At 43.6% G+C, this 57,671-nt stretch carries 36 protein-coding genes (2 of these 36 cut by a window edge); 9 read left to right on the forward strand and 27 right to left on the reverse strand.

Translation table 11 applies throughout. The annotated features are described in order from the left end of the window. The 10 genes from BY457_RS14360 to BY457_RS14405 form a co-directional block, all read right to left on the reverse strand. A protein-coding gene (locus tag BY457_RS14360; RefSeq protein ID WP_106154020.1) for an acyltransferase crosses the window boundary here: on the reverse strand, positions 1–162 show its start. The gene continues 426 nt to the left of window position 1, outside the view; 162 of the gene's 588 nt are visible here — the first part of the coding sequence; the start codon lies at positions 160–162; the stop codon falls past the left edge of the window. 201 nt (positions 163–363) lie between these two features. Further along, the gene (locus BY457_RS14365) at positions 364–1,599 is read right to left on the reverse strand and encodes a DegT/DnrJ/EryC1/StrS family aminotransferase (RefSeq protein WP_106154021.1); all 1,236 of its coding nucleotides are present in this window, start codon (positions 1,597–1,599) and stop codon (positions 364–366) included. Positions 1,600–1,616: 17 nt separating this feature from the next. After that, positions 1,617–3,272, reverse strand: coding sequence for a hypothetical protein (locus tag BY457_RS14370; RefSeq protein WP_106154022.1), 1,656 nt, complete (start codon positions 3,270–3,272; stop codon positions 1,617–1,619). Beyond that, on the reverse strand, positions 3,266–4,384 hold the full coding sequence (locus tag BY457_RS14375; RefSeq protein WP_106154023.1) for a glycosyltransferase: 1,119 nt from the start codon (positions 4,382–4,384) through the stop codon (positions 3,266–3,268). Before BY457_RS14375 ends, BY457_RS14370 begins: the two co-directional genes overlap by 7 nt. Continuing rightward, complete coding sequence (locus tag BY457_RS14380; RefSeq protein ID WP_106154024.1) at positions 4,350–5,063, reverse strand: polysaccharide deacetylase WbmS family protein; 714 nt, start codon at positions 5,061–5,063, stop codon at positions 4,350–4,352. The genes BY457_RS14375 and BY457_RS14380 overlap by 35 nt, the downstream gene beginning before the upstream one ends. Before the next feature lie 47 nt (positions 5,064–5,110). Then, on the reverse strand, positions 5,111–6,979 hold the full coding sequence (asnB, locus tag BY457_RS14385) for an asparagine synthase (glutamine-hydrolyzing) (protein WP_106154025.1): 1,869 nt from the start codon (positions 6,977–6,979) through the stop codon (positions 5,111–5,113). Beyond that, complete coding sequence (locus BY457_RS14390) at positions 6,967–8,073, reverse strand: DegT/DnrJ/EryC1/StrS family aminotransferase (protein ID WP_106154026.1); 1,107 nt, start codon at positions 8,071–8,073, stop codon at positions 6,967–6,969. Before BY457_RS14390 ends, asnB begins: the two co-directional genes overlap by 13 nt. Then, on the reverse strand, positions 8,074–9,135 hold the full coding sequence (locus BY457_RS14395; RefSeq protein WP_106154027.1) for a DUF354 domain-containing protein: 1,062 nt from the start codon (positions 9,133–9,135) through the stop codon (positions 8,074–8,076). It lies immediately after the preceding gene. After that, positions 9,132–10,172: a hypothetical protein gene (locus tag BY457_RS14400; protein WP_106154028.1), complete on the reverse strand. Its 1,041-nt coding sequence runs from the start codon at positions 10,170–10,172 to the stop codon at positions 9,132–9,134. Before BY457_RS14400 ends, BY457_RS14395 begins: the two co-directional genes overlap by 4 nt. A 10-nt stretch (positions 10,173–10,182) precedes the next feature. Beyond that, positions 10,183–11,157, reverse strand: coding sequence for a glycosyltransferase family 4 protein (locus tag BY457_RS14405; RefSeq protein ID WP_106154029.1), 975 nt, complete (start codon positions 11,155–11,157; stop codon positions 10,183–10,185). Positions 11,158–11,382: 225 nt separating this feature from the next. Between BY457_RS14405 and BY457_RS14410 the strand changes: the two genes are divergently transcribed. Next, on the forward strand, positions 11,383–12,927 hold the full coding sequence (locus BY457_RS14410; RefSeq protein WP_106154030.1) for an AbgT family transporter: 1,545 nt from the start codon (positions 11,383–11,385) through the stop codon (positions 12,925–12,927). Positions 12,928–12,932: 5 nt separating this feature from the next. Here BY457_RS14410 and BY457_RS14415 read toward each other — a convergent pair whose 3' ends face one another. Then, a complete protein-coding gene (locus BY457_RS14415) occupies positions 12,933–13,481 on the reverse strand; it encodes a C40 family peptidase (RefSeq protein WP_106154031.1) in 549 nt (182 codons plus the stop codon). A 438-nt stretch (positions 13,482–13,919) separates the two neighbouring features. Between BY457_RS14415 and BY457_RS14420 the strand changes: the two genes are divergently transcribed. Beyond that, positions 13,920–15,005, forward strand: coding sequence for a 5-aminoimidazole-4-carboxamide ribonucleotide transformylase (locus BY457_RS14420; protein ID WP_106154032.1), 1,086 nt, complete (start codon positions 13,920–13,922; stop codon positions 15,003–15,005). A gap of 195 nt (positions 15,006–15,200) precedes the next feature. Next, complete coding sequence (locus BY457_RS14425) at positions 15,201–15,440, forward strand: hypothetical protein (RefSeq protein WP_106154033.1); 240 nt, start codon at positions 15,201–15,203, stop codon at positions 15,438–15,440. Positions 15,441–15,445: 5 nt separating this feature from the next. Here BY457_RS14425 and BY457_RS14430 read toward each other — a convergent pair whose 3' ends face one another. Continuing rightward, positions 15,446–16,663, reverse strand: coding sequence for a BaiN/RdsA family NAD(P)/FAD-dependent oxidoreductase (locus BY457_RS14430; RefSeq protein ID WP_106154034.1), 1,218 nt, complete (start codon positions 16,661–16,663; stop codon positions 15,446–15,448). Between the two features lie 405 nt (positions 16,664–17,068). Here BY457_RS14430 and BY457_RS14435 point away from each other — a divergent pair, with 405 nt between their 5' ends. Further along, positions 17,069–17,434, forward strand: coding sequence for a hypothetical protein (locus tag BY457_RS14435; RefSeq protein ID WP_106154035.1), 366 nt, complete (start codon positions 17,069–17,071; stop codon positions 17,432–17,434). On the opposite strand, the gene BY457_RS14440 is transcribed toward BY457_RS14435, so the two are convergent. From BY457_RS14440 to metK, 7 genes are all read right to left on the reverse strand, one after another. After that, complete coding sequence (locus BY457_RS14440; RefSeq protein ID WP_106154036.1) at positions 17,431–18,357, reverse strand: glycosyltransferase; 927 nt, start codon at positions 18,355–18,357, stop codon at positions 17,431–17,433. The two genes, BY457_RS14435 and BY457_RS14440, sit on opposite strands and share 4 nt — an antisense overlap. A gap of 242 nt (positions 18,358–18,599) precedes the next feature. Continuing rightward, positions 18,600–19,961, reverse strand: a complete 1,362-nt coding sequence (locus tag BY457_RS14445; protein WP_106154037.1) for an O-antigen ligase family protein — start codon at positions 19,959–19,961, stop codon at positions 18,600–18,602. Beyond that, positions 19,958–21,412, reverse strand: coding sequence for an oligosaccharide flippase family protein (locus tag BY457_RS14450; RefSeq protein WP_106154038.1), 1,455 nt, complete (start codon positions 21,410–21,412; stop codon positions 19,958–19,960). Before BY457_RS14450 ends, BY457_RS14445 begins: the two co-directional genes overlap by 4 nt. Before the next feature lie 7 nt (positions 21,413–21,419). Further along, positions 21,420–22,529 (reverse strand): sugar transferase, encoded by a 1,110-nt coding sequence (locus tag BY457_RS14455; protein ID WP_106154039.1) that lies wholly within the window; start codon positions 22,527–22,529, stop codon positions 21,420–21,422. Positions 22,530–22,539: 10 nt separating this feature from the next. Next, positions 22,540–23,535 (reverse strand): NAD-dependent epimerase/dehydratase family protein, encoded by a 996-nt coding sequence (locus BY457_RS14460; protein WP_106154040.1) that lies wholly within the window; start codon positions 23,533–23,535, stop codon positions 22,540–22,542. A gap of 185 nt (positions 23,536–23,720) precedes the next feature. Beyond that, on the reverse strand, positions 23,721–24,995 hold the full coding sequence (locus BY457_RS14465) for an ATP-binding protein (protein ID WP_106154041.1): 1,275 nt from the start codon (positions 24,993–24,995) through the stop codon (positions 23,721–23,723). A gap of 204 nt (positions 24,996–25,199) precedes the next feature. Further along, entirely contained in the window at positions 25,200–26,450 is a 1,251-nt protein-coding gene (gene metK / locus BY457_RS14470) for a methionine adenosyltransferase (protein ID WP_106154042.1), read from the reverse strand. Positions 26,451–27,074: 624 nt separating this feature from the next. On the opposite strand from metK, the gene BY457_RS14480 reads away from it, so the two are divergent. Beyond that, complete coding sequence (locus tag BY457_RS14480) at positions 27,075–28,895, forward strand: surface glycan-binding family protein (protein WP_106154044.1); 1,821 nt, start codon at positions 27,075–27,077, stop codon at positions 28,893–28,895. Between the two features lie 700 nt (positions 28,896–29,595). On the opposite strand, the gene BY457_RS14485 is transcribed toward BY457_RS14480, so the two are convergent. The 8 genes from BY457_RS14485 to BY457_RS14520 form a co-directional block, all read right to left on the reverse strand. Next, positions 29,596–33,660 (reverse strand): chondroitinase family polysaccharide lyase, encoded by a 4,065-nt coding sequence (locus tag BY457_RS14485; protein ID WP_181256491.1) that lies wholly within the window; start codon positions 33,658–33,660, stop codon positions 29,596–29,598. Positions 33,661–33,823: 163 nt separating this feature from the next. Then, positions 33,824–34,774, reverse strand: a complete 951-nt coding sequence (locus BY457_RS14490) for a T9SS type A sorting domain-containing protein (RefSeq protein ID WP_106154046.1) — start codon at positions 34,772–34,774, stop codon at positions 33,824–33,826. 865 nt (positions 34,775–35,639) lie between these two features. Then, positions 35,640–37,199: a sulfatase family protein gene (locus BY457_RS14495; protein WP_181256492.1), complete on the reverse strand. Its 1,560-nt coding sequence runs from the start codon at positions 37,197–37,199 to the stop codon at positions 35,640–35,642. Positions 37,200–37,289: 90 nt separating this feature from the next. Further along, a complete protein-coding gene (locus BY457_RS14500) occupies positions 37,290–38,912 on the reverse strand; it encodes a RagB/SusD family nutrient uptake outer membrane protein (RefSeq protein WP_106154048.1) in 1,623 nt (540 codons plus the stop codon). A gap of 54 nt (positions 38,913–38,966) precedes the next feature. Next, a complete protein-coding gene (locus BY457_RS14505; protein ID WP_106154049.1) occupies positions 38,967–42,104 on the reverse strand; it encodes a SusC/RagA family TonB-linked outer membrane protein in 3,138 nt (1,045 codons plus the stop codon). A 196-nt stretch (positions 42,105–42,300) separates the two neighbouring features. Then, positions 42,301–42,711 (reverse strand): hypothetical protein, encoded by a 411-nt coding sequence (locus BY457_RS14510; RefSeq protein WP_106154050.1) that lies wholly within the window; start codon positions 42,709–42,711, stop codon positions 42,301–42,303. Positions 42,712–42,854: 143 nt separating this feature from the next. Then, positions 42,855–45,926, reverse strand: a complete 3,072-nt coding sequence (locus BY457_RS14515; protein ID WP_106154051.1) for a chondroitinase family polysaccharide lyase — start codon at positions 45,924–45,926, stop codon at positions 42,855–42,857. Between the two features lie 216 nt (positions 45,927–46,142). Next, entirely contained in the window at positions 46,143–50,168 is a 4,026-nt protein-coding gene (locus tag BY457_RS14520; protein ID WP_106154052.1) for a hybrid sensor histidine kinase/response regulator transcription factor, read from the reverse strand. 387 nt (positions 50,169–50,555) lie between these two features. Between BY457_RS14520 and BY457_RS14525 the strand changes: the two genes are divergently transcribed. From BY457_RS14525 to BY457_RS14540, 4 genes are all read left to right on the forward strand, one after another. Beyond that, positions 50,556–51,764 carry a glycoside hydrolase family 88 protein gene (locus BY457_RS14525; RefSeq protein WP_106154053.1) on the forward strand — a complete coding sequence of 403 codons (1,209 nt, stop codon included), beginning with the start codon at positions 50,556–50,558 and terminating at the stop codon, positions 51,762–51,764. A 154-nt stretch (positions 51,765–51,918) separates the two neighbouring features. After that, entirely contained in the window at positions 51,919–53,457 is a 1,539-nt protein-coding gene (locus BY457_RS14530) for a sulfatase family protein (protein WP_106154054.1), read from the forward strand. Positions 53,458–53,792: 335 nt separating this feature from the next. Continuing rightward, a complete protein-coding gene (locus tag BY457_RS14535) occupies positions 53,793–55,388 on the forward strand; it encodes a beta-N-acetylhexosaminidase (protein ID WP_106154055.1) in 1,596 nt (531 codons plus the stop codon). Positions 55,389–55,426: 38 nt separating this feature from the next. Beyond that, a protein-coding gene (locus BY457_RS14540; protein WP_106154056.1) for a beta-glucosidase crosses the window boundary here: on the forward strand, positions 55,427–57,671 show its 5' portion. The gene runs 599 nt beyond the window's last position; only the first 2,245 of its 2,844 coding nucleotides appear in the window; it begins with the start codon at positions 55,427–55,429; its stop codon lies beyond the right edge, outside the window.

Consider the following 57,671-nt stretch of genomic DNA (forward strand, 5'->3'; position numbering starts at 1 on the left):
TCCGGGAGAAACAACCACATTCTGTCCCAGGTTACAATTTTGTCCGATGCGGCAATCACTCATCACATGGCAAAAATGCCAGATGGTTGTTCCGGGCCCTATCTCACACCTGTCATCAATCACTGCTGACGAATGAATTTTGGGTAATGATAATTCCTGCATAAATATTTATTTAGTTTCTGTCCATAAAGGAATATTGTAACAACTCCCCCCCTCTCATTATTGGTCGCGACGCGACCAATAATGAGAGGGGGCCTAAGGGTTATCTCAAAACCCAGGGCGTTGCCCCGGGCTATTGCTATCAGGCTTTCAGCCTGTTTACATCTTACCTGTCTTATGTATAATGTAGGTAAGGGAAAAATCCTATTTCCTAAAAAACATTCTAATTTTTTGAATGATATATTCCTGTTGCGTTTCTGTCATTTCGGTATGCATCGGCAAGGACAAGACTTCTTTGCAGGCCGAGTCACTTTCCGGAAGATGCAAATCATCTTTGCATAAAGCTTTAAAAACCGGCTGCCGGTGCAACGGCAAAGGATAATAAACCATGGAAGGAATTTCTGCTTCTGCGAGGAAACTCTTTAACATATCGCGCCGATCATTTTTAACCCTCACGGTAAACTGATTAAAGGTATGAGTGTCGTGCTCTGTCGGGAATGGCAACCCCAATCCTGAAAGGTTCTTCAACTCTTCAAGGTAAACTCGTGCAGCGTTCCGGCGTCTGTCAATAAAGTCATCCAGGTGCAACAATTTCTCCGACAACACAGCCGCCTGCAAGGTATCCAGCCGGGAGTTCATCCCCACAATCTCATTGAGATACTTCTTTCTGGCACCATGGTTCACGATCATCCGCAGTCGTTCGGCAATTCGTTCGTCATCGGTAAAGCATGCACCCCCATCACCAAAACATCCCAGATTCTTGGTCGGGAAAAAAGAGGTACAGCCAATATGGCCAATGGTACCCACTTTAATTTCATCAGTAAATAATTTATTTAAGTTATTGGTCTGATGGAACTCGCATGGTTGATTGTTTAGATTCTCTTTTGAGGCTATCGTTGCCATGCTCGTTTCATTCCCATTCATAAAACAGGAAGCTCCGAGACTTTGAGCGGCATCTTCAATCACGAAAAGATTGTGAAGCCGCGCAATCTCCATAATTTCACTCATGGCGGCAGGTTGACCAAACAGATGAACCGGAAGAAGAACCCGGGTTCGCCCGGTTATTGCATCCCGGACTGCATCCGGATCGATATTTAAAGTATCCGGATTAATATCCACCAAAACCGGACGAAGTCCTAACAGGGCAATAACCTCAACCGTGGAAATAAATGAAAAAGAGGTGGTAATCACCTCATCACCGGGAGAAAGCTCCAACGCCATCAACGCAGCCTGCAGAGCGTCTGTCCCGTTGGCACAGGGAATAACGTACCCGGTCCCAAGGTACCCGGCAAGTGCATTGCTAAAACTTTTCACAACACTCCCGTTGATATAATCTCCACGTGTCAGCACCCCGCTCATAGCTTCATCAATTCCGGGCTTCAGGCGCTGATACTGACTTGTAAGATCAACCATCGGTATATCTCTCTGTTCTTTGACCATTGTTAACTTGCAAAATTTTAAAACCCGTAATTAATGCCGAATTTACCGCTCAAACCATTATGATTCAAAAAAGGAGGCAAATATTTTTCCCGGTCGGCCCCACTGATATCCCGGTGGATTACCGAAAAATAGACATATCCATCGTTGATGATCTGCCAACTGCCTTTGAACTCAGTTTTCTGCATCTCCCACCTTACCTCGTCCATGAACGGCAGGCCCCACCGGGGTTCATCGCTGTTTATTTCAGAATAATCCGATTCGGTACCTCCTTTTATTATCTCCTGATAATCTTTTCCCTTTCGGGCCAGCAAGTGTGACAACTCCAATCGCACACCGCGAACAGGCCGGTACTTCAAACTCAGGAAGATCTCGTCGCTGTTATCCTTCAGATAATGCCCCATATTGTAACGATTGCTTTCCCAGGTTGTTGTGGGAATTTTATGTTGATACACCATTGGATTACTGCGCGTATATTCAACAGTAAGAGCTGTGCCATCCACAATATTAGTAAGCCGGGCACCCGCTTTCAAACTTATATAATTGGATTGCTGTTCTTTATCAAACATCCGGTTCGTAGATATCTCATCCACAAAAAAGGTAGAATAAAGATGAAGGTTACGAATCTGCCGACTGCTAATGCCAAAAAACATCTGTGCATTTTGCCCCACCTCATTTGAAGCACCATTGTAGGTGTGATCCACCGACTTGTAAAACATCACCGGATTCAAAAATGCCGGATTCACATTGGTATCGGCATAAACAATGCTGTTTCCGGCAGAAATATACAATCCTGCCAGAGGACGAACAGTTATCAAATTGGCTGCCACATACTTGTTGGCAAAAACCTCCCTCGTTCCATCATAATAATTGAACGATTCTGCGCTATCCACCACTTCCGATACCAGCCAACCATGCATATAATCGAGCTGAACCCAGGGCAACGGACTTAGAGTGAGCGAAAAATAAGCATGCGAAGGGGTGTTGCCGGAAAAAATATTAGTCCCGTTGTATCCATACCCCCACTGATAAGAGTTTTTATGAAGACCGGCCGTACCCCACTTCCATGACCAGGTAATGCCGCCTCTGGCTTCACTATAATCACCGCTGTCATCATCGCTTTTATATACAGCTCCCCTTCGGGAGACCAAAAAGTCCGTTCCTCCTAATAACTCCGACTCATGATTGTCACGCAAAGAAGCATAAAATCCAAAGTGCTCACCAATAGTTCCATGCAACTCGCCCCCGTTAAAACGATGCCAGGCCAAATCGCCCCCGGATGACAGCACCTCAAGTCCCAGAACAGGGTTAACAGTCACCTGAAAAAGAGAATCGGAATAATAAAAAAGATCAAAACGTTTGTTTTCAGGTTTGGTCCGGGTTTGTTCCTTTTGATAGTCCCGCAAATAGAAAGCGATCTCCTTTTTAATCCTTGCGGGTAAGCCATCATGCTCCGATGCCTCCACCAGCCGGTCAGATATGAACTTTCGTCCGTAAGGTCTGGCAATGGTATTGATATCGATAACCCCCAGGTCAGCCAGTTCATCCAACAATTCATAAATCTCATAATTATCGATGTGTACGGGGACCTGTTGCCCATGAAGATTCTCAAAAGGCAGAACCACCCGAAGAAAAAGGACAGAAATAAAAATCAACCTTCCCGTTCGTTTCAGCATAACTTATTTTTTTCAAAAACATTCAACATTCTGTTGCCCACCACCTGCAAAGTGGCATTTTCATGAAACCAACGAATGCCGGCTTCTGCAATTTTCTGCATCCGGTCAGGATTGTGAAGCAGGCTCTCTATTGTTTGCTCCAGATCCTCGGGGTTGCAACTTACCAGTGGGATATCAGGATAGCATTTACGGGCCCACTCTTCCATCCGGCAAACAACCACACACCCGCGAGACAGCCCCTCTATGGCCAGCAGCCCGAAAGTATGGGTAAACTGATCAACCAGGATGTGGGCCTTCTCCAGATTCTCCAGAACTTCACTATTGGTCATTCTATCAGACAAGTACCGAATCTTAAACTTTCCATTCAGCGATGCTATGGCTGCTTCCACATATCGCGTCCCTTTAAGCTCCTGATGAGACGGAAAGTGCATAATGCCCCAGGGACCTCCATCCCGGTAGCGCTGCAGGTCAACCGGTTGTTTCGGAGCATCTGTCATCAGCCACATCGGGAGTGCCTTTTCAGGATTTTTTAAAAATCCTGAAGTATTTGGCCGGGAAAAAATAAAATCAGCTTTCTCCTCAAAATATTCTATCTTACTTCTTTTCAGTTTTGGCTCATGGCACAGACAATACTGCTGTTTAGCCACATCGTTACAATACCAGCAATCGCTGTACTTCATGGTATTCAGGGTGTCATACGGATCTCTCTCTGCACACCCCGGAAAGAAAAAAGCAATCTTCTTTCGAAAAAATTTCAACACCGCAAGATCCCGGTGATTCTCAAAAAATGTAATGGGTGAAATGAAATAAAACAAGTCGTAACGAAACAATACCGTCAGGAAAAACCAGAACCGGATCATTGCATTCAAGGGTCTCAAAACAAAGCGGTTATTTATCAGTTTTACAAAACCTTTTCGCTTCAAAGATCGAAACTGACTCACTGTCTTATCCGTGGGATACCCGAATTCATGAGCCCGGTAACAGTAACTAACAGCCCTCACTCCAGCACTTCTGAGTGCCCGGGCAATGTAATGTGCATTACCGGCGGTATTTCCAGGACCTACAAAAACCCTGAGTTTACTCGTATGTAATTTTCCCTTTCCTGTACTCATCAACTAAATCTTCCATTTTTGTAAATTCCAGCTTCCTGTCCAGAATTTTTTGCAACAGTGTTTCAGCCCCTTTTCCCGGGTTTCTATATCCTGCAAGATGCTCCGGATCCTGATAAAAACGTTTGGCTCCGAGATATCTTTCAAGCGTTTCCGTATTCAAAAAAATATGTATTGGATGAAACGTCATAATGTTTAATCCGTTATTGAAATCAAGTCCTGCTTCCGAAAAATCCTTTCCGTAAGAGAAATGCAGATAATCTTCCCAGTTAAAAGGGATGCGCAGCATATCATTCCATAAAGGTAGCGTCTCTAACCGGCGACTGTAGGGCAAACACACATTACTCTCATAATCGAAGCCCATTTCGGAAAACAGCTCAACCAAAACATTACTTACCAGGGATGAATGGGAACGAATGCCCCGGGCCTGGGGAAATGCTTCTTTTAATCGTCTCACAACGTCCTCTGGATTTCCGTTGTTTTTTTTTGAACCGTTCAGTAATGGGTTAAAATTAGGATGGATTCCTATTTCGAACTGATTTCTGTCAAGCCCGTTCAACAATCCGGTGGCATGAGTGGCAAAAATTGTACATGGAACCCCCGCTTTCGACAAAAGCTCCAACGTATATTCCAGCACCTTATCCGGTACCCAGTCAATGTCGATTGTAATAACAGTTCTCATATCACATCCTCTTTACCCATATTCGTATTTTTTCTATCCTATAGAATTTATCCAAATATCCTCAGCCACCATTCAAAACTCAACAACGACCAGATAAGTAACCGGCGGTTCTCTTTGCCTTCAAGGTGATCGGTCATCAGTTTTTGAGCCACATCCGCATCAATGTATTCATACAATCGGGCATTCTTATCAAATAACAAACGTCGGATATAATCCACGCTTTCTCCCTTAAACCAACTTGCATCGGGTGCTGAAAATCCCTGCTTGCGGCCGTTACAATAATCTTCCGGCACATAGCGCTGCAACATTTGGCGCAACAGGATTTTACCATCCGTAGTGGTTGATTTGAACTGAAAAGCCTTGCCTGTCAAGTCATTTTCATTGATTCTGTTTCCATTTTTCCAGTCACGAAGTTTCAGTTCCACAGGCACTTTCATGGCAAAATCTACCAGGTCATTATCCAGAAAGGGAAGACGCGTTTCCAGACCGTGAGCCATACTTAGTTTATCTTCCACCAGCAATAATCCATGCAGAAAGGTCTTACTTTCAAAATAAAGGGAACTGTTGATGTAAGCTTTCGGATCAGCAACATCAGAATGACCTTCATCCAGCAAATCTTTAAATACCCTGGCCGGTCGGTCATAATCAATCAGCGGACGAATCCGACCATTAAAAAATGAGTCGCGAAATTGGTCCGGCACAAGTCGCTGCCAGTATTTAAAGTATTGATCGGCAAAACCGTTGCTGTAGCCGTTGACAGTATTGTGATAATATCGCCACGGATAACCGGCAAACAGTTCATCACCTCCGGCCCCCGAAAGACAAACTTTCACAAAACGTCCGGCCAGGCGCGAAACATAATAATTGGGATAAGACTGCCCTACCCGCAGATCTTCCAGATGGCTGATAAGTCCTGGCATCACCCGCTCCATATCACCCGCTTTGAGGACGACTTCATAATGCTCAGTCTTGTACAAATTAGAAAGATATTCGGAACGCTCCCTTTCATCAAAATTGAGCTCCAGACCCGATGCCGAGGATAAATCAAAGCCCGCGGTGAATGATTTAAGGTTATTGAACTTTCGTGAAGCCACACAGGTAATGCCTCCACTATCCATTCCTCCGCTCAGATAAGCGCCAACTTCCACATCAGAAACCAGCTGACGCTCAACAGCCTGTTCGAAGAGCCTGTGTAATTCAGTCTCCGCTTCGGTTTGTGACATGGACAAAGGGTTGAAATTAAAATCCCAGTATTTTTGTTTTTCAGGAGTTGAATTTCCTTTCCGAACCTCCATGAAGTGACCTGCAGGCAAGAGTTTCACTCCCTCAAAAAGCGTCAGATCACTAAAGATATTCTGAAAAGAAAAGTATTCCGTCAAGGCATCAGCAGAAACTTTAAACCGATAAGCCGGATGTTGCTGGATGGCTTTAATCTCTGAGCCGAAGAGAAAAACCTCCGGATGGTCAAAATAATAGAGGGGTTTAATTCCATACCGATCACGGCCCAGTAACAATCGCTGTTCCTGAACAAACCAGGCTGCAAAGGCAAACATACCGTTGAACTTCAGAATGGCTTCCTTCCCCCAGCAGTGAAGCGCATTGAGCACAACCTCCGTATCTGAACGTCCCTGAAACCGGTAACCTTCAGTTTTCAATTCTTCTCTGATCTCCCGATGGTTGTAAATTTCTCCGTTGTAGGATAGTACCAGTTGGCCGTCACGGCTGACCATCGGTTGATGTCCGGCCACTGACAAATCAAGCACTGCCAGTCGCCGATGCCCCGTTCCGTAGGCACCGGAATTCCATACACCTTCTCCATCGGGACCTCTGTGAGCGAGCACCCTCGTCATCTTTTGGCAAAGCTCCTCAGATACCGGTTCATCGTTATGGTTCAAGATTCCTGTTATTCCACACATAATGTCAGTTTTTGCACCACTTCGGTTTGCCCGGCGCTGGTCATTGAATGAAACATTGGCAACACAAGCGTTTCCTCCCATGCCCTGATGCTTCCGGGATATTGGCCACGCAAACGAACTCCCAGCTGCTGAAAAGCAGGATGCTGGTGCAATGCATACGTTCCAATCTGGACCTCAATTCCCTCTGCTCTCATTTGCCGCATCACTCTGTCACGATCAGGTACAAACACGGCAAAACTTTGATATGAATGCATACCGTTCCCTGTTGTTTCGGGAATTCTTATCTTTTGGTTTCCGTGAAGCAGCTTACGATAGTTTTCCGCAAGCAGCATACGTTCATTCAGCAAGTCATCAATCTTCTCCATCTGGGCCAGCCCCACTGCGGCAAGGAGGTTACTCATTTTGTAATTGGTGCCGGTATCCTGAAAGACCATTTCCTCACGGCCCACAGACTTCCCCATCCCGAAATGCTTGTACTGATGCATTGCTTCGGCCCATTGCGCATTTTGAGTGGTGACCATCCCACCCTCACCTGTGGTAATAAACTTACGGGGATGAAAACTAAAAACCGTCATATCACTCCATCCACCTGTTTTTCGCCCTTTAAAAGAACTTCCCAGGGCACAGGCAGCATCTTCAATAATCAAAAGTCCATACCGCTCTTTTGCCATCATCAGCCTGTCAAAATCCAACGGATTCCCGAACAAAGAAACCGGAATAACAGCTTTGGTATTTGCAGATACAGCCTCTTCCATTTTATCATAATCCATCAAGAGCGTCTGCGGATCCACATCCACAATTACCGGAACGGCACCCACAATTTTAACAGCATTGGCGGTGGCAGGATAAGTATAGTCCGGAACAATCACCTCATCACCTGCACCAATACCGGCCACCCGTAAAGCCGTCTCAATTCCGGTGGTACATGAAGTAAAAGCAATGGCATGAGGGACCCCGATGTAGGAAGCAACCGACTCTTCAAACTGACGTGTCACAGGTCCTTCTGTAAGAAAACCTGAATCAAGAACTTCATCAACCAGCTCCTTGACGCGGTCGTTTATAAAGGGTTTTATCAGTGGTATTCTGTAACTCATTTAATTCACTTCCTTTCTTGATAATTCATCATAATTTTGGAGAACTTCATTAACCACGAAAGCGGTCACATCCTCATGATCTTCCAACAGCTTCTCGGCCTGTCGTCCGCTATTGGTTTTGGTGCCCGGACGGCTCAGCAGCATTGCTGCACTTTTAAGTGCCAGATCCTGTTCCTTTTCAGATGTCCTAAAATTCAATACCAATCCGTACTTTTCTTCCAGATATGTAAGATTTCCCAACTTAAAATCGGCAAGATAAATTGCAGGTGTTCCAAGAATGGCAGCCTCTGTAGCCATGGTGGCTCCCTCGCCCACCAACAGGGTGGCATAAAAAAGCAAATCGTGGATACGAGCAGAGGGCAGCCTCAGCCTCAGTGGCTCAAGCTCCTCAGGCAAAGGACCTTCCGAACTGATAAACACCCGGCCATACTTCTGAAGAGTGTTCACTAATTTAATTTTGCCTCTGAGGGAAAACCCTTGCTTACCCCTGTCGTGAACAGCTGACCAACCAACAAATCGAACAATTGCAAAAGGTTCATTCTCTTTGATATTCAGCAATTCCAACACTGATGCATCAGGCTCAAAATAGCGGGGATGCAGATAACTCAACTCCATTAATCCGTTAAACCGCTTATGTTCTGCACCCAGATAACGCGAAAAACAAACAGGTGTATAGACCTTTTTTGTGAATGGCCGGATAAAAAAACGGTATAAACCGGTTGTTTCAGTATCGGTAAACGTGATGTAAGGTTTCTTGAGCATCCGGGATGCAAATCCAGAATAAATGGTACTGAAATCCAGAAATAAATCCGGTTTAAATTTGCGGGCACGCAAATATTGTTGCCATGAAGTCTTAACCAGATAAAGAATTTTACCCAATGAAGTCCGGCCTCCTGCTCCGCGATCAACAAAGGGAATTTTGTAATGATTAAGCAGTTCCGTCACATGTTCCCGGTTACGGGCGGTGACCATAAACCGATGGCCTTTTCCCTCCATAATACGGATGAAATTCCTGAAATAATGAACGTGAGCCGGGTGTCCTATATCGAGAAATATCCTCATACACTACAATATTTTCTGTAAAAACAGATTCGGACCTGCTTATACCAACGATAAAAGAAGCGTCTGAAATTCCAGAGGCCCCATTTATGCACATAGATGTACCGGCCGGTTTCGCGGATGGTTCCCCCATAGGATTTTTTATATTGACGGCTTCGGAAATCTCTGCCGGGACGCCCGGCGTTGCCCAAATTCAGTAACTGAATCCCCTCGGTTTCCAATTCCTGAATTATCTGCCAGACAAAACCATCATACATCCATTCCGAGTCGGGCTTCAGGCAGTGTCCCTCCATCCAGAAAAAGGCTCTTTTCTGAAATTTCATAACCACCACCACTGCCCTCAACTCTTCTTCTACTTCAAATCCTTTAATGGCAGCATAAGGTTTTATCATCTCCAGTTCATCCAAAAACCGGAACAGAGAACGATGTGGTACGGGAAGTCCTTTTTTACCAATGGCAAAACGAAGAACTCTCCAGGCATTGGTCATATCTCTTGTCCCGTGCAAATCCCGAATAAGGCCGGACACCTGAGACATTTTATTGATATTCTCCCTTCTTTCAGGAGAGAGAGAATCCCATAAAACACCGGATTTCCTGTTCATTTCAATAATTACCGAAAGCAGGGACTCATAATAAAACCCGGCATCTTCAAATACGGGTTTCAACGAAAGCCCAAGTTTCAGATTTCTTATTTCTGTAAAGATTGCCTTATGCCCAAATTCTTTTACGAGGCACTCCAGAATGATCTCAAGCACATCTCTGTTGTCGTTAGCCACCAATGGTCCGCCAATTATCATTTGACGTCTTGTCAGCCAGGAGAATGGGAATGTCGCACTTCTAAAATTGGCACCAATCATTAACCCGACCAATAAAGGACCATCAAATGCAAAAATGGCAATCGGATGCTGCAGGCTGGTCAATTGATGCAACTCATACATCCAGGGCATCTGAAAAATGCTCCCGTCCGGATGATTGTTCACAAAATCAGCCCAAACCTTACGATCTATCTTTGCAATATCTGTTACTACTCTCAGTGCCATCCTGGTACCTTTATCTGATTTTTGCTGTTCTTCCGTGCGTGGTCAGTGAAACCGCCAGATATTCATTCATTAATCTGGCAGAAATACGATCAATATCCAGTTGACCGATTACCGCACGACCGTTAATTCTTTTCCCCCTGCCAATTACTCTCCGTATTGCGTCAGCAAGTTCATGTGCTTCGGGGGCAACCACCTCACAACCGTCCACCTGCTGCAACCACATTTCCACGTCGCCCACGGGCGTTGAGACCACCGGAACATTACAAGCCAATGCCTCCTTTACCACATTGGGTGAGCCTTCCCATCGGGAAGTCACCAAAACCACCTCTGCCGAATTGTAAAACCAGGGCATTTGTCTGGTGGGAACATCGTATATAATTTTCAGCTCAACCTGTTCCGGAACCAGCAATTTCGAGGTATCAAGAGCCAGTTTTACATTTTTAACCTCCCGATCCGGATTGGCCGGCCACAAAACAACTTTTCTACAAGAACATCCCATCTTGATTCGGGCTTCTTCACGTGGAATTTCCCGAAATATGGTCAAATCCACTCCGTTGGGAATTACCTTCACACTTCTGACGCCCAGCCGATTTGCCATCTGTTGACTTTTAACAATGACACAAGGCCAGAAAAATGCAGAGAAAAACCTTCCCAGCCACAACAACCAAAGGGGGCCGAACACATCACTTCCCATGAGCGAAACCACCAATGACCGGGCCCCTGCCAAACTGGCTACCACAGCACTCAGTCCGTAATGTGCATGAATTACCTCAAACTCGTGTTGCTTTAGAAACCTTCTCAACCGAAAAATTTCCTTTACATAACCGGCAAACCCTCCCTTTTCAAGTTGAAAAAAAGAGACTCTTACACCTCTTTTTTTTAATCCTCTGGATTGCTCTGCCACGACTTCAGTGCACCTCCCCTTTCGCACGGCACTACAAACAAAAAGCACCCTCCCGGTAAAAAGATTTGCGGCTACATCCATTCTATTCGGTTTATCCGGTTCCGGAAAGGAAAAATCCGGTTGTTACGGCAATTAAATTTAAGGAATTCAAAGGCCTCGTGCAGAGAAGACTGGTCAGTGACTATAAGTATTTGACCAATTAAAGATTTTTGTATATAAGTGCCAGCAATAAAAAGGGATTTGGATATTTTTTGCATATTTGAACCTGAGGATTTCTAATTTATAACCGTCAGTAAAATAAAGCACATGGGAACCAACGGAAAAGTCACCACTCCTAAAGAAAAGAGCAGTAGTTTTCTTGATTGGATAGAACGAATGGGTAACAAACTGCCCCATCCGTTCTGGATGTTTGTATGGATTACTCTTTTTATTGTCTTCATCAGTTTCATCACCTCATTTTTCGGAGTTCAGGCCACCGACCCTGCAACCGGGGAAATTGTAAAGGCCCAGAACCTGATTTCGGGAGATGGTTTACGACGATTCCTTGAGGAGATGGTTACGAATTTTGCCCACTTTGCCCCCTTGGGACTGGTGCTGGTAATGCTGATGGGCGTTTCCGTTGCCGAAAAAAGCGGACTTCTCTCAGTGGTGATGCGAAACCTGGCTTTCTCCGTTCCCCGTAAGGTAGTGCTTCCCGTGATTTTTATTATCGGAGCATGTGGCAACATCGGATCTGATGCAGGCGTGGTCATTGTCCCCCCAATTGCCGCACTTATCTTCAGCCAGATGGGCCTCCACCCCATTGCCGGTCTGGTGGCAGGATATGCCGGAGCAACAGCAGGATTCACGGCCAACTTCTTCATTGCCGGGACAGATGTTTTGTTGGCAGGAATCAGCTCCGAAGTAACATCAAAACTTCCGGGCGTGGGCGAAGTCAGTGCAACAGCCAACTGGTATTTCATGATTGTATCCACCATTTTGCTTGGCGTGGGCGGGGCATTCGTGGTCACCCGTTACACCATCCCAAGAACCAGGCGTTTCTCCATGGGCAACAAAGAAGAAATTGATGTTCCGGATACGCACACATTGACCACGGAAGAAAGACGAGGACTGAAACATGCCGGCATTGCAGCCATCATTATCATCGCCATTATTTCATTACTCACCATTCCCGCCTGGGGACCACTAAGAAATCAGGAAACGGGAGGCATCGTGCCATCCCCGTTCTTACGAGGTCTGGTTCCCATTCTCTTTTTCCTTTTCGCCATACCCGGATATTTTTATGGCAAAGCCACCGGCAGCATAAAGCACCCCGACGATGTAATCAATTTCATGGGCGAGGGAATGAAAAACCTATCGGGCTATATCGTCCTGATGTTGGTTGTTGCACAGTTCATCAATCTCTTTAACTGGTCGCGACTCGACACCATTCTGGCCATTCACGGAGCTGATTTTCTTCAGTCAAGCGGACTTACCGGTCCCTTTATGTTCACGCTTTTTATGACCCTGGTGGCCATCATCAACATTTTTATCGGAAGTGGCTCGGCCAAATGGGCCATTTTTGCCCCGATTTTCATCCCCATGCTTGCTCAATTGGGATTCTCACCTGCCTTTGTACAACTGATGTATCGGGTCGGTGACAGCATCACCAATTCCATCAGCCCGCTTTACGTCTATTTCCCGCTATTAATCGGTTGGATCCGGCAATACGACAAGAAAGTAGGTATAGGCACGGTTATTTCACTTTTATTGCCCTATGCCATCGTATTGTTTCTGATGTGGCTGGCACTTCTGTTTGTCTGGTTTTGGCTTGATCTACCCATTGGTGTGGGAGAAGGGATTTACCTATAACCCGACTAAAAGATTCGGGTTCCGAAGATAAATTTATCTTTCCACCAGGAGTTATCGAGCGAAGTTATGGTAACTCCCCGACTGGAGGAGGCGTGTAAAAACTGATTGTCTCCCAGATAAATCCCCGAATGAGTAATGTAATTGGAAGTTCGGTAAGTACGAATAAAAAAGACCAGATCGCCTTTTTTCAAACTGGCTTTATCAGTCAATATCTTGCCATACCTGGCTTGCTCCTCCGAATTGTGGGGAAGATTTATCCCATGAGTAGCAAAAGCGCGAACCAACAGCCCTGAGCAATCCATACATTTTGAAGTGGTTCCACCCATACAATGGGGAACCCCGATGTATTTTCGGGCTGTACGTATGACATCAGAAGCGCGAACATTCCCGGTATTCAGTTTTTTCTCCACACCTCCAGCGACAAACTGTTTAAAGGCCCGGTTACTGCCCGGCATCTCACTCATGTCGGTTGATGAAACAGGGTAAGACTGTTCGGCGCAGGAAGAAATAAGCGACAATACAACTATAAGTAAAACAACGGTTCGTTTTTGCATTAGTATTAAATTTTGTGATTAATTGATAAGAATTACAAATTTGAAAACGAATGAAACTGCTTCGCTCTCGCATAATATTTATCATTGGTGCCCGGTTGAAAAATGGAAATTGCTTCACTACGTTGGCAATGACAGCCCCCTGCCAAACCCTTTAAAACGGAGTCATTGCGAGCAAAGCGAAGCAATCTTCTTTATACATATATCTTCCATTATAGACCCTAAAGATTTTAACAAATTTAAGTTATCAAAGTTCCATGCATGTTCCAAATCCTTTGGCTCAGACCATTATAGATATAACATCTATTGTGCCAGAAAGTTATAAAGACAGGGATCCTCCGGGCCCAAATGCCTGGTTACCTCCGGCAATAATTTTTTTACCTTTGTGCCATCGAATGGTAATCCATCCGTTAAGTATAAAAACCATAAAACCTTCTTACGATGAAACTCAAGTATGGAATGAATCCATATCAGGATTTTGCTGAAATCATTGACAACTCCGGTGCTTTTAAAATTCTGAATGGCAACCCCAGCGTCATCAATGTGCTGGATGCGCTCAACTCCTGGCAACTGGTAAAAGAAACAGCCAAAACACTTGGTAAAGCCGCCGCCACCTCCTTCAAACATGTGACTCCTTCAGGAATGGCCATTTCAGGCACTCTTTCCGAAACAGAGAAACAAGCTTATCTCACCAAATCAGAACCATCCGAACTGGCAGCTGCATATGCGAGAGCAAGAGGGGCTGACCGGCTGGCATCATTTGGGGATTTCATCGCGCTGAGCGACACAGTGGATGCTGCAACTGCCAAAATGATAAAATCAGAAGTTTCTGATGGTGTGATTGCACCCGGATTTTCGGCCGAAGCACTGGAGATTCTTAAAACCAAGAAAAAAGGGGGTTATGTAATTTTCAGCATAGACCGGGATTATGAACCGGAAGATATTGAGTCAAGAGAAGTTTTCGGCATAACCATTCGCCAAAAACGAAATCAGCTGAAGGTTACTGATGAGTTGTTACAAGATATCCGCACAGAATCAGAACCGGTAACAGAGAAAATTGCCGCGGACATCAAACTGGGAATTCTCACATTGAAATACACCCAATCCAACTCCATTTGTGTGGTCAACAACGGGCAGGTAATTGGTATCGGATCCGGTCAGCAATCCAGAATTCTTTGCAGCGGGCTGGCACTCAACAAAGCCAATGTGTGGTGCCAGAAGATGAAACTCGACTATTCATTCCTGAAACAACACGAGGGACTCAAGCGCACAGAACTGGATCAGCTTATAGAACAAAAACGAGAAGAAGTATTTGCAGACAAGATTGTTCTTAACGATTTAGAGGGGTCATGCCTGATATCCGATGGATTCTTCCCTCAGAAAGACAACATCGAACTGGCTGCAAAATATGGGATTCAGTACATTGCATCGCCTGTCGGCTCCATCCGTGACCAGGAAATTATGGAAACAGCAAAAAAACATGGCATTACCTTTATCAATATAGGAGTCCGATTGTTTCATCACTAAACTAACCTGAACTATTCATAAATTATCTATTACAATGTTCAACTACCGGCTAAATACTGGCGTCCTCAATAAAATTGACTTAAAAATAAATTATTATTCCCTTCATCAATTTTCTTTGCGGTTGCCCGTATTTATTGGTGTTTGAACATCTCATGACGAAAACTTATGAATAGACTAGGCTAAAACATCTTACTTATGTGGATTAGAACACAGTGTAAACAACAACTGGTTAAAATCATCCGAATTACTGTTGAGAGAAACATAGGAAGTAAAAACAAAGCTGCTCTGGTAGGTCAGTTTGGTGATTCCTCTCTGTTTCAAAGTAACCAGACTGTTCTGGGCGAATACAAGACCAAAGAAGATGCTCTTGCAGAACTTACATCAATTCAGGAAGCGATTGCTAAAGGACAGGATTCAGTTTATCAGGTCAAATAATCAGGTTATTGTCTGAGGTGACCGGCAATATAGCCGGTCGTCCAGGCAGCCTGAAGGTTGTATCCACCGGTAATGGCATCAATGTCAAGCACCTCTCCTGCAAAATACAGATTGGGAGCCACTTTGCTTTGCATGGTTTTCATATTTACAGCCTTAAGCGAAACCCCGCCACAAGTCACAAATTCCTCCCGAAAGGTTGATTTCCCCTTTACCGGGTAAATATCGCGGATAAGAGTTTCAACCAGTTTGTTGACCTCTTTCTTTCCCAGTTGGCTCCACTTTTTGTCGGCAGGAATGCCCATTTTTTCAATGAGGAAAAGCCATAACCGTTCGGGAAGTGCAAATGGTCTGAAATTGTTCACCTGCTTACCCGGGTGCCGGGCAACGATTTCCTGCAGTTTGTTTGATACAATTTCGGGATTAGCTGCCCCCACCCAGTTCACATAAATATTGAAATCATAATTGTGTTCATGCAAATACCGGGCAGCAAAAGAAGAGAGCTTTAACACGGCCGGTCCGCTCATCCCCCAGTGAGTTATCAACAGCGGACCATCGGCACACAGCCTGCTTGCCTCCACCCCCACTTTAACATCCTCAACCACCAGCCCCATTAGGCGGGTGACCGGAGCTTCCGGCATATTAAAGGTAAATAGGGAAGGTACCGGAAATTCGATTCTATGCCCTAATTTTCCAAGCCACTGAAGTCCTTCCTCCCCCGGACTGCCACCGGTTGTAACAATTACTTTGTCAAAAGCCCAGTTACGGCCTTCATTCTTATGAAATTTTATTGACCACTTCTCCTTTTGAGGAACCAATTCAGAAACACCTGAAGAGGTATGAATCTCCACGCCCAGACGATTGGCTTCCCTTAGAAAACAATCAATGATCGCCTGCGAATCCTGTGCAGTGGGAAACACACATCCGTCGTCCTGGGTTACCAACGGGACACCACGCGACTCAAACCATTGCATAGCATCCAGGTTACTAAACTGATGAAAAAGTTTCTTCAGGCTATTCCCTCCACGCGGGTAGGCTTTAATCAAATCTGATATTTTCGGAACCGCATTGGTGACATTACATCGACCTCCACCGGATACTTTGACCTTCGACAACACTTTTGTCGATTTCTCAAAGATGAAAACCTTAGCTTCAGGATAATTCTCTTTAGCCGTCAACGCAGCAAAGAACCCCGCTGCTCCACCGCCTATAACTGCAATTTTCATTTCCACTTCTTTATTCTGTCAACAATGCTCGTAAAAAAAGGTGACGACAGTACAGCCGTCACCCAAAAACACGTCACTTCTTATTTCCCGTAACAGTGAAGTGCTTTTCTGAAAGTAAAGTTAACAAACTAATCCAACCATTTTTTATAAATTGCTATCTTTTGAACACCACACAGGAAAATACGTTTAAAGTATGTATATTCAATAGATCGTTAGATTTTTGGAGATTAGAGATTACAATAGATCGTTAGATTTTAGAAGTTAGAGATTAGATAAAATCGTAAGATATTGACATTCTGTATTTTATCAAAAACACTCATTTGAACTTAACGATTTAATCTCCAGAGCTTTGAAAAAGTTTAACGGACTATTGAGATTAGAAAAAACACATAAAACATATATCTTATGAAACTACACACCATCAGCCTTATACATGGCATCATCCTAATGATTTTTGGCATCTGGTCGCATTTGTGGCCGGAATCTCCATCCCCGACAGCACTGATTCCCGTTATCTTCGGAGCTTTTATCCTTGTATTGAACAAGGGAGTAAAAAACTATCGAAAAGGAATCTCCAATGCCGTAATGGTTCTCACATTCCTGATTCTTGCCGGACTGATATTCCCGCTAACCGGAGCACTTGAACGAGGAGACACACCGGCACTTGTGAGAGTACTTATTATGATGACTGCATCCCTCATCTCCCTGATTTTCTTTGTAAAAAGATTCATCAACGACAGAATCAGAGATGATAAAAAACCGGAATTCTAAAATTCCAATGTTTGTCCGGTTTTATTCTTTAAACCATGCAGAATTCCCAGCCAATAATAATAAAAAAGGCCGGGAATTTTTTTTCGCATTGCCCGGATAAACGTAACCGGAATACTCAAGGTTTCCCTTAACAGGAATTGTATCAATCCGAACCTGAGGCGGTATTCCTTAAAATAGAGCACTTTATTTCTTTTCAGGTAATAATATTCACGACAGAGACTCTTGGGGTTCCGGGTATCCCAGTCGTGAAAATGCCAGACCACTGCTTTGCGGGTGACCATGGCAAGCCGGTTTTGTTGCGAAAAACGATAAAAAAAGTCACGCTCTTCCCCATAGAGAAATAACCGTTCATTAAACAAATGTATGTCACTGAATATTTCGGTCCTTACCATCATGGCCACCCCCGAAAGGTAATCCACATCGGCAGATACAGGCAGCTGCTTTCCGGATTTGATTCTTTTTCCAGAGTCTGGCGCATGCTTCTTTGCCGTTTTAAAGTTCATAAACAACCTGTAGTTCTGAACAATCGCGGAACGCTCTTTCTTTTTCCCATAATAAATTAGCGGGCCGCAAGCGTCCACTCCCGGCAACCGCGACATATGCAGATACATATATTTAAGGAAATCCTTATGCAATTCCACATCCGAATTGAGAACTAAAACATAGGGGGCTCTCATTTGGAGCGTTCGCTTCAACAAAAAATTATGCGCACGTCCAAATCCGATGTTTCCAACTCCCTGTATCAGCTCTGCATCAGGAAACAACTCACCAAACATTTTTGCTGACTCCTGCCCTGCTCCATTATCAATGGCCAAAACATGAAAGTCGGTAAACGTCTGCTTCTTCAGGGATTTTGCTAGTCCCGGCAAGAACACGGAATCGTTGTAGAATACCAGTTGTATAATGATTTTTGGGTGCTTCATAACAGAAACAATATTATCTAGTGTTTGTCCATAAAGTACCATTTATTGCGTTACGCTTGCCCGAAAATTACTCATTTAATCAAGTAAACTGCGTATTTTAGGGCTTGCGCCACCGCTAAAGCTTTAGGCGGCACGCGGTCGCAAGCCCCCGAAGAAAAATCGGGGCAGGCTTTGTAACTGGCACTTTCTTGACAAACACATGACCAGAAACAAATTTTGCTTAGTTTATCGACGGGCAATATCTATACTTTACGAACCCGGTAAATCAACGCTGCAAGAATTCCTGCATACAGGTTTATCAGCAACGTTCCGGTAGTAAGTTCATTGAACAAATAGTTGGGCTTGAAAAAAAAGGTTTTTACCATCCAGCCGAACACCACAAAAAAGAGAGCTATGTCAAGTTCATTGAGTTTTGAGATCTTCCTTTTTATCTCCCTGAAAGCAACCACGGTATATCGCCACATCTGAAAATACAACAAGCTGTATATCCCCAGACCTACCGCGCCATACATGGCCAAATGGCCGGTTACCGGAAGATCTGTCACCTCATAGTCGGATGGATGAAAACGTAACGAAAAAAATTCGGAAAACCCGGCCCCGGTGCCGAACCATGGTCGCTGACTGATCATGGCCATGTGGGCCGGCCACTGATTGACCAAACGGCCCTCAACGATTCCGCTGGTGTATGCATCGCCTGTTATGAACAGCCACAAGTCGGCAATCTGCCGCCAGACAAGCGAGGGATATTCAGGGAATACCGCCCACATGAGCAATAAAAGTCCCATAGCAGGTACTAAAAGGACCGACATCACGCCCTGAAAAGAGGTTCTGTAAAAGCGATGATACAAAAAGAGTGAAGCCACTGCCAGACCTGCCACATTTATATAACTGCTTTTTGTGAGCGAAAGCATTACTGCCAGCAACATCAACAAAGTTGCTATAAAAAGATAATTTCTATATCGATAGACGACCTTGCGGGCTAAAACAAAAAACGATAGCGGCACCAACATATCGGAAAGCCCTGAACTAAACATCAGATAACGCAAGATACCGGTGCCTCTGTAACGCTCAGCCTGCCACAAGGGTAACAGCTCCACTCCTGAAACCACTGACACAAAGTACATCAAATAAACAATCACGGAGGTGATGACTAAAACATTCACCAACACCGACAGATTTCTGCGGGCCATCACAAACACAGGAATTATCAACAAAAAACCAAAAACAGTCATTCGCTCCCGCACAAGCACATATCGAACCACATACTCCCATCCTCTTCCGGGTTGCCAGTATCCAAAAACAAAAACATGATAAAGGAAGAAAAGCAACTGCACTCCGAGTAAAATCAGGAATGGCCTAAATGCAAGAAGTCCTCTCTTATCCACATCCGGAACCAGAAAAGGGATGAATGCCAATACAAAAAGAAAGTCACGATAATAAAACCCGCCAAGCGCCTCCTTACCAAAAAAAACTGTCAGATGCCCGGTGGGATCAAAAAGAAGTACCACAACGGCCCAGAAGAAATAATCCGGCCAGCGCCGGGCTGTAATAAACCCGACACTTCCCAAAGCAAGCATCATCAATACCAGTAAAAAAAGACTCATTTATGAGATGATTTTAATCTTTCAAAAACAACCAGGAGGTCCCTCCGATTGAGCAATTTAAGCAAAAATGCCAGTGCAATCACAACAAAAAGTAAGATTAATCTCCCCATAAAACCGACAACCTCAGGCCAAAAGACTACGAATACGGATATGATCAGTCCTGAAAAAAACAGCAACAATATGCGGGCAAACGGGTATTTAAGAGGGAAATAACGAGCTGCCACCTGCACTTTTATCTGCCAGTAAATCACAAAAGAGATCAGTGTGGCCAATCCCGCCCCAACAAATCCCCAACGGGGAACCAGCAAGAAATTCAGCACTATATTCAGCAAAGCAGTCACCCCGGTAATCCATGCAAAATGCCAGGTCTTTTCGGCCAGGGAAATTCCCGGCCCCATGGTCTGATACGACTGGGCGGCGATGTAAGAAAAAACCAGAAACGGCACAACCCGGGACCCCGCGGCATAATCAGGCGTGGCCACAAATGGAATCAAGGAGTCGGAAAAGAGAGACAAAAAGGTGGCAAGAATAACGCTTCCTGCCAGATACAACACATAAATATCAACCGCCATTTTTCTGGTATGGGGTTTGAGTTCATTCTTTTCGGAATAATAGGATTGATAAAAAAGAACACCAAAACTCATTTGAACCGCCATATTAATAAGCAAAACAGGTTGAGAAAAGATGGCTCCGATGGAATAATACCCAACCTCATTCAAATCGTGATAATAAAGTAAAAAGAAACGATCACTGCTATTGTAAATCCAGGCTGCCAGTCCGGCCCAAATCAGAGGAAACCCGTATTTCAACAGCTTCCGGGCCCAGCTTAAAGAAAAGCAAAAGGTGTATTTCCGGAAATTAAACACCCCGAATGCCAAAACCACCACCAGCAGACTACTCCCTACGCGAGCCCACATGGCCCCTTCCACTCCGTATTTGAGTACAATAACCAATGTGATTCCCGATCCTATATTGGCCAGCGATTTCACCAATGTCATCAGGTTGTAACGCCAGGGCTGACGAAAATACCGAAAAAGATGGGATTGCTCGCTCATCATCAGATTTACCGGCACCAGAAGGCAAAGCAATACTACCAGAAAACCGTGTTCGGGAGTATCAAACAACAGACGGGACAATGATTCGCGGAAGAAAATTACAGGAATGAGCACCGGAAAGGAGAGCAACCGGAGAAAAAATGCAGTGGAAAGCACATTGCCTTTTTCATGCTCATCAGCCTTAAAAAAATAAAACCCATTGGCAGACTCCAGCCCTGCCGATAGCACTCCACCAATAAGCGCTGCTGCAGTTCCAAGCGTCTCAAGCATCCCAAACTCCCCCACACTCAGAGCTCTCGTGTAAAAAGGCAACAAGAGCAGGCCGATAAACTTTTTAAGACCATTTCCCAGTCCATAAACCAATGAGTCTTTTATGAAAGCTTTTTTGCTGCCCATAAAACAATCATTTACTCCGGGCACCCCGAAAAAGGATATTCCGAAGGGCTTTAAAAAAATAGATAAAATCGGTACGAAGCGGTGCCCGGTGCCATTGACGAACATATCGCACTTCTGAGGCCTGAATCTCCTCAAGCGTTTCCGGCATATCGGCATAAAAGGGCGGAATCAGACCAGGCTTCACAGAAGTCCTGATTTTGACCACTTCAGAATCATAAAGTGACAGATATTGCGGGCTGACGGGACGCACACCTACCAATTTCATATCCCCTCTTAAAACATTGTAGATCATAGGCAATTCATCAATCCAGTAGCGGCGGACAAATGCACCCAGAAGTGTTACGCGCCTGTCGTCCTTAAATTTCCCACCTTTACAGAGATGATTCCTCCTATAAATATGCTCCTGCAAATATTCACTAAAGGCCACCATTGTACGGAATTTAAAAACACGAATCGATTTTCCGTCTTTTCCAACTCTGTTAAGTTTCAGAAGGAAGCCATAATCTTCACGCACTTCAGCAGGCGGTTCGGCCACCTTGCGGACCACCAGATAATGGCGTCCGTGTATTACCTCATCGACCTCCGTCTCAAAGCCACAATAGGCCAACCGGCCCAACATTTCGTAAAAAGAAACAGGTTTATTCCTGCGCAACGACGAAGCGTTAAGCAACCAACGTGCCGCATTGATTCCGGGCATTACTCTCTTTGTCAGATAATCAAAAAAATAATGAACCTGCCCAAGAATCGAAGGCGAGGTTCTGTAAATCCGATGACGCCGAAGCCGGGTTGTCTCCAGGCAACAAACAAAACACCCATCCACTTCAAGCTTCCGGTTCACTGCGCATAAAAAGCCGCATAGACCGTTGACACTATTAAGATTCTGAAGATTTACAATAAACCTATAGTTTTGCCTTGGCTGAACGGCAATGTTAAAAGCCTGTGAAGTTGAAACGACCAATGAATCAAAAGAGGCAGGATTCCCAAACCTGGAAATAAAACGTGACACAGATCCACCGGAGTTTTCAGCCACAATGGTCTGAACATCCACCTCCTTTTTATGGACTTTCATGGATGCAGGTGCAATTGAAACCACAGAATTTTTGTAAACGTAGAACATACCTGCTTCTTTATGATTTGTCAATTCCCTCTTCAACTCGCCATTCAATTAAGGCCTCCAGACCGTCTTCCAACGTATATTCGGCCATAAAACCAAGCAAATCGGAAGCTTTACGAGTATCCCCGATGCGATTTTTCACCAAACGACGGTTGTCATCTTCGGAATAAGGTTTGTACTCGACCTTTAAATCCGATTCTTTCAGGCGCAGAATGGTATCACACAATTCCCGAACGGAAGTCTGCACTCCGGTTCCAACATTGAAAAACTCATCCGTCTCGTCGGAAGCCAGCGCAAGAACATTGGCCCGGGCCACATCACGTACATACACAAAATCATAAGCCTGAGAACCATCCCCGTTAATGATCGGAGGTTCATGTTGCGCAATCTTATTGAGCATGATGGGCACCACTCCGGAATAAACCGCATGCTGGTCCTGATTCGGCCCATATACATTCATATACCTCAACCCCACATAATTAAGCCCGTACCGATCAAAATAAGCCCGACACATGGCCTCTCCGGAGATTTTGGTGGCTCCGTAAAAGTTTTTGTTATTGAAAGGATGATCTTCCTCCATTGGAACCTGCACCGCATCTCCGTAAACCGAGGCCGAAGAAGAATAAACCAACCGCTTCACCCCATGACGCGCACATGCTTCAAGCACATTAAATGTACCCGCCACATTCACCTCAAATGCGGTACGCGGAAAATCACGACAGTGCAACAGCCACATCGCCGCCAAATGAATCACATAATCCATTCCCGCCACAGCCTTGTCAAGAATATCCGTATCACGAATGTCACCCCCAAATTCAAAAATCCTGCAACGTGTATCCCGAAGACTTTTCTCGATATTCTCCTGCTTCCCCCGAACAAAATTATCGTATATCACCACTTCGCCCACCGGGTATTTCAACAGTTCCTCCACCACAAAGCTGCCAATGAATCCGGCCCCTCCAATGACAAGAATTTTTTTATCGGTCAGTTTTTGGTTGATGTGTATCATAGATTGGTATTGGTTAAACAATCGTTATTCAACAGACGGGTTGAGGCTAGAGGTTAGAGGTTAGAGGCTATAGGTTGGAGGTTAGACAGTCCGGCATATTTGGCAGCATAGACAGAAAACCCAAATACCCTTGCATACAAATAACTACCCCCATGACTCCCAAAATTCATCCGTTTTATTAAGTTTTAAAATTTCGCGTTAAAAAGATTCACAAACCCGGGAAGCGGATCATCCAGCTCATCCACTCCATTCACAAAATCAAAAGAGAGCGGTTCCATAAACTCCTGAAAGGTCAACTTTCCGGTTTGCATTTTACGGATGCCATCAGCAATATCGCCCCAGGCAAGCCACCAACGTGGGCCAAATATTTGCTGCGGTTGTGCAGAAAGATCCTTCCCCATAGCGACTAAGAGCGCAAAATGATTAAAGTTGATCCCACAATGAGTTGCCAGTGATTGTGTTTTATACAGTCGTGGATTGAGCTCCAGCAACAGCAATTTTTCCTGACGACTGTCGTAAATGAACTCCAACTCACAACTGCCATGGTAATCCATGTAATCAAGATATTTCTTCGTTGCAGCAACCCCTTCAGGACACGGCTCACTCACCGACAGCGCAGTACTTCCAAAAGTCCGGGTTGCCCTGATGCGGCGGGAAGAAAATACAATGGAATGCCCCGTTTGCCTATCCCGAAATGCTCCGATGCTGAACATCTTTTCACCGCCCTCATCACTGACCTTTTGCTGAACAATTAACGGAATGTCCTTCTCCCCTTTTAATACAGTTTCCAATTCCTGTCGCGAAAAAACCTCAACCGCCTGAATGCCCTTTCTGGCAAACAATTTTTTACCACGCTGCTCTTTCACCAGCAGCGGAAAGGACAAACCGGATTCATCTATATCAAAAGCATCCTCTCCCTGATGGGTCTCAGGCATATCCACTCCGGCTTCACGGGCCAGTTGATACTGAACAAGTTTGTCCATTAGCCGCTGCTGAAGCAGATAATCCTGATTTAAAGCAAAAACCTCACTCAGTTTATCCAGGCCAAATTCAATCATTGAGTCCAGCAACCATTCGGCATCTCCCACAATAAGGACCGGGGTTTTTCCACAAGACCGGATTATTTTTCCCGTATCAAAAACAAAAGACCAAAACTTCCGGGGTTCTCTTTTGTAATCAGGCGAAAGCACGGGAACTGCATAGCGTGAGTAGAAAGCAAGTGCCCGGGGATTAAAATCAAGAACTACGGTCATAAGCCCTTCTTTGCCATGCCCGCGAACAATGGCCAGCTGATTGGCAAAAGCACCATCGGTTAACACGGGCACATAATGCTGACGCAAACCTTTAACAGCCACTTTGATTCCATCCGGCTCCAACGGAACCAGGTTCCGGTAATCGAATTGCATCTGGGCAATCTCCCGGGAAAGTGATTGAAAAAAAGGATATGGTGAAGCCGGCATAGCTAAATTGAGATTCGGTTAAACTGCTCAAAAAATACGGCTCCTGCCCCTATTTTTCAACATCTTTTTGGCAAACACACTGCAGATAAGTATTAAATGAGAAGATTGAACGATTAAGAGGTTCGCAACCAATCCCAAAAACATAAAAAAAGCTCCGAACGGACAATCCGAACGGAGCTTCAGCCTGAAAAAATCAGGGTTCTTTTAAAGGCCGAAAGCCTCTTTTATTTTATCCACATAATCCAGTTTCTCCCAGGTGAAAAACTCTACTTCACGCTCAACTTCCTCACCGTTTTCGAGGAAAGTCACTTTGTCGGTATATGGATCACGTCCCATGTGTCCATAGGCTGCAGTAGGCGTAAAGATAGGGTTCTTAAGTTCCAGGCGACTGATGATTTTTCCGGGACGAAGATCGAATAATTCGTTGATCTTTTCGGCAATTTCACCATCAGTCAACTTCACATTGGCCGAACCATAGGTATTGACGTACAGACCTACCGGCTGGGCAACACCGATGGCATAAGCCACCTGAACCAGCACTTCATCAGCAACTCCGGCAGCTACCATATTCTTGGCAATGTGACGGGTTGCATAGGCAGCAGACCGGTCAACTTTGGAACAATCCTTTCCTGAGAAAGCACCACCTCCGTGGGCACCTTTTCCACCGTAAGTATCTACGATGATTTTACGGCCGGTAAGACCGGTGTCACCATGAGGACCACCTATCACAAAACGACCGGTGGGGTTCACGTGCAATTTGTATCCGTTAAAAAGCTTTTGAATATCCTCTCTCAATTTAGCCTTTACACGGGGAATCAGAATATTTCTGACATCATCCTCAATCTTTTTCTGCATCACAGCATCATCGGCATCAAAGGGATCATGCTGAGTAGAGACAACAATGGTATCAACATCCACCGGGGTATTGTCATCATTGTATTTAATGGTCACCTGCGACTTGGAGTCCGGACGCAGATAAGTCATCTCTTTACCTTCGCGGCGAATATCGGCCAGTTCCTGAAGTAGCACATGCGACAGATACAACGGCAACGGCATGAAGTTTTCGGTATCTTTACAGGCATAACCAAACATCATTCCCTGGTCACCGGCTCCCTGGTTGTCCTCTCCGTCACGATCCACACCACGATTGATGTCATCACTTTGTTCGTGCAATGCAGAAATAACACCACATGAACCAGAATCAAACATGTAATCGGCTTCTGTATAACCAATACGTTTGATGGTATCACGTGCAACTTTCTGAACCGGCACATAACCGGAAGTTCTTACTTCCCCACTTACTACTACCAGTCCGGTAGTAACCAGTGTTTCACAAGCAACTTTTGAATTGGCGTCCTGACGCAGCAGTTCATCCAGCACTGCATCAGAAATCTGGTCGGCTACTTTGTCAGGATGTCCTTCCGACACAGATTCCGAGGTAAATAAATATCCCATAACATTACAATTACAGTAATTTCGAACCATTCGATGATCCGGAATCACAATTCAACAATTAAAATATGAAGGGATGGAAAAACTAAAAGGCAAGCTAAAATCGCATTTTAGCATTGTTTTATAGTGGTTGCAAGCAGGCAAATCCATCCACTTTTATGTTGCAAATATAGAGGTTATTTAGAATTATTCAAAAAAGTGGAGGGTTTTTCTTTTTAAAACAAAAACAGTGCAGTACGAATTAAGAATCAGACTAGCGGAAGCTGCCACAAAAACGCACTCAGCCAATAAGCTAATTAACAAATCATTAAAAAAAGACCTCGAACAATAAAATACAATCCCTGTACAATATTACCCTCCCAAATGGTTAAAGAATCCCTTTCATTCAACACACCTGAACTACGATTTCTCTTTGCAGCTAAAAAAATCACAACACTTACTGCGAAAAGTACAACCACAACTTCAGCAAAATTTCAGAAAACAATTTTGTACTATTTTGACCTAAAACAGAATTTTTCTGCCCCATTGCCACCACCTGTCTTTATTAATTTTGAATCAGTATTAAATCAACGCTGACATATAATAAAAACAGCAATTAAATAGTCAAATCTTAAAGAACACAGAGGTATGAAAAAAATTAATTTTCTTTTTTCTTTTATGATGATCTTTGCGCTTCTCTTTGCAGGATGCAGTGAAGATGATGAAATCAGTAGCGAAGCATTGCTTCCCTCTATGCTGAAGTATGCCGAAACCGGGAATGCCTTCCAGGGAAAAGCCCTGGAAACTCCCCGCCCTCTCATACAAAGTACATCCATCCCGATTTTTTCCATCGAAAGCGGCAGTGCCAGCGAAGGAGGAGAATTTATTGATGGTGTTTTTGAAATTGCAGACTCAACCGGTGTTATTACCTTACCCGACGGGAACCCGTTAATTGCAGGGGTCTATTCTCTCAACATTTCTGTAGAAAACAATGCCGGAAGCAAAACTTTTGAGAATGCCTACAGCGTAAAGATTTTACCCGCTAAGGCAGAAGAGCTTGTTTACGGAACCGGAACACCTGTATTGGTCAGGGGAACAGGAGATGCAACAGAAATTCCTACCTTCAGGGGTACTCAACCTGCAACATTTGCATTGGAAGGAGACACTGAATTTACCATCAACCCAGAAACAGGCGCAATTTCACTCCCTGCCGAAAGCACACTTGACGCAGGAAGCTATTCACTTACCATTACTGTAACGAATGAGGCAGGCACGGTAACTTTCGAAAATGCAGTAGCCATCCAGGTGGAGACAACTCCCTACAACCTGATTTACGAGCCCAACCAGATTAATGGTATTGAAACAGAACCTTCCCAAAGTGGAATTCCCGGAATTGAAGGCACCAACAATGAAGAAAACCCAATCGTTTTCTCTCTTGCTGATAACTATTCAGGTAATTTCTCAATTGACGATGGAAACGGACGCATCTCATTGATGAATGATCATACTTTGGCTGCAGGAAGTTATGCACTGGATGTAATCGCTGCCAACAATCATGGCGAGACGCTCTTTGAAGGAGCAATCACTTTTGACATTATTGAACTGGTAGAACTCCCTGCCTCCAATTTATTGTATAACCCAGACGCTTATTCGGTATTTGAAGGGTATGGATTTACCTCAGCACAACCAACAGTCGAAGGCACCACTCCCATCACTTATTCTTTGGCTGATGACTTAGGAGCACTGACCATCGATCCAGAAACCGGTATTATTACCCTTGCTGACGGACACAGTATTACCGCCGGGACCTACAGCATTGATGTTATTGCAACCAACACAGTAGATGCAGTAACCTTTACAGGAGCTGTAACACTTGAGGTTAAGGCAGCTGTAATAGAACAGGTATTTATTGACGGTTGGGAAGGACTTTCACCAGCAGCCGGAGAAACCCGCCTGGGTAATATGAAGCAAGTGTCTCTTGAAGGAACCCCTGTTCAGGCAGATAATAACCGTTGGGAGTTCGGATGGGGCAACTGGACTGTGCAGGATGTGGATGGCTTAAGTGCCAGAGGAGCCACGATGGTTCCCAATCGGACAAACAATGATGACTGGCTGATTGCAGAATACGTTGACCTGACCAACCATGCAATGGCAGAACTTTACCTGGCTGGTTATTCACGCTACGGAACCAACGACAACAACTCTCTGACACTGGTTGTTTCCACGGATTACATGGGTGATGTAACCACCGCCACATGGACTGAAGTACCGTTTGAATCGATACACAACTTCACCTCCTCACAGGAGCGAATTGTTGATCTTTCCGCTTTCGATGGCGAAGTAATTACCATCGCTCTGCGCCAGACAACCATTCCAACTATCACTGATACCGGAGAAGAAGATTATACCAACTGTACACGTACAACTTCTATCTGGAGATTTGCTGTAAATGCATTGAGTCTTCAATAAGAACAAACATTAGCAAAACAAATAAGAGGCTGCTCGTAAGGGTAGCCTCTTTTGTTTTATAATGTTGTTGCGTTTTTAAAAGGTCGAAGGTCTTTAAGCAATAGCCTGGGCGAACGCCCCAGGGAAATTGTAACAACTGAGGCTGTCCAAAAAGTCCAATTATTATGTCATTCTGAGCGCCTACCCCAAAAAAAGTTTGGAAAATAATGCGTAAATGACAGAATTGGCTCGTCCCTGGAAGGGGCAAATTTGAATAACTCCGGGTCGATAACCCGGAGTAAGGCTGAACGAATGGGATCAGGTCCCCGAATGGGGGCCAATAATTACAACCTTGATTTTAAATTTGTTGTAAAAACATATCATTGGTAGCTTGTCAAAGAATCTATTCGCTTAAAAGACAGATGTTTCGACTAAGCTCAACGTGAAACTTTTTTAGTGCTTCGGACTTTGGGGACAACGCCGGGAGGATTGATTTAAGCAAATTTCTAAAATGCTTCAGATGGTAAATCAGTTGAAGGGCACCTTAAAGGTGATGTTGTGTGTGACTCAAGGTTTAACCAAAATTATGATGCAAAAATGACTTTAAATCAAAACTCTGCCTATGTCTAAAAAATAGCGTGGGCTGATTTTCATTCTTTAGAAAATCAACCCACGCCACCCGGAATGCCTTCGAAAAAGCAGCACCTCAATGCTCTGATAACTAACCTATAACCACCTTCAACATTAATTCTTCCCCCATCTCGGGCACCACCTTTAGCAAATAAAGCCCCGGAACAAGAGAAGATACGGCCATTGGCGCCTCCGGTTCATTAAAATATTTCAGTAATTGTCCTGTAAGATCATACAATTCAGCATATTTAATTCGCGCTGAAGAAGAGAGATAAATAAAATCATGTGCAGGAACCGGATAAACTGTCACAGCTGATTCCCCAGAGACATCACCAATAGCGTTTGATTGTTTTAAAGAAACTACATAACGGTTCCAGGCCCCGGATTCAGCCGTAACCAGGACTGAAAGTTCACCGGGAAAATCAGAAGGCATCGTCACCTGAACATCTGAAGTCAACGACTCCGCCGGAGCTACAACCTTTGTAACGGACGAATCGGGTTTTACATCCACTTCGTAGTAAAAAACCAAAGGATCAAAACCGTTAAGTGTAGCACCTTCCAGTACTATATCAGCCAAAAGCGCATTTCTGTCCGGAGCAAAACCGGTCCACTCAATATTGTCAATGGCAAAGGCACAATCCTCTGCAGATGCATTACGAATGGAAATAACCACATCGCCCTGAATATTTAGATTCTCATAAGAAACCTGATAAATTTCTGTTCCTGTATGCTTAAAAAGATCAATGACCTCATCATTAATTTTAACCTCAATAATACGTTCCACTCCTTCTGCCCACAAATCCTTCACTTCAAAAGAGAGCGAACTTATACCCCCCGGTACAGGCTGCGACCAGACCCCAGCAGTTGTTGTGAAAGAATAAACTGAATTCCCGGAATTCAGATGACTGTCCCTTTTGGCATTGACATACCAGGTGAGGTCATTATTTCCAACAAAAGAGGTATTGACCCAGCCATCTTCCTGAAAGTTCTCAAAGTCCTCTATAAATGAGGAGGCTACAGAAACTTCCACATAATAATTTATACGGGTACCTTCCTGATCAATTACTGCCACCTGAATGTTTCCGGGAAAAGCCTCCGGCATCACCACATCCACTGCAAAACCCTCTAAACCGGGGATTGCTTTAACTACCGGAGTGTGATTCTGAGGAATAGTAATTTCTGTATTAAACGCTTCGGGGGTCCATCCCGAGGGGTGAGAGCCGTCAATCAAAAGTCCGGCCAGAAAAGGAGCTTCTTTTGCCAGTTCCACCTCCACCGGGAGTCCGTGAATAACCGTAAACTCCAGGGTAGTCAGATTGTCAGACTGTTCCACAACCCGGCATTTTTGGTCATCAGCATTCGACAAAGAGAAACGCCCGTTCAATACAATTTGAACCTTTCGTTCTTTTGCCTCGGCTGTGTGAACCAAAGTAGTAGGAGCTTCCATATTAATGGCCGGATCTGCCAGACTCAGATCATATTTTCCACCGTCTTTCTCCCTGGCCATTACCAACACCGGATAGTTGGCTGCTGACACCAATGCATCACTAACACTATCGGTTGCTTCAAACACAACAAAACCGGTAGTGGACGTTATTTCATCCTTCACTACATGAGCTACATTGTCTTTTCGCAATACTTTATAAGAAGCAGTTTCTTCACTACTCATATCACTTCCAAAAGCAGCCAATTCGTCAACAGAACTCTGCACAAGAATGGCATACTCATATCCGGCATCTGATGGAGCTACCCCGTGATCAATAACAGCCGATGCAAAATTTCCATAATTCACCGCTTTTGTCTTATTGTCACGCGACTCCTGATTCTGCTTCAAAATGCGAAATTTACCCTGAGGAATATAATAACCATTTCCTTTATTATCTCTGATTGTAACAGGGGTTTCCGAATCAATAGTTCGATCTATCGGGAAACTGTAGGTCACTTCTCCATCAATGACCAACGGTTCAGCGGTACTACCCAGCGAGGCCTGAAACAAGGTGGTTTCGGTGGAATATTGAGTATTGGAATTATTTATATTGCTTCCAAGACAGACAATTCGGTTGTCAAAAGCAAAAACGGACTTCCGGGCTACAAAATCATCCGTATAATTGGTGTAGTTGTTTTCATCCAAAATCATTCCAAATATACCATTGTCACCCAAAGTATTACCACCCGCAAATTCCACTTTATCGGAGCGCTCATTGATATTGCCGCCGCTGTAGTTCAGTATATCGAAAGGCAAATGAATGGTCGTTGCACCGGGCATGCGGTTCCAGTCCCATCCAGGCAACTCATAACCACTGGAAACTGCGGACACAGGATTTCCCGTACCGAGAATCTGGACAGTTCCGTAACTTTGATATCTGCCATACCGGTTGTCTCCGGTATAAATTTCAGTTCCGGTAACAATTTTATTAAATCCTTTTACTGCCACCAGCCAATCGTCGCGACGATGAAGATTCAAGGCTCCATAATTCACTGTTTTATTACCGACAGGAGGCTCTGCAGCCTGAATCCCCATGGAAGAAAACTCATTGTAAAGATCATTCTGATATCGGGTGAGCCTCATAAACTCCGCAGCCATTTCCGTATCAAAAGGAGATGCAGCTTTTGCAAAATACCCAAATGCATTAATGGCCCCGGTTCCCAGAACCTGATTGTGCGGATGACGGCCGCTTACACTGCTGGCCATTGACACCTCATTGGCATACCAGGCATGCACTTTCAGTCCCTTTTTTAAATTGTCCATTCCTTCCTGCGTAAGTGTAAACACAGAATTCCCCAGATAAAACAACGTTGTTCCCAGGCCCGCATATCCGCCATTGGCATAAGGGCCATAGAGCATACCGTGATGAAAACCAGCCCCATCAGGCTTAATGCCTCCAATAGTTCCCGGCCCCGGCTGCAAAGTGGCACTTACCCATTTTGTAAATGAATTCATGTCACGAACCAACTCGGGCGAATCCTCACGCATCATCACTGCCATAAGTCTTCCCGAAAGAATGGTATTCCAGGCATCCATAATCCCCTGATAATTGTCCACCTGCGGCAATTGCCGGATCTCAGGCACTCCGGACCAATATTGTATTAAATCAAATGCTTTCTGAAATTGCCCCAACTCCCGAAGTTTATTCTGCATCAACCATACCGCTTTGGGGTAACTCCGGTAATCGTACCCGTAATGGTGATTAGTTCCCATACCGCTACCCACTGCAAAACCCTGATCAATGAACCAGTCCAGCATATCCACAAACATTTGATCAAAACCGTTAAGCTGACTATGATACCAACCCTTGGCGATGTCATAAAAAAGATACTCCACATCTTTCAGCCGCTTATCTCCATTGCCGGCCACATATTCATCGCTGGCTACAAGGGCAGGTCCTGTAATTGAAGTACCTATTCGTTGAATGTTAAGGGCCTCAAACGCTGCCCTTATCTCCGTCTCTCGTGTTGCAGTGATTGGGGAGCCTTCCACATCAATAGTTATACGATCACGAACAGCACTAAGCACTGTAAGTTCTTCAGGAGAAACAGCTGCGGGAAGAGCTTGTTCATACTCATAAGTGCTGTGCCAGTGCCACAAAGCAGCCCAATGATTGGCATTCATCTCCGGATTAATAAATGGAAGTTGTGCATCGGGTGTTACCCTGTCGTTGATGCGAACGGAAGGAAATTTCATGCGGTCAAAGAAAAGAGTGCCTCCGGTAGAAGTTGCAGGAGCTTTAATCCTTAATGTACGAAGGTTCTTATTGCTCTTGGAACCAGACATGTCCTCATCAAAGCGAATCCAACAGGCGCGCCACCCTGTAAAGTCAAGGTGATATGGGAAATAATACTGAACCGCATTGTTGTCATCCAGGTATTCGAACAACAAATCTGCATTTTGGGGATTCTCATTGTAAATCCACAAAATCATTCCACCTTTATAAGTCCTGCAGGCTTGCTCCATCCCGGCAGGATTTTCAATGGTCAACTGTCCCTGTGGCTGCCATGCCCACTGAATGGATTGCTGCCCCATTTTGTAATGATCGGATGAAACCGACAATCCCGATGCCGACCATCCGGCGGGTATGCTCCCTTCCAGTCCCAGATAATCTTGTGCATTGACAAACAAGCCACATAAGAACATTATAATCACAATACTTTTCTTCATCATACGAAGTTTAATTGATTTTTATCGCCGGTCAAAAGTCAAACCCGACACACTTTTTGAAATCAACGCTCTGCCGAAATTTAATCCAGAAATCAGGAAAAAGATGGCCCCCTAAAAGATACAGGAGCCACCTTACCCCTACCCCAAGTCAAAATTTATCGTTTTATTGTTTTAAAAACTTTCCGATTCTCGTTGCGCCATCCTGCATTTCCATTCGCACAATATAAATTCCATCCACTAAATCAGAAACATTAATTGCAGCAGATAGGTCCGACACCCATTTCACCTGGTGGCCACTCATATTATAGATACTACAGGAAGATACGTTGTGGCCTAAAAGAAGTTTCCGGGCAACCGGATTTGGACTAAGTAACTGCTCAACCGGTCTTTCAACACTTGAAATTGAGGTTGGAACAGTGGTTCCGTCAGCAACTTCGGTGACTTTGAGTTCAGCAATTTCCCATTTTCCCGGGCGGTCTTCAATCGAACTATAAGCTGAATTGTTTATATCATATTGATAGCGGAACGCCAAATAAATAGTTTGACCTTGGTATTCACTAGGCAGAACCACCAAATCATTTATCCAACCGGCATCTTCTGCTGCAAGGTTGGGAGTAATATTCACCCAGGAAGTATTTACTGCATCTGGAGTTGTGCCATCCGTCTCAAAGACCAAATTCTTTGTCACCAACAACTGCCTGTTTGCCACATAATCTCCCGCAGAATAGCGAAATCGATTCCAAAAAGAAACCTGAATCTCCTGATTTGTGTTGTTTGGAATTATCAAAGGATTAGTAATGGCATAAACATCAGTTGAATAATGAACACCATTAATTTCGGAGGTACTAGTCAAGGCTCTCTGTTCTGCTTCCATTGCATAATCAAGTGATGAGGCCAAATCAGTAATATCAACACGATTCATCACCTTTCCATCAGCAGCACCTGAAACAACAACCACCTTCACAAATCCATTTGGCCTTGGAGGATCTACATATCCATTATTGTTCCAATTGTCGTACCTAAATGTCGGATAAAAAGGCAACTGGGCCTCTTGTCCGAAAGCAAATACGACAGCAAAAAAAGCTATCATTCCTGTAAGTAAAAATTTTTTCATAACGTAGATTTTTCAAAATTAGAAACTTCAACAAATCTATGCTATAGTCCTGTGAAACAGGTTTTAAATTCGTTCACAAACAGGTACAAAATTGTACACTAAAAACATTTTTCATAACAAAGTTTTTCCCAGAAACAGAGCAATCCCTGCTCATTGAAACAATGGCAGGGATTTTCAAATGAAACGAGCATGATATTTTTTAAGCATAAATATCACAAACCGCTTGTCGCTGAAGCTTTAGCGGAGGCACAAGATTATCTTTAAAAATATGATGCGAGAGCGAAGCGATTCCATTCGTTCCCAAATTTTTAATTGATTATTTATCAAAGTGTTACGAAACTTTAAGGCTGTAGTTTATAGTTGCGTATAAATTTTTAGAGGTTGCTTCGGGGTAGACCCTACCAATGACAGATTTTTGTAATAAGCGATAAATCAGCAAAATAATAGTTGGCCCCCTTTCGGGGACCCGGTCCCATTTGTTCAGCTTAACCCGGGTCGTTAACCCGGGGTAATTCAAATTTGCCCCCTTCGGGGACGGGCCAGTTATGTCATTAACACATTATGCTTCAAAGAATTGAGTCATAATGAGAATATAACAAGCTGAGATGCTCAATATTAAAACTCCAGGAAAGAATATTTGTGAAGCAGGTGCGGCGGATTCTTTCTTGGGAAAGCGGCAAAGCCGAAGCCGATCCGCCGTTAAAGACGAAACGGCGGATCGGCGCTCAGCTTTGCTGCTTTGCTTGCCAAAGAATCCGCCGCACCTAATCTGTCATTGGTAGGGCAAAGCCCGAAGCAATCTCTAGTGAAATAAACGCTATTTTAAACTAAAGCTTAATGACTAAACAAAACCCGAATGATTATATTAAAATTCACTGGAGGAAGGAACCTTATATTTCTCATGGTTCTTTTTAATGTTTTCATGCCATTGATAATAACGGCTCATCATCCTTCCAACCAACTCCGGAGGCCTCTTTGCCAGGTTGTTGCTTTCACCAATATCTGCCGAAAGATCATACAACCCATAAGTCCCGGAAGTCCCGTAAAACCGTAATTTCCAGTTTCCGTAGCGTACTGCCCAGCCATTCAGATCACCGTTGTAGGTACGATCGTGACGCGCCAGGGCTCCATCAGGGTCATCATAAGTTTTTGGTTCACCGGTAGGGTGAAACCCGGTCCAAAAGAGCCATTCATGAGGAGCTTCAGCTACTTCACCCTGAATTGCGGGCAATAAACTGACCCCGTCAATTTCTCTGTCCCGGGGCGTTTCCATTCCAAGTGCATCATGCAAAGTGGGAAAGATATCCATTCCGCTTACCATTTTATCAAAAACACGGCCTCCTTTAATTTTTTCAGGCCATGAGACCACCATAGGTACGCGAATACCCCCTTCATCCAGAATGTATTTATTGCCTCGCAATGGGTCATTGATTGCATAAGTACGGGGGCTACCGCCATTATCAGAAATAAAAACAACAATGGTATTTTCACGCAGCCCCTTCTCTTCAAGATTACCAAGCAATGCTCCAATGGCATCATCCATTCTGTGCAAATGATACAGATATCTTTTTCTTCCTTCCGGAGTGTTTGGTTTCACTGTATTCACATACCACTCCAGATATTCGGCCCAGGTACCTGTTTCCGGATCCCAGTCGGGAACTTTTTCCACCCCCATTTTTTTCAAATCTTCTTCAGGTATCTGATGAGTAAATAAATGTACCGCATTGAATGAAACCATTAGAAAAAAAGGATCACGCTGATGCCTATTGATGAACTCCAAAGACTTATTAAGAATAATATCAGTGGAATAACCGGTGGTATCCTTTAGTTGCTCATTCTCCCAGAAAGGCCCGATTCCGAGATGATTGGCCATTTTAGTGGTAAAATCCTCTCTGTCTGCCGCTTTATGTCGCAGGTAATCCATGGTACCCCCTTCTTTACCATAAAAGTAATCAAAACCGTGATTGGTGGGAAACTCAGGAGCTTCTGGACCGGCATAACTGCCGTAATGGGATTTCCCAACCATTCCGGTAGAATATCCCTGCTCTTTAAGCTGCTCAGCAAGGGTGATTTCCGAATCCGGGAGCGATGCACCATAATTGTACACTCCCCAACGCTGCTGCTGTCGCCCGGTAAGGATAGACATCCGCGAAGGGCTGCAAATAGACATGGTCACATAAGCATTGGAGAAACGAACACCTGAGTTGGCAAGGTTGTCAAGGTTGGGAGTTTTTACATCCGGGCGTCCACCAAAAGCTCCAAAATCAGCATATCCCTGATCGTCGGATACAATCAACAATACATTTGGTTGGGCTCCAGGTTTTCCGGAAGTATCAGCATCCGGGGAGCCACACCCCAGTAATCCCACAGCAGCAGTGACTTCCATGGCAAGGAAATAACTGCCAAAACGATTATTTATTCTCATATGATTTGAATTAAAAAAAAGATGCCACCCCCGAAGGACCGGCATCTTTCCCTGTTCAAAAAGTATTTATCTTTTTATCATCCATTATTTTTATTCCCAGGAAGCATGTTGGTCCAAAGCTTCATTCATGGTTACTTCCTGAAGAGGATAAGGCAAAACAGTATGTTTCGAAGGGTTAAAGTTTAACCCGGCTCTTTTAAAATTATCCTTGCTTCGGTCAGAACTGCTGGCATTGTCAATCATCTGATTTTGAAGAGCAAGAGTCTCACCCAGAATTCCCCATCGAATCAGATCATGCTTCCGATGCCCCTCATAACAAAGTTCACGCAGTCTTTCTGCTCTGACTTCTGCTCTGAAAGCTTCCTTTGATCCAACCAGACCGGCATCTATATCATCCAGTCCTGCGCGGTTGCGCACCTGATCAAGATAAGCAATGGCATTTCCCGGGCCGTTAACTTCATTTTCAGCCTCAGCCATCATCAACAATACATCAGCATATCGAAGTACCGGGAAATTGATACCGGTAAAGTTTTTATCAGGGGAAGCTGCATCTTCCAACAATCGATAACTTCCTGACCCATCTTTAATGTTTCCGAAGGTAATGGGCTCCCAACGACGAAACTTACCAGGCCAAAACAATAATTCATTGTCAATTGGATCAATAGACCCGTCACTTTTACAGATCCAGTCAGCTACGTTCCATTCTTTACGTTGGTCATTCTCATCGTCATAACTTCTCACCAAACCAATGGCTGTTTGAGCCAGAGCGTAAGCAAAAGGTTCGGTCCGGGTAGGCCAGTAATAAAACTGCACACCGTTTATCTGACCAATTCGTCCGTCTTCACGGATTCCCTGATCCCGCAACATTCCAAATTCAATTTCAAACATTGATTCTTTGGGATCATATTCATTCTGAATATAATTGAGGAAGACCTGTTTGTAAGAATCATTCAGTCTGTGCCAGCCATCGTTAATAATGATGTTGCACTGTTCAACAACCTTCCCGTACATTTCAGTTTTATTCAGTGGCTCCCCGGCCATTGTTATGTAAGCTCTTGCCAACAACCCATGAGCTGCCATTTTACTGGCACGTCCGGGGGTATCCAACTCACTTGCATGCTTCAGATTCTCAGCGGCAAAAGTGAGGTCAGCTATAATTTGATTATAGACCTCCTCCACCGATGATGCAGGTATATTGTTGGCATCCACATTGCGGGTAGGCTCCACACGAAGTGGTACAGGCCCCCAAAAGCGTACCAGATCCATATAGTATAAAGCTCTCAGAAAATGAGCCTCTCCAAGATACTGAGCACGCTCCTCTTCGGTAATTCCGGTAGCTCCGGGAACCCTGTCAATAAAATTATTAGCCGCATCAATACCTTTGTAAAGGTTCAACCAGGCATCTTTCACTGTGGTGGATGCTGCGGTACCAATGTAAAGAGCTTCCGCCCAATTGGTATTGGTACGGTTATACAACATCTCGTCTGTTCCTGCAGCCAGGACAGCCGATAAACTCTGCCCGTAAGTGGCATCCATCCCCAGATAACTGTACATTCCGGCAAGTCCCAGTTCCACATCACTCTTATTTTGGTAGAAATTCTCCACCACCCAGTTCGACTTGGGTTCTACCGACAGGTAATCATCACACCCGCTAAAACCAATTAGTACAAGGGGAAGCATGATTAACATGATTATATTTCTTTTATTCTTCATTGTATTCAATTTTTAGACAACAACTTATCTTTCTTCAAATCAAGACTAATTCTCTTAGAATTTCACTTCCAATCCGGCACTAATCACAGTACTGATAGGATATGCAGAATAATCAAGACCGGGCGTCAAAGCACCATATTTACCGACAGAAACTTCCGGATCATATCCTGAATAGTTGGTCCAGGTAAGCAGGTTCTGAGCGGACAAATAGATTCGGGCAGACTTTAAACGAAGTGCACTGAGTGCGGGTGCTCCTAACGAATAGCCCAAAGAAATCGTCTTCAATCTGATATATGATCCATCCTCTACATAGTAGTCGGATACCAGGTTCCCGTCCTGGGGAACACCAAGCACATTGTTGAATTCATAGGCCTGAACTTCATTCGTCGGGTTGGAGGGCGTCCAACGATCGGCCACAGGGGCCAGTGAATTGTATTCAATACCTAAAATTCCGGGATTCTCGAACATTATTCGGTTGGCATTGAGAATATCATTTCCGTAACTCCACTGGAAGAATACCTGAAGATCAAAGTTTTTATACTTAAAATCGTTGGTAAAGCCTCCGAAGTGCACCGGATGAGGATCACCGATTACTTCACGATCCATCTCATTGATAGTTCCATCTCCATTCTGATCAACAAACTTCACACTACCCGGTGCTACATTACGGCCGTTGTCGGGCAATCCTTCCTTCAGAATGTAATCACCCGTAGAAGCATCAAAGTTGAAATCATCCATTTGATAGACACCATCTCTTCTCAATCCATAAATCATACCCACAGGCTCACCAACTTTAGTGATGTATTGATATTCAGAAAAACGGAAGTACCAGTCGGGATTGGTATAAAGTGCATCCTGTCCGGAGTTTAGTCCCACAGTTTTATTCTTATTAAACGATATATTAAAGGCTGATGACCATCTGAAATCTTTGGTTTGAACATTCACGGTGTTCAAAGAAAACTCAAGGCCCGAGTTTTCCACCTCTCCAACATTCTGAGTCAGATAAGCATACCCGGTACTAAGTGCCATGTCGGCATCCAACAAAAGGTCTTCAGTATTTTTCTTATAGTAGTCTGCCACAATATTGATCCTGTTGTCCACAAAACCCATATCGATACCAAGGTTTATCTGTTTAGTAGTCTCCCATTTAAGATTTTCATCAGCAAGATTCTGATGATAGACACCCAGATGATAATCATTGCCAAAATAATAACCACTATAGGCATCATAATTCAACATAGAGAAAGCTGTATAATCACCAATTCTGTTATTGCCGGTAACTCCCCACCCTCCTCGAAACTTAAGATTAGAGAACACATTCAGGTCTTTTACAAAATCCTCTTCAACAGCTCTCCAGGCAAATGACATGGATGGGAAATATCCCCAACGATTTTCTTGGTTGAACTTGGAAGATCCATCGGCACGGTAATTGACTGTAGCCAGATATTTTCCCTGATAGCTGTAATTCAAGCGTCCAAAGAACGAAGTCAGCATATTCTCCGAAGCATATGATTCAGGAATATCAGGGGCTGTTCCCACCTGAATTTTATCGGTTCCGAAATCATCAATAGGCATATTTTTATTTCTTGCTCTGAAATACTCATTATTTCTGGATTGTGCCTCAAAACCGGCCATTGCATTCAAGCTATGATTGCCAAAGCGGTTGTCGTACTTCAAAGTATTAGAAGTTGAAAGCATCAGGTCACGACGATCAGTCAGAGTACCGTTAATACCATCGGGCGAGCGAGAACCCTGATAAGTATCCAATGCATAAAAAAGTGACTCTTTGCGGTTGTTGGCCTGATAAGTTCCGGCCAATGTCAACACCATATTAGGTGCAAGATCCTGGTTCAAAAAGAGGTTTCCACGAATCACATCCATGCGGGTAAAACGATCAGTATTTTCTAATGTTTTTACGGGATTAAAACGAAGATCATTGGGGTCGGTAGTATCCAGTCCGCCCTCTTTACCATCGTCATTAACCGGGCTGATGGGACGGAAAGTAACTGCATCACGAATAATACTGTTGCGGTTGTTTCCTGACACATTCAAACCATCTCTTTTAATGTAGGAGTAATTTACATAGCCCCCAACCTGAGTTTTGTCAGAAATCCGGTGTCTGAACTTAAGATTATTGTTAATTTTATTAAAACCTGTATTCAACAGCGTCCCTTCCTGATCGGAATAGTTAACCGAGAAAATCACATTGGTCTTTTTATTACCTCCACGTACAGAGATGTAATGATTCTGCATCCAGGCTTCACGGAAAATTTTATCCTGCCAGCTAACGGGTGATTGTCCTCTCTCCGCAAGTGCAGCCTCGGAATAAAGTTCAGGATCGACCCAAAACTCACGGAATGTGGCTTCATACTGTCCCCCTTTGGGAACCTGTATCTCTTCCAGGTAAGAAACATAATCGTATGGACGCATCACTTCCAAACGCCCGGGAATGTATTGTAATCCTGCAGAAGTATTAAAGGTCACTTCGGTAGAGCCATCTTCGAGTCCGCCTTTGGTTTCAATAAGAATAACACCGTTGGCTCCTCTGGAACCATAAATAGCTGCAGACGATGCATCCTTCAACACATCAAAACTTTTAATATCGTGCGAACTGATAGATGCCGGATCAAAATCCTCCATTGGCATACCATCCACTACATATAATGGTGAGTTGTCGCCTGTAATGGAGTTTCCTCCGCGAATCACGATATTCAAACCTTCACCGGGTGTTCCATCAGCAGCAGAAACCTGCACTCCCGCAACGCGACCGGCCAACGCCTGGTCGTAGTTAGAAACCGGACTCTTTACAAGGTCTGAGGCCTTAACCTGCGCCACAGCACCGGTCACATCCTTTTTTCTGATGGAGCTGTATCCAACCGACACCACCTCATCAAGCATCATATCCTCGGCCTTCAATACAACATCAATATTATTCAAATTACCTACTTCTCTCTCCATGGTTTCAAAACCAATGAAAGAGAAAATCAGAATATCCTCAGGAGCCGCCTGCATAGAATAATTTCCTTCCATATCGGAAATGGTTCCCTGGGTGGTTCCCTTGATTAGAATATTCACTCCCGGTATAGGCAGGCCGTCTCCGTCCACAACGGTACCGGAAATTTGCTTATCCTGTGCAAACAAACTGGTGGTTGCAAGGACAATAAATACAATAAATGCCAGATATCTCTTCATTACTATAACTTTTTCAGTTTGAAAATTTTCAGAAACGAATTTCTCTAAAACTTCATCACCTTATTCATTATTGGTCCGTCTGAACCTGCATACTTATTAAATATGCTTCATGGTGAAAAACATTACCAGATCCGCTTCTTTTTATTCTTTATAGGAATAACATTCCATCGATCCTCATTTGATCAAAAGAATTGTTTTATTCTGCTGGGGTTTCAAAGGTTACCGAATAACCGTTTTCAAAAACAGCTTCGGCGTAAATAGTCTCTACTTTGATGTCAAAATCGTAAGTATCGACACTTAAAGTATTACCCGCAGGTGCAGTAATGGCTCCATTTGTAGCATCAATTACAAATGTTTGTTTCTCATCGGAAGTAATCTCATGCCCTTGTGCGCGTACATCTTCAATAGCATAAAACACTTTGTTGCCACCGGCCTCCACCACAGGAATACCACTATTAAATGCTTCACCAATAAAAGCATTTACAGTTTCAGCATAGTTAAGTTCGACAGGTGGTTCTTTAGAAAATTCCTCTTCTCTGAAAGTATCCTCTTCACATGCAATAAATAGTGAAGCGAAAATCAGAAACACCAAATAAACTTTTTTCATAACCTTTGAATTTTAAATAATTTTCAGTTTCATTAACAACACAAATTTATTTGGAACCACTCTCCAAGCCGGGGTAAAATCATTCGTAAAATGTATCAAATTGTCCACGAAAGGATGTACAAAAACCACGACCCCAAGCCAACCTACTTATTATCAATGCTATGAATCTTCAAATGATACGATTTGCCCTGATGCGAAAGAATCCGAAAAACAGTCTTTTTTTCAGAAATATGTTCCCAGTCCAGAAGTTTTGTACGATTATGGTCATCATAAAGGGGTTTCCACAAACCGCGGAGAGTTACTTCAAGAATCATCTCTTTACTATCATTGTATTTCCACGGACGGGAATAAATGCTGCGTTCCACCCTTTTGCCATTTTCATATACCTCGTCCGCTTCCCCCTCATAAAGAGCAAGATCGGGATTGGAAAGATGCAAATTAAAGTACCCGTTGGCCGGCTGCGTAATGGCCATGCAGGGGATGTTGGTTGCTTCTATTAATCCGGCGTCGTTATCTGATGCAGCTTCAAAAAACACATAACCGGTTTGATCGGTCGGTTTATTGTAAACCACATGACTCTTAGCAGTTTGTTTCAAAATCTCATAGTCGGCCGGATCAATATCTTTTTTAAATTTTTTATTATTTATTTGCGGATAAACGCAATAATGATATGATTCTTCCAGGGGAGCCGTTCCATGTGTAATCACCCCGGCAGCAAATTGTCCGTTGGTTTGTTCTCCGCTTCTCTGATCTCTGGAATACTGTCTGCCCTGTTTTAAAAACACCTGGTCTTCCGGCACATAATAACCGTTGTTTTTGTTATCCACAATAAAGTAAGATCCCTTATGTAACAAGGTATCCTTTGTTTGTGAATCCAATGCTACATCATTTACAAAGACAGGTGGGTCCTGAGATGTTTGATAATTCTGAAACAATACCGTTTCGGTAGGACGGTCAGAATTTTCATTTTCGATGCCCGACCCCAGACAAACAATCTTATCATCGAAGAAGAACCAAGATTTTCGAGCACGTAAGGATCCCTGATATTTATCGTGTTCGTGAAGTATGAAAGCAAAAACACCATTTCTGTTGTTGGCATGCACACCACCCGCAAAAACTTCATCCGAAAAGAGCATCTCCTCATATCCGGAGTATTGATCCACATTTCGAACATCGGCTTTCAACTGATCAACAGGGAGGTTTACAACCGTCGTGCCGGGAAAGCGATTCCAGTCCCACCCTTTCTGAACATAACCACTGGCACGATTTGTCACAGGCTCTCCGTTACCCATAATCTGCAACTGTCCATGTGCCAGATAGCGTCCGTAGAGATTGGCTCCCAGATAATGTTCAGCTGCCCATAAATAACGGGAATGCCCCCGAACAGAAACCGCCCAATGATCTCGCCGATGAATGGCTGAAGCAGCATAAGGCATAACTTTAAATCCGGAAGGATCCTGTTCGGGCTTAATGTCTGCATCTGCAAAAAGTTTATGGTATTCTGTTGCTTGCTCATACTGCGTTAGCCTGAGATAAGCAGCAGCCAACTCCTCATCAATCGTCTTTTCCCCATCGGGTGAACCTGCTAATGCAAGAATAGCATACTGCTCGGGAACCAAAGATTCCGTCCCCCTGGGATGTCTTCCCGACATAGCCACAGGCCACTGCTGGAGATTGCAATAAAAACGCATTGCCAACAACGCATTTTTTAAGGTCTCGTGAGCTTCATAGGAAACCTGAAAAGGTGTTCCGCTCAAAAAACGAACAACACGAACAGCACCATTCAGGCCACCAATGGCATAGGCCGGATAATGATTGGCATGGTGATATACTGAACCGTCTGCCTTAAAAGAATCTTTGAGTCCGGGAGCAGGCAAAAGACCATTTTCTATCCACCTGGAATAATTCTTCAGATAACACACCTTCGCGGGGGAATCTTCCATTATTAAAATCGACGCCAGGCGTCCCAAGGCCTGAGTATTAAAAGCGTCCATATCCATACCCGGTTCCGAAGGCACAACATTCACTTCATTGACGATAGCATACCACTGCATATCCCGAATTGCATCATCAAGGAGTCCTTCCTCTTTCAAAGCAGACTTCATCAAAAACAAAGCATCGTAATAATCCCGCCAACTATAACCATAATGGTGAATCGTACCCATTCCGCTGCCAAAAGCAACCCCCTGATCACGCAAATGCGCATACATATGAATAAACATTCGCTGCAACTCTCGACGCTGCTCAACATCATCTGATTTTCTAAACGACTGCGCAATATTGAGCATCAACCCGAAATAACGCTTCAAGTCATTACGATTCTTCCTGAAATGCGAGGTAACCGAACGCCCCTCAAGTGGTATATACAGCTCAGCATGCCGAACAAACCAAAGTGGCATCCCGGTTACATGGGGACCTTCAACCTTAATGTTATAAAAATCAAACCCTTTGCGCAAGAGATTCATTCTCTTCCCCGAAACCTTCCCGGTATTTAAAAGATCATCTTCAAAATGCCTTTCGATAGTCCTGATGGAACGCTTCTCAGCCGGAGTAACCACCTCATTCCCGGAACAGCGAAGTGAAATGCGACTCATCTTATCCAAAATCAGCCAATGGTTGGTCGTATTCTTATTTACAAAGGGCACCTGCCTGTCTGGCGTATGGTGTCGATTATCAATAGGAATACTGAGCACCATATGATCCAGATAGATATCGCCCGAGGAAACTGATTCAGGTGATTCTATCCGTAAGCGATTCATCTTCGTCCCGGGTTCACCCTGCATATCACGACCAAAAGATACCCATGCGGCACGCCAACCGGAGTAATTCAACCCTAAAGAAAACCAGGTGTTTGTGGTGCTATCAGTGCTAAAAACAAAACGAAGATGGTCATCCACCGGTTTCTCGTTAAAAACCCAGACTACAAACGAAGAAAGAACATAACCTTCGTCTTCCACATCATATTTTCTATAACCAATCTCCTCATGAAGAGTTATTGCCCCGGCTCTATTCCATTTCCAACGAAGAGATTTTTCACCATGTCTAAAGTGTGCTTCAGAAACCTCAATCGTATTTCCCGGGGTTGATTCCCATTTATTTTCATTAAAAGATTCAAAAGAGATGATTTTGTCATGGAAGAAATCCTGTGCTTTGACGCTAAGTGTCAAAAAAAGAACCAATAAAACAATCAGTAATTTCGAAAAACTTGTTCTCATAAAAACATTTCTGTAATGGATTTTTATTGACCAGACATCATTCTCAGAGTCTGACTTGACATGAGCCGACGCGTTGCATTCATTCAGCAAATCAGTCTGCTAAAAGTAGATACGTTAAAACAAAAAGAAGGGTTAATATTGTACACTTCGGGGGGATCGTTTATTCACTCCCCATCTGACGTATAGTGTAACGTAGAAATAAAACATACCAAAAAGTCAGGCTTCATCGTCTTTCTCAATATAATTAGAAGGAGAAACCCCAAAATAATCCCGGAAACAGCGGCTAAAATATCTGGGTGTATTAAATCCTGTAGCATAAGCAATCTCAGAAACATTTAATCCTGATTTATTGACCAATAAATCAGCTGCGGTTCTCAGACGGATAGACAAAATAAAATTATTGGGGGTCTGACCGGTAATCCCCTTAATTTTGGAGTAGAGTCTGGTGCGTCCAAGCCCCATTTCGGCAGCAAAATCATTTACATCAAAATCGGTATCATCAATATGTGCATCTACAATAGCCTTTGCCCGCTCCACCAACTCCTGATCGATAGAAGTAGTTGCCAGTTCTTTTATATCGGCTGCCGGATCCTGACGAAATTTCTCCTGCAGGGCTGCTCTGTTTCTCAACAGGTTCTTAACCCTTGCCTTTAATAATTTGACGCTAAAAGGCTTGGTAATATAATCGTCTGCTCCGGTTTCGATGCCCTCAATCTGATATTCGATGGCTGTACGCGCGGTGAGCAGAATTACAGGAATATGGCTGGTCTGAATATTGCGTTTTAACCGTGCACACATCTCAGTCCCCGACAAATTAGGCATCATAACATCCGAAATGATTAAGTCAGGTTGTTCGTCTATGGCACTTTTAAGTCCCTGATTCCCATCTTCAGCTTCAATAATCCGATACTGCGATCCCAGTATGCTTTTAAGCATTCTCCTAACCTCCTCATTGTCCTCTACAACCAAAAGCAAAGGTGCGTTTTCGGGAGCTTCATCCATCTTTTCCTCAGGAACCGGTTGCTCGGCAAGAAACGCACTGTCCACAGGAACAATATCTTTATGCGGAACGAGTTCTTCTGCATTGAAGTGTCTGTTTCCTTTTTTCAGACTAATGGTAAATGCCGTCCCTTTATCTTTTTCGCTTATTATCGAAATCCTGCCACCATGCTCTTCCACCAGCATTTTGGTAAGAGCCAGACCAATTCCCGTCCCTTTGGCGGTATTCAGATCAGCAGAACCGGTCTGATAAAAACGATCAAACACATATTTTGCCTCTTCAGGCGTCATACCTACCCCGTTGTCAGAAACTATAATATCCACCTCCCCCTGTTGATCAATTACTTCAAGACTTACTTTTCCCACTTCGTCCTGAACCACCTTAAAAGCATTGGACAACAGATTAAAAAACACTTTTTCCATCTGTCTCACATCAAACCAGATAGAACCATCATAGGAACAGTTTCTGCAATCAAAACGAATCTGTCTGTGCTGTGCATGTTCACTAAAAGCCTCACGGATGTTATTCAGGAAATCACTCAACTTGTTTTCAGACACCTTCAACTTAATATACCCCTGTTCCATCTTTCTAAAATCCAACAACTCGGTTATGAGATTGTTAAGCCGAAGAGCATGATGCTTTACCATCAACAAGCGCCCGTAGTTTCGGGCGGTGGGCTTGGTATTTTCCAGTACGGCCTCCAAAATCCCCGTTATAAGAGTCAGCGGAGTCCGGAATTCATGAGAAATATTGGTAAAAAACTTTAGCTTAATCTGATTAAGTTCTTTAATCTTTTCCTTTTCCTGCCGTTCCGCCTTTAAGGAGTCAGCAAGGCGTGCTTTTGACAGATAGAAATAGTTGACCCATAAAACCAAAGCAATAAAAACAAGAACATAAAAAAGAATGGCATACCATGTTTTATACCAGGGCGGCAACACATGAATACGTAACACCTTTTCATCAATAACATTTTTTTCCACTCCGCTCACACCTCTCACTTTCAACAAGTAATCACCTGGATTAAGGTTTGTATAGGTTACAAAATTTCTGCTGCCTGCTTCCACCCAATCTTCATTAAATCCTTCCAGTTTATATTGATAAAGAGCTTTGTGCTGGGGAACATAATTGCAACCTGAAAAATGAACGGTAAAAACATTCTGGCTGGCTTTCAACGTAATATCTTCGACAAAAGGAAGATCTTTCTTTAAGACCCCGGTATTGTCTCCCGGCATAACCTCTGAATTATTCACATAAAGAGATGAAAATACCAGAGAGAAACGAATATCATTATTCAGCAGATCTTCTTCCTTAAACGAGATTAACCCATGAACTCCACCGACAAAAACAGTCCCGTCAGAGGTTAGATATAAAGCACCTTGATTTAGTTCCTGCAGTGGAAAGCCATTGCTCTCGTGGTAATAATAAAATTGTTCATGGTCAATATCAAAACGGGAAAGTCCCTTACTGGTAGCCACCCACAAATTTCCGAATCTGGACTCTTCAATGCCGTAAATAAAATTCCCGGAAAATCCACCCACCTTATCAAGGTAGTTCACAAAACGGTCTTCCTCTCTCAAATAACGATTCAACCCTCCCCCCAGCGTTCCTACCCACAGACGAAAACGGTGATCTTCAAAAATACAGGAGATAGAATTATTGCTGACAGATGACTTGTTATCAATACTATACGCATAATTATCAATCACCCCCCTTTTCACGTCATAACAAAACACCCCCCTTTTTTCGGTTCCTATCCATAATTTCCCGAAACTATCCTCAAACAACGTATAAATCACCGGCCCGACACGTTCCCGCTCTACCTCACTTTCGATGAAATGAGAAAAAACCTCTGTTTCCGGATCAAAACGTATGACCCCCTGGTGAGTAGCCAGCAGATAATCACTTCCGAACGGGATAATCTCATTAACGATATTACATTGAATAGCAGAAGAATCATTCTTTTCGGACCGAAAGTGCCGAATTTTCCCTGAAGGAATATCCAGCTTATTTAACCCTCCGTAATGAGTACCCACAAACAATGTTTCATTATTGTGAAGATAAAGTGCTCTCACATTATTAGAAGACAAAGATTTTCCCTTTCCATTATGGGTAGTGTAGTGTAGAAAAGTCCCGGTTTTTCGGTTAAAATAATCCAATCCCCCTCCTTCAGTGGCAATCCAAAGATTGTTCTCAGAATCTTCAAGCATATTACCAATAACCCTGAAACCGGTTCCTCCTCCATGAGCATCCATAATTGCATAACGGTGGAAAACCTGATATTCGGGATTGTAACAATGAACTCCTCCAAAATAAGTTCCTACCCACATAGTTCCCTGATAATCCTTCATTATACTCCAGATGCTATTATGTAGCAATTTTCCGGGATACTCATCATTTTGCTGATGATTGGAAACCTCAAAGGTTTCTCCATCAATAATACTGAGTCCAAGAAAAGTTCCAACCCATATATTCCCGGAATTATCCTCATCTATGTCCCGAACAATATCCCCCACAAGATTACCATTTTCTGAACCGGAATTACTTGAAAAAGTACGGACTATATTATATTGGCGATCAAGTAACATGACTCCCTGCCCATCTGTCCCAACCCAAAGGCGTTTTCGGGTATCATTGAAAACAGCTGTAATATTTCCTGAAAGCACCTTTGCAGCTTCTTCATATACAGAATCATATAAATAAAGTCCGTCAGAACTGCATATCCATAACAAACCTGCATGATCTTTATACAGACTATTTACGGAGGTTTCAACAGAGAAAATTTCACTTGCTCTTTCAAATTTACCCATTTCTTTATCCAGTGAAAACAATCCACCGGAAGTACCCACCATCGTTTTTCCCCTAAAAGCAAGAACACTTTTCACCTCATCAAAAGGATATTGATCAAACTTAAGCGTTTCGACATTCAAAAGAGAAAGGCCCAAACGTGTTCCAATTAAGATATGCTTTTCCGACTGGCTCAGACTCAAAACATTTTGCCCCAGCAACGAGCTGGTATCACGAGGAACAGATCTGAATACCCTGAAATTATTGCCATCATAAAGATTCAAACCATCCCGCGTTCCAATCCAAACACGTCCCAGGCTGTCCTGCAACATAGATATTGCAGAAATTTGAGACAACCCCTCTGAAAGTCCAAGGTATTCAAATGAAATGCTTTTCTGTCCGCCTACTCTAAAAGTAACCGAAACAATTAAAATTAGCAGATATAGAATCTTTTTCATGTAAAAACTTAGTTGTATAACATAAATATAGTCATATTTCCCGAAAGACACTGCCTTATAATCTGGTTCCTCACGCTTCGGATAAAATCAAAATTACTGATATAGCTACAAAGAAACGGGTCCTGTCTTTTTTATAATCCAATATTGTTCACAATTCAATCACCATTTGTACACGACTACTTATTCACCCTTCATATTCACTCCTGCTTATCAAGACCTTACACCACCATTGAACAATTTTACTATCTAACAACCAGTCAATTACATCAAAAACAAGCCATATTCTTTCTTATTTTTGTATTAATCGAACATTGAAAAACAGATACCATATGATATTGGTTGGTGAAATTAAAGTAAACAACAAAAACGATAAACAACATTTAAGTCATGATTGATCAAAGCAAAAAAATCACTATCGCCCTGGCTTTTACAATAGCCTTGTTCGGTTGTAATGCCAAACAAGGAACGGAACTATCAGTCGAAAAGAACCTGAATTTTTCTGTAAGTCAAACTGAATTTATGCTTGAAAAAGCCCTTTCCGCTCAGAAGAATCCAAGAACAATTGAGAATGATCATTTAAGATGGACCAACAAAGGATTTGACTGGACAGAAGGATTCTTCCCGGGAACCTGCTGGTACCTCTATGAATATACCGGAGATGAAAAGTGGAAAACAGGAGCCGATTCGCTTCAGGGCTTATTTGAAAACCATCGCTTTCTGCCAAGATATCATGACCTGGGATTTGTCTTTAACTGCTCATATGGCAATGGTTTACGCCTGACAGGGGAAGAGGCATATAAAGACATATTAATTGAAGCCGCTGAAACTCTGAGTAACCGGTTCAACCCCAACGTGGGATCCATTATCTCCTGGAACGTTGACAAAGGGTGGCAATCGAAAAGAGGCTGGGAATTTCCTGTTATTATTGACAACATGATGAATCTCGAACTGCTTTTTGAAGCAAGTAAGCTTTCAGGAGATTCAAAATATAAAGAAGTGGCCATCGCCCATGCAAACACCACCCTTAAGAATCATTTCAGAGAAGATATGAGTTCCTATCATGTTATTGATTATGATAGCATAACAGGAAAAGTACGTAACAAACACACAGCGCAAGGATATTCGCACGAATCAAGCTGGGCCCGCGGACAGGCATGGGGGCTATATGGTTTTACCATGTGCTATAGATATACTAAAAACCCGGAATATCTGAAAGCTGCATCAAAAATAGCTGACTTCATCATAAACAATAAAAAGATACCGGAAGACCGTATTCCTTATTGGGACTATGACGCTCCTAAAATTCCGGATGAACCCAGAGATGCTTCTGCCGCTGCGACTACCGCATCAGCACTCATTGAATTGAGCCAATATGACAATGAAGGAAAGAAAAAGTACTTAAAGGAAGCCAAAGCAATATTGAAAAGCTTATCATCTCCTGCATATCAGGCAGTAAAAGGAGAAAACCATCACTTTATTTTAAAGCACAGTGTAGGCAGTATCCCACATAACAATGAAATAGATGTGCCCCTAAATTATGCCGATTATTATTATGTGGAGGCACTCTTAAGATTAAAAGAAACAACTTCGGAATAGAAAGTAAAACAGGGACCGTACTTAAAAAAACAGAATCTATAAAAATCCCTCTTTTATTTCCTTCTGCCCTTGCACCTCAAAATTATGAGGTGTGGGGCATTCACAAAAAAAACCTTTAACCTGAAAGAAGTAAGAATATTAAACCTGCTGAATCATGAAAAAAATCGGAAACATATCACTTGGCATAGGGGTGTTGATGGCAGCAATGACCGGCTGCCAGAGTGCAGAAGAACCTCAGTCACCAAACCTGGTTTACGTATTTCCCGACCAGATGCGCAAACAGGCTATGGAATTCTGGGAAACTCCTGAATACGAAGGAGCAATCAGAACAAAAGGAGACCCCGTAAAAACACCTAACCTGAACAAATTTGCGCAAGAATCAGTCATTTTTACCAACATGGTCAGCAACAGCCCTTTATGCACCCCCCATCGCGGAAGTCTTTTCACAGGTCTTTACCCCGGATCCAGCGGAGCACCGCTCAACTGTAACTCCAATCGCCCTGTAAGTTCATTACGTACCGATGTTGTCGGATTTACGGATGTTATAAGTCAGGCTGGTTACGAAACCGCTTATATCGGAAAATGGCATCTCGATTTCCCCACACCAAACGACCCGGCCAATCCGGGCCATTATGTGGATCCGAGAACTCCTGCATGGGATACCTACACACCTCCCGAACGAAGACATGGGATCGATTACTGGTATGCGTACAACACCTGGGACGTACACCTGGATCCTCATTATTATGACACCGATGGCAATCGGTTCGACCCCAGGATGTATTCACCACAACATGAAGCAGACAAAGCTATAGAATACCTGCAAAACAAAGACGGACAAAGAGATCCGGACAAACCTTTTGCCTTGTTTGTGTCCATGAATCCGCCGCACAGTCCTTACAGTTCACTGGATGATTGTCTGGAAAAAGATTACAACATTTACAAAGACATTCCGATTGAAAATTTGTTGCATCGACCCAATGTGGACCATAGCATGGCTAAAACAGCCTCTGCACCCTATTACTTTGCAAACGTAACCGGTGTTGACAGAGAGTTCGGACGTATCGTACAACAACTTAAGGAGATGGGAGAATACGAAAACACCATTATTGTTTTCACTTCAGATCATGGAGAAACCATGTGCAGCCAGGGAGTCACGGACCCAAAGAATTCCATTTATTCAGAATCAATGGATGTCCCCTTTTTAATCAGATGGCCGGAGCTAAACGAGGCCCGTACCGACAATTTGATCATGAGCACTCCGGACATCATGCCAACCATTCTGAGCATGATGGGACTGGAAAAACTGTTACCCGATAATCTGCATGGATTTGACTATTCGGAGCAAATTATTTCCGAAAAAGAAGATAACAGGCCGGAATCTGCGCTGTACATCAGAAATTTGGATGGTGAAGTAAACGAAGCCGGAAAAGTAATTTCCTATTTCCCGGAGGCACGGGGCATAAAAACGCATCATTTCTCACTTGAACTGGTCATTGACAGAAACCACAACCTGGTAACAACCCGTTTTTTTAACGATAACCAGGATCCCTATCAGATGAATAATATGCCAGTGGACTGGAACGACGAACAAGTTAAAGGATTGCTCAAAGAAATGGCCTTTTGGCTAAAGCACAGTGATGATCTCTGGTACAAGAAGAATATCCTGTCCGACCTGATACCCTATAATTAGTTTCTGGTCAGAAACAGCTCTAAAAACAAATTTTGCTTAGTTTAAAGACAGGCACTAATTAGTTTCTGTCCATAAACTAAGCGTTTTTCACGTGTTTGAACTAGAAAGTTCAAATATAAGGCGTGTGAAAACTCTAAACCGCAGAATACTAATGTATTTGAGGATATAGATTTTGAGCAACAACGCAGAAGTCAGACTTTATAGACAAACACTAATTAATCAGCAATTTGACTCACAATGAAGAGACAAAACGTTAAATAAGAAGGAATCCTGGTTATACGGATTCTGTTTTGTCAAAGCTTCCGAGACCAATTACTAAGAAAAATTTTATACTGATGCAAAAACAGATATTATTAATCGCATTGATGGCATTTTTTATTGTTCCGCTATCAAGTCAGGATTTAAAAATAATTCCTGCCCCTGAAAACCTATCCATACAGAAGGGTAATTTTGTCATACCGGATAGATTTACCGTGAATGCAGATGAGGAGTTTACCTCTGCTCTGAACATGTTCTTTAACCGGGTGAACCAACACGGGTTCAGCTCCGAATGGAAGAGATCATGGTTTCTGTGCAGTCCTGATTTGGAAATAATTAAGGAGCCCCAAATTGACAACGGTAACCCAGAGGCTTACACACTCAAAATTACTTCCAAAAAAATAGTCCTGAAAGCAGCAGGAAAGTCCGGAGTTTTTTACGGCCTCCAGACATTGAGCCAGGTAATGCTGAATCAAACATCTGAAAACACAAAAAACCGGACACTTCCTGCGCTGACCATCAACGATGCTCCCCGTTATCCATGGAGAGGTATTATGCTTGATGAGTCACGTCACTTTTTTGGCAAAGAAAAGGTCAAAGAGTTGCTCGACTGGATGGCTTTTTACAAACTCAATAAATTTCACTGGCACCTGACCGATGTTCAGGGATGGCGGGTAGAAATCAAAAAATATCCAAAATTAACAACGGTCGGTGCCACCGGAAACCTGAGCGATCCTGATGCCTCTGCCAAATTCTATTCGCAGGACGACATCAGAGAGATTCTCAAATATGCCCAAGACAGGTTTATTGAAGTTATTCCGGAGATAGATATGCCCGGGCATGCCACAGCCGCGAACAAGGCGTATCCTGAGTTCAGCGGAGGAGGTTCAGAAAAATATCCTGAATTCACCTTCAATCCGGGAAAAGAGGAAACTTATGCTTTTCTGACTGACATCCTGAGAGAAGTAGCTGACCTTTTCCCTTCAGAATATATTCACCTGGGAGGAGATGAAGTTCACTTTGGCAATCATCATTGGAAAAATCTTCCGGAAGTTCAGGAACTTATGAAAAAGGAGAACCTGAAAAACCTCCAGGAGGTTGAATACTATTTCATCAACCGAATGGCAGACAGTCTGACTACTATGAATAAAAAACTTATGGGATGGGATGAAATTGTAAACGCCCAAACTCCTGTAGAGGAATCTGTCGTAATGTGGTGGAGACACGACAAAAAGGATCAGCTCCAAAAATCTCTGGAGAATGGCTATACCACTATTCTTTGCCCGAGAATCCCCCTCTATTTTGATTTTGTTCAGCACGAAAGTCATGAATCAGGACGTCGCTGGGCGGGAGAATACTCCACATTAAAGCAAATCCTTCATTTTAACGAGTATTTTGAGGAAACCATTACCGAGTATAACCACCTGATTCCAGGTATCCAGGCCAACCTGTGGACTGAAACCATAGACACCCCCGAGCGGCTGGATTACATGACCTTCCCACGTATAGCAGCGCTGGCGGAAGCAGCCTGGTCAACCAATGAAAAGCCTGATTATCAGGATTTTTTAAACCGTCTAAAACCATCGTTGCAATTGTACAAAAAAGCAGGAATTTCGTTCTTTAATCCGATAAACCCTGATAGCACCCCAGAAATAAAAGGCCCTGCTAAATAAAGAAGCTTTCTGCAAATAATTTAAATACGTAATTGACCATGAAAAAAAGAATCTCCATATTCCTATCGGTTCTTATAGCTGTCAGCTTCATTTCTGCAAAAGCTGATGCTCCCGGAAAGGATAAGAAAATGTACCATAAGAACTGGATTGACCTGAATAAAAACGGGGAAAAAGATATTTATGAAGATCCCCAGGCAGACATAGACGACAGAATTGAAGATTTATTGTCACAAATGACCATGGATGAGAAAACAGCTCAGATGGTCACTCTGTATGGCTACAAAAGAGTTCTGAATGATTCATTGCCAACTCCTGAATGGAAAAACAAACTTTGGAAAGACGGAATTGGTGCCATTGATGAGCATTTGAACGGATTCCAGGGCTGGGGGCGCCCCCCCATGGCAACACCTCACACCTGGCCGGCATCAGAACATGCATGGGCCATCAATGAGGTACAGCGCTTCTTTATTGAAGAAACGCGCCTGGGTATTCCAGCCGATTTCACCAATGAAGGAATCCGGGGAATCGAAAGCTTTAAGGCCACCAATTTCCCCACCCAACTGGCTTTGGGGCATACCTGGGACAAAAACCTCATCAACAAAATTGGCTACATCACCGGACGTGAAGCCCGCCTGTTGGGCTACACCAATGTTTATGCGCCCATTCTCGATGTTGGTCGTGATCAACGCTGGGGACGAATGGAAGAGGTATATGGAGAATCCCCGTTTCTGGTGGCCGAACTGGGAGTTGAAATGACCAAAGGATTGCAACAAGACAACCAGGTTGCTGCTACAGCTAAGCACTTTGCCATATACAGCAACAACAAAGGAGCCAGAGAAGGACTCTCCAGGGTCGATCCGCAAATCTCACCCCGCGAAACAGAGTACATACATCTTTATCCTTTTGGGCGTGTAATTCGGGAAGCAGGATTGCTGGGCATTATGAGTTCCTACAACGACTATGACGGGATTCCCGTTCAAAGCAGCTATTACTACCTTACCGAGGTTCTGCGAAATCGATTCGGATTCAAAGGCTACATTGTCTCCGACAGTGACGCAGTCATTTACCTTTACAATAAACACCGGACTGCCGGGACTTACAAAGAAGCAGTTCGCCAGTCTGTTGAGGCAGGACTGAACGTACGATGCACCTTCCGATCCCCGGAATCTTATGTGGATCCTTTAAGAGAACTCATTGAGGAAGGAGCGCTCTCCGAAGAAACCATAAATGATCGTGTAAGAGATATTCTGAGAGTAAAATTTATGATTGGCCTGTTTGACAGCCCCTACGTAGAAGATACCAAGCTGGCTGATGAAGTAGTTAACTCTGAAGAAAATCAGAAAATCGCCCTTGAAGCATCCCGCAAATCAATTGTTTTATTAAAAAACCAGGAGCAAATGCTCCCACTGGATAAGAATACCATCAACAAAATTGCTGTAATTGGCCCCAATGCGGATAATGGTGATTATGCCCTTACTCATTACGGTCCTCTGGCGGTGGAAGTGTCAACTGTTCTTGATGGCATCAAACTAAAAGCAGGAAAAGAAATTGAAGTAGTTTATGAAAAGGGAACTGAACTGGTAGATGCCAACTGGCCCGACAGTGAAATCATGCCATCAGACCCCACAGAAGAAGAACAATCCCAAATTGATCGAGCTGTGAAAGCAGCTGCCGGATCAGATGTGGCAATTGTAGTCGTTGGAGGTTCTCAAAGAACATGTGGTGAAAATAAATCACGAACCAGCCTTGATTTACCCGGCCACCAACTGAAACTGGTTAAGGCTGTGCAGGCAACAGGGAAACCTGTAATTGCGGTAGTTATCAGTGGTCGTCCTCTGTCCATCAACTGGACAGCCCAAAATGTACCCGCCATTATTCAGGCGTTCTATCCGGGATCAAAAGGTGGTGAAGCTATTGCCGATGTAATTTTCGGAGATTACAATCCCGGAGGTAAACTAACTGTTACCATTCCAAAAACCGTGGGTCAGATACCTTTCAACTTCCCCTACAAACCCGGCTCTCAAGTGAATGCCTGGGGACAGGCAGGACCGGAAGGAAGCAGGGCCCGGGTAAACGGAGCACTCTTTCCCTTTGGATTCGGATTGAGCTATACAACATTTGAGTACAGCAACCTGAAAGTCACCCCTAAAAGCATTAAACCAGGTGACGATGTTAAGATCTCTTTATCTGTAAAAAATACCGGCTCACAAAAGGGAGACGAAGTGGTTCAGCTTTATCTGCAAGATAAAATCAGCACCGTCACTACCTACGACAAAATGCTAC

The organism is Marinilabilia salmonicolor, from assembly GCF_003003035.1.
In the GTDB taxonomy this organism is placed as follows: domain Bacteria; phylum Bacteroidota; class Bacteroidia; order Bacteroidales; family Marinilabiliaceae; genus Marinilabilia; species Marinilabilia salmonicolor_A.

Bases quoted from the DNA above. Each gene is read 5' to 3' on its own strand.
- BY457_RS14365 (WP_106154021.1), bottom strand. From the start codon at position 1,599: ATGGTCAAAGAACAGAGAGATATACCGATGGTTGATCTTACAAGTCAG.
- BY457_RS14370 (WP_106154022.1), bottom strand. From the start codon at position 3,272: ATGCTGAAACGAACGGGAAGGTTGATTTTTATTTCTGTCCTTTTTCTT.
- BY457_RS14375 (WP_106154023.1), bottom strand. From the start codon at position 4,384: ATGAGTACAGGAAAGGGAAAATTACATACGAGTAAACTCAGGGTTTTT.
- BY457_RS14380 (WP_106154024.1), bottom strand. From the start codon at position 5,063: ATGAGAACTGTTATTACAATCGACATTGACTGGGTACCGGATAAGGTG.
- asnB (WP_106154025.1), bottom strand. From the start codon at position 6,979: ATGTGTGGAATAACAGGAATCTTGAACCATAACGATGAACCGGTATCT.
- BY457_RS14390 (WP_106154026.1), bottom strand. From the start codon at position 8,073: ATGAGTTACAGAATACCACTGATAAAACCCTTTATAAACGACCGCGTC.
- BY457_RS14395 (WP_106154027.1), bottom strand. From the start codon at position 9,135: ATGAGGATATTTCTCGATATAGGACACCCGGCTCACGTTCATTATTTC.
- BY457_RS14400 (WP_106154028.1), bottom strand. From the start codon at position 10,172: ATGGCACTGAGAGTAGTAACAGATATTGCAAAGATAGATCGTAAGGTT.
- BY457_RS14405 (WP_106154029.1), bottom strand. From the start codon at position 11,157: ATGGATGTAGCCGCAAATCTTTTTACCGGGAGGGTGCTTTTTGTTTGT.
- BY457_RS14410 (WP_106154030.1), top strand. From the start codon at position 11,383: ATGGGAACCAACGGAAAAGTCACCACTCCTAAAGAAAAGAGCAGTAGT.
- BY457_RS14415 (WP_106154031.1), bottom strand. From the start codon at position 13,481: ATGCAAAAACGAACCGTTGTTTTACTTATAGTTGTATTGTCGCTTATT.
- BY457_RS14420 (WP_106154032.1), top strand. From the start codon at position 13,920: ATGAAACTCAAGTATGGAATGAATCCATATCAGGATTTTGCTGAAATC.
- BY457_RS14425 (WP_106154033.1), top strand. From the start codon at position 15,201: ATGTGGATTAGAACACAGTGTAAACAACAACTGGTTAAAATCATCCGA.
- BY457_RS14430 (WP_106154034.1), bottom strand. From the start codon at position 16,663: ATGAAAATTGCAGTTATAGGCGGTGGAGCAGCGGGGTTCTTTGCTGCG.
- BY457_RS14435 (WP_106154035.1), top strand. From the start codon at position 17,069: ATGAAACTACACACCATCAGCCTTATACATGGCATCATCCTAATGATT.
- BY457_RS14440 (WP_106154036.1), bottom strand. From the start codon at position 18,357: ATGAAGCACCCAAAAATCATTATACAACTGGTATTCTACAACGATTCC.
- BY457_RS14445 (WP_106154037.1), bottom strand. From the start codon at position 19,961: ATGAGTCTTTTTTTACTGGTATTGATGATGCTTGCTTTGGGAAGTGTC.
- BY457_RS14450 (WP_106154038.1), bottom strand. From the start codon at position 21,412: ATGGGCAGCAAAAAAGCTTTCATAAAAGACTCATTGGTTTATGGACTG.
- BY457_RS14455 (WP_106154039.1), bottom strand. From the start codon at position 22,529: ATGTTCTACGTTTACAAAAATTCTGTGGTTTCAATTGCACCTGCATCC.
- BY457_RS14460 (WP_106154040.1), bottom strand. From the start codon at position 23,535: ATGATACACATCAACCAAAAACTGACCGATAAAAAAATTCTTGTCATT.
- BY457_RS14465 (WP_106154041.1), bottom strand. From the start codon at position 24,995: ATGCCGGCTTCACCATATCCTTTTTTTCAATCACTTTCCCGGGAGATT.
- metK (WP_106154042.1), bottom strand. From the start codon at position 26,450: ATGGGATATTTATTTACCTCGGAATCTGTGTCGGAAGGACATCCTGAC.
- BY457_RS14480 (WP_106154044.1), top strand. From the start codon at position 27,075: ATGAAAAAAATTAATTTTCTTTTTTCTTTTATGATGATCTTTGCGCTT.
- BY457_RS14485 (WP_181256491.1), bottom strand. From the start codon at position 33,660: ATGAAGAAAAGTATTGTGATTATAATGTTCTTATGTGGCTTGTTTGTC.
- BY457_RS14490 (WP_106154046.1), bottom strand. From the start codon at position 34,774: ATGAAAAAATTTTTACTTACAGGAATGATAGCTTTTTTTGCTGTCGTA.
- BY457_RS14495 (WP_181256492.1), bottom strand. From the start codon at position 37,199: ATGAGAATAAATAATCGTTTTGGCAGTTATTTCCTTGCCATGGAAGTC.
- BY457_RS14500 (WP_106154048.1), bottom strand. From the start codon at position 38,912: ATGAAGAATAAAAGAAATATAATCATGTTAATCATGCTTCCCCTTGTA.
- BY457_RS14505 (WP_106154049.1), bottom strand. From the start codon at position 42,104: ATGAAGAGATATCTGGCATTTATTGTATTTATTGTCCTTGCAACCACC.
- BY457_RS14510 (WP_106154050.1), bottom strand. From the start codon at position 42,711: ATGAAAAAAGTTTATTTGGTGTTTCTGATTTTCGCTTCACTATTTATT.
- BY457_RS14515 (WP_106154051.1), bottom strand. From the start codon at position 45,926: ATGAGAACAAGTTTTTCGAAATTACTGATTGTTTTATTGGTTCTTTTT.
- BY457_RS14520 (WP_106154052.1), bottom strand. From the start codon at position 50,168: ATGAAAAAGATTCTATATCTGCTAATTTTAATTGTTTCGGTTACTTTT.
- BY457_RS14525 (WP_106154053.1), top strand. From the start codon at position 50,556: ATGATTGATCAAAGCAAAAAAATCACTATCGCCCTGGCTTTTACAATA.
- BY457_RS14530 (WP_106154054.1), top strand. From the start codon at position 51,919: ATGAAAAAAATCGGAAACATATCACTTGGCATAGGGGTGTTGATGGCA.
- BY457_RS14535 (WP_106154055.1), top strand. From the start codon at position 53,793: ATGCAAAAACAGATATTATTAATCGCATTGATGGCATTTTTTATTGTT.